This is a genomic window from Agromyces kandeliae (genome assembly GCF_009674665.1).
In the GTDB taxonomy this organism is placed as follows: Bacteria; Actinomycetota; Actinomycetes; order Actinomycetales; family Microbacteriaceae; genus Agromyces; species Agromyces kandeliae.
Window position 1 is genome coordinate 113,219 of the sequence record NZ_WKJD01000002.1, and the last position, 42,969, is coordinate 156,187.

Below are 42,969 nucleotides of genomic sequence, written 5' to 3' on the forward strand. Positions count from 1 at the left end.
GTGCCGCGCCCGAGCACCGTGTCGCCCGTGAGGACGCCGAGGGGTTCGCCGCCCTCGCCCCGGAGGACGATGCACATCGAGTCGGAGGTGTGGCCGGGCGTGGCCAGGATCTCGAGTCGGAATCCGCCCGCGACGATGACCTCGCCGTCGGCCAGGGGGTCCGCACCGCGGCACCAGGCCGGGTCGATCGCGCGCACGGGTGCTCCGGTGAGCTCGGCGAACGCGTCGACCGCCTCGGTGTGGTCGGGATGGCGATGCGTGATGAGCACCAGTGCGACGCCGCCCCCGGCGAGGCGGGCGAGGTGCTCGGCATCCGCCGGCCCCGGGTCGACGACGACGGAGCCCGCCGCGCCCTCGGCGCGGAGGACCCACGAGTTCGTGCCGTCGAGCGTCATCGGCCCCGGATTGGGTGCGCGGACGAGGGTGACGCCGTCGGGGAGCGGGGGAGCTTCGGCGGTCTCGGCCATGTCCGAAGTGTAGCCACCCGCGTATCCTGTTCGGCATGCACGTCGAGGTGGATTCCGATGGCGAACCGACCGTCGGGTCGGCCGCGACCGTGGTGATCCTGCGCCAGGGCGCGCGCGGGGTCGAGGTGCTCCTCGGGGAGCGGACGCACCGCGGATCGTTCGCCGGGGCATGGGTGTTCCCCGGGGGTGCGGTCGACGAGTCGGATGCCGCGGGCGATCCGATCGACTCCGCGTCGGCGGCGAGGCGGGCCGCCGTGCGGGAGACCCTCGAGGAGGTCGGCCTGGAGCTCGTCGCCGAGGATCTCGTCGAGTTCGCGCTCTGGAGCCCGCCGAAGGGGGTGCCGAAGCGGATGCGCACGCGGTTCTTCGCGGCGCGTGCGCCGGTGCCTTCGCCCGAGATCAGGCTGGCGGCCGACGAACTGGTCCAGGCGGAGTGGCTCACGCCGACCGAGGCGCTCGAGCACCACGCCGACGGAGCGATGACGCTCTTCCCGCCGACCTGGGTCACGCTGCACGAGCTCCGGACCGCGCCCGACGTGGACACGGCGATCGCGATGCTCGACGCGCACGAACTGCGCGCGTACGTCGGGCGGTTCGACGACGACCGGACGACGCTCTACTGGCAGGAGGACGAGCACTTCCACACCGACGACCGCGCGCATCGGGCCGTGCCCGACGATGGGCCGGACGCCGACGGTCCTCGCCATCGGCTGATGATGGACCGCCTGCCCTGGGTGTACCTGCACTCGTTCTGACGATCGTGCGGTGACGGGGACGGATGGTCGCTCGGGACCTTCGCTAGAGAATCTAGTATCAAGGTCATGTAGTATCAGCTGGATGTCTGACAAGCGATCATCGGGGTACTGGTATTCCGCCGATCGCACCCGACGAGGGGTCGCGGTCCTGAACGCGCTGCGCGACTATCGCGCGGCCGAGGCGGCGATGCGTCGCCGCACGCGATCGGCGATGCGGATGGGCGAGACCGACCTGCTCGCCATCCGCTACCTGCTGAAGCGCGAGGGCGAGGGGCGATCGGTGAGCCCCAAGGACCTGGCCGCCCACCTGGGGATCTCGTCCGCATCGACGACCGTCCTCATCGATCGCCTGGTGCGCAGCGGGCACGTCGAGCGGAGGCCGCATCCCACGGATCGGCGTGCGCTCGTCATCGCGCCCACGATCGCGAGCGACGACGAGGTCCGGGCGACGCTCGGCGAGATGCACCGGCGGATGATCGACGTCGCAGAGGGCCTCGGCAAGGACGAAGCGGTCGTCGTCCTCGAGTTCCTCGACTCCATGCGCGATGCGGTGGACAGCGTTCAGGACGCGGCCGGCGACGAGGCCCCTGCGGCGCAGGTGACCGCGATCGATGCCGCCAGGAGCGCCACCGGATCCTGACCCGTCGAAGACGACGACGTTTCTCCGCCTTGTCAAGCCTCCCAGCCGGAATTGTTGCGCGAGACCCCGTCGCTGATACTTCTCAGAAGGAGTTGTCCGGCGAGATGCTAGTTAGATAAACTAGCGAAAATCGCCACAACACATGAAGCGGCCGCACGGCCGAGGAGAAGAGGCCGCGAATGCACGGGTCTGCACCCATCGACGGCCCCGCCTCGCCGCCGGGCCCGGGTCCGGCCGGCATGCCCGGCGTCGGCGTCCGCACCGACCCGACCCGTCGCACCGATCCCGCGACTCGCACCGATCCGGGGCAGGCAGCGTACGGCGACCCGAGCCTCCGCACCGACCCGGGCGCGATGCCCGTCGTGCCGTCCGTGACCCCGAGGCCGGCTCCGGCCCCCGGATACGACGCGCCGGCACCGCAGGAGCCCGAGCCTTCCGCCGACTCCGCGCCGCGGTACGAGTTCCTCGAGCACATCGGTTCCGGCGGCATGGCCGACGTCTACCGTGCGCGCGACAACGAACTCGGCCGCCACGTCGCCGTCAAGCTCTTCCGCGAGACCGAGGAGACGGTCGCCGACCAGCAGCGACGCGAGCGCGAGATCAACCTCCTGAGCGGCTTGACCCACGTGGGGCTCGTGCCCGTCCACGACGCCGGGCGCCTCATGCACGCGGGCATCGAGCGTCGGTACCTCGTGATGGAGCTCATCGACGGGCTCTCGCTCGCGCACCGCATCGCCGAGGGGCCGATCAAGCCGCGCCAGGTCGCCGACATCGGCGCGCAGGTCGCCGACGTCCTCAGCTACGTCCACGGACGCGGCGTGATCCACCGCGACATCAAGCCCGAGAACATCCTCATCAGCGAGGTCCCCACCTTCGGGTACACGTTGATGACCCGACTCGCCGACTTCGGCGTCGCGCAGTTCGTCGACGGGACGAGGCTCACCGGTCACGGCACCATCATGGGCACCGCCGCCTACATCTCGCCCGAGCAGGCGCGGGGCGAGGAGGTCACCGCGGCCACCGACATCTACTCGCTCGGACTCGTGCTGCTCGAGGCGCTCAAGGGCGAACGCGAGTACACGGGCACGCCCATCGAGGCCGCGCTCGCACGGCTGCACCGCCCGCCCGCCATCCCCGAGGACCTCAGCGCCGAGTGGCGCTCGATCCTCGGCGCGATGACCGCGGACGATCCTGCCGTGCGCCCGAACGCGCACGACGTCGCGAGCACCATGCGCGACCTCATCCGCCTCATGATCCTCCAGACGCAGGTGCGGAAGGGGCGCGTCCCCGTCTGGGCCCGTGCGAGCGGGAATGCGGACGACGGCGCCGACCGGCGGCGCCGGCACGCGGGCATGGTCGGCATGGTGCTCGGCGTGCTCGGCGTCGGCATCGCGATCGCCGTCGGCATCGCGGCGGGCACCGGACTGATCGGGTAGCCGGGGTGGCGATCTCTCCGATCCGCAGGGCGATGCCGCGGGCGGCGGCAGGGGGGCTCTCGGCGCGCCGCGTCGCGGCGTGCCGACCGCGCCCGCGCGGGTCCCGGGCGTAGCGTCGCAGCCATGTGGAGACGCGTGGCCGGTGCCATCCGCAATCCCGAGCCGACCGTGCAGGCGGAGGTGACGGCCGATCAGGATCCGAGCGCGCCGGAAGTGCGCGTCCGGGCCTTCCGGATCGGCTTCGTCGGCGCGATCGGCGTCCTGCTGGCCCTGTTCGTCGGCGGCATCGTCGGCCAGCTCAGCACCGTCATCCTCTACATCGCGCTCGCGCTCTTCCTGGCGCTCGGCCTCGACCCCATCGTGAGCTGGCTCCAGCGCCGGGGGATGCCGCGGTGGGTCGCGATCCTCATCGTGTTCGCGTTCGTCATCGGCATCTTCATCGGCCTGATCGCCACCATCGTGCCGATCGTCGTCACGCAGATCACCGAGGTCGTCACCAACTGGGAGCAGATCGTCGCGGACTTCCAGGACAGCGACCTCGTCGCCTGGATCGGCTCGATCACCGGCAGCACCACCTGGCTCTCGGACTCGATCGCCGCCATCGGCGACTGGTTCGCCGACCCGGCCAACATCGGGGCGCTCACGGGCGGCATCCTCGCGGTCGGCGCCGGCATCGCCGGGGGATTCACGGGCGCGACGATCGTGCTGATCCTCACCCTGTACTTCCTCGCCTCGCTCGACGCCATGAAGCGCTACGCGTCGCGCTTCGTCCCGGCGTCGTCGCGCAACGGGTTCGTCGACGTCTCGCAGGAGATCACCGGGTCGGTCGGTCGCTACGTCATCGGGCAGATCAGCCTCGCCTCGGTGAATGCGGTGCTCAGCCTCGTCTTCCTCACGATCATCGGCGCGCCCGCGCCGATCCTGCTCGCCTTCCTCGCGTTCCTCGGCTCGCTGGTGCCGCTCGTCGGAACGCTCACCGGCGCGATCATCATCTCGCTGATCTGCCTCGCGGCCTCGCCCGCGACGGGCCTGGCCGCGGCGATCTACTACCTCGTCTACATGCAGCTCGAGGCGTACGTGCTCAGTCCGCGGATCATGAGCCGTGCGGTCGCGGTGCCGGGCGCGCTCGTCGTGATCGCGGCGGTCGCCGGCGGCACGCTGGGCGGTGTGCTCGGCGCGCTCGTCGCGATCCCGGTCGCCGCGTCGCTGATCATCATCGTGGAGAAGGTGATCTTCCCGCGGCAGGACGCCGCGTGAACGGTCAGAACCAGATGCTGAGGTGCGGTGCCCGCGTCGAGGCGAACATGCGGTCGGCGAGATCGAGCGCGCCGTTCGAGGAAGCCGTGATCCGGCCGGCGCGCGCGAGGACCGAGGGACGCACGCCGCCGAGGTAGATCGAGGCGAGGTCGCGCACGTCGAGCTTCAGCGATCTCGGCTCCGCGGCGCGAGCGGCGGAACGGGAACCCGAGGCCTCGGCGCCCGCGGCCCGGGCGCGGGAGCGCTCGCGCTTCGGCGCGGCGGACGTGCCCGAGGCGCCGGCGCCATCCGTCGACCCGTCCGAGCGGGGGACGTGCACGACCGCGCGGCCGTCGGCCGAGGCGAGCAGCGTGTAGCGGCCCGCGGCGTAGCCGAGCGGGTCCGCGATGTCGAGCACGAGCTCGCCCGCGGCACCGTAGCGGCGGGCGCCGAGCGCCGCGGCCGCGTCGACGATGCGCACCCAGAGGTGATCGGACTCCTCGGTGACCCGCACCGCGCGCGGGTCCTCGAGGAGCCACTCGATCGGCTCGTCGACCGAGCGCAGTCGGCCGCGGACGCCGGTGACGAAGTCCTGTTCGACGAGCACCCGCCAGAGCGCGCGCTCGGCGTCGTCGGTCGCCGCGGCGAGCACGTCGAACTCGGCCCAGCCGGGCTCGTTCGGTTCGCGGGTCACCCGGAAGGCGGCGAAGCCCTGGGGCTGGCCGTGCTCGTCGTCGTAGCGGATGGCGCGCAGCGCGCGCGACGAGTCGGACTCCGGATCGACGAGACCGAGCATCCGGTCGAGGATCCCGGACCACCGGTCGATCTCGCCGGGGGTCCGCGCGACGGCACGGCGCGAGATCGCCGCAGCCGTCTCCCGCAGCGATGCCGGCTCGACGAAGTGCACGCGTCCCGGTGCGCTCGGCCCGATCCATCGCGCACGACGCCGATCGATCTCGATGGTGGCGGCTCGTGCGGCCGGAGCATAGCCGTAGCGGCCGTAGATGGTCGCCTCGGTGGCGGTGAGCATCGCCACGGCCGCGCCGGCCTGCTTCGCAGCGCGCAGCTCGGCCTCCATCATCGCGCGGGCGATCCCGCGACGCCGGTGCGTGGGGGAGACCGTGACCGAGCTCACCGCCCAGCCGTCGACGCTCCGCCCCCCGGGCACGCTGAGACCGGTCGGCCAGCTCGAGACCGTGGCGACCGGAACGATCGGGTCGGGGACGCCGGAGTCGAAGACGCCGTGCAGACGGCGCTCGCCCATGACCCGCCGCTCGTAGTCGCGCGTCACCTCGCGCGGGCGGGCGTGGTGGAACCCGCGGTGATCGGCGTCGATCCAGCCGTCGAGCGACGCGAGGTCGGAGGGGTCGATCAGGCGGTAGTCGAGTCCCTTCGACGAGAGCGCCGCCTGGGCATCGGGATCGACCGGGATGGAGCGGGGTTCGAACGACACCGATCCAGCCTACCGAGGCTCGCTCGGCCGGAGCTGAGGGGGCCGACCCCCCGGAGTCCGTCGTCAGGTTCTCATGAGGCTCCCGCCGGAGCGGACTCGCGACACGGCGTCGACGGTGGCGGCGAGGATGAGGACCCCGCCGGTGACCATGAGGTTGACGCCGGCTCCGAGGTTCAGCAGCCCGAGGCCGTTGGTGATGACCGCGATCACGAGTGCGCCGATCGCGGCGTGGAGCAGGCGTCCGCGGCCGCCGAAGAGGCTCACGCCGCCCACGACGGCCGCGGCGACACCGGAGAGCACGATCTCGCGACCGGCCGCGGCATCGACCGAGCCCACCTTGCTGATCGAGAACAGCCCAGAGACGACGGCGAGCGTCGAGCAGACGATGAACGCCGTCCACCTGATCAGCATGACCTTGACGCCAGAGCGGCGTGCCGCCTCGGCGTTGCCGCCGATCGCGTACAGGTAGCGCCCGAACCGGGTGCGGTCGAGCACGAACGTGCCGATCCAGAGGATCACGAGCACGATGGGCACGACGATGGGCACGCCCTCGACGACGCCGACCGACTGCCCGCGATTGCGGCTGAGCACCGCGACGGCGGCGCCGCCGATCACCGCGATCACGCCGAGCTTGATCCAGACGAGCGAGATGGTGCGGTTGGGCACCCCGGCGCGGGTGCGGCGGGCGCGGTCCCAGAACGACATGCCCGCCGAGATCAGCAGGATGACGCCGAGCATCGCCCAGCCGGCCCACACGGGCATGTTCGAGTTCTGGATGTCGCGGATCTCGGGGATCTGCACCCGGTAGAGACCGCCCGACCCGATGATCAGCAGGGTCAGGCCCTGGTACCCGAGGAACAGGCCCAGTGTGACGACGAACGACGGGATCCCGACTCGCGCCACGAAGAAGCCGATGAACGTACCGGTGAGGATGCCGGCCGCGAACGCGATGACGAGCGCCAGGATCCACGGCACCGCGTGCACGTTGACGAGCACGATGAACAGGGCCATCGTCATGCCGCTGGTCACGCCCGCCGACAGGTCGATCTCGCCGAGCAGGAGCACGAACACGAGCGCCATCCCGAGCATGACGAGCGTCGCCGCCTGGGTCAGGAGATTGGCGAAGTTGCGTTCCGTGAGGAAGAACGGGCTCAGGAAGCTGAACAGGATCGTGAGCACGACCAGCCCGGCCACCGCGGGCAGGGCGCCCATGTCGCCGTGCTGCAGGCGTTGGACGTACGCCCGTGCCTGATCGCCGATCGTGCCCTCCTGGCCGCTGCCGATGAGCTCGACGTCGTGGACGCTCGTGTCCGGTGCCGGACCGGTCGTCGACGGGGTCTTCTGCGTGCTCATGCCGTCGCCTCCTGCTGGACCTTCGCACCGGTGATGTAGCCCACGACGTCGTCGCGCGTGGTCTCGCTCGCATCGAGGTGCGCGACCATCTGGCCGAGGTAGAGGACGTCGATGTGGTCGGCGACCTCGAACACGTCGGCGAGGTTGTGGCTGATCAGGATGACGGCCACGCCCTGCTCGGCGAGGCGACTGACCAGGTGCAGCACCTGCTCGGTCTGCGCGACGCCGAGCGCGGCCGTCGGCTCGTCGAGGATCACGAGGCGCGCGTTCTTCAGCACCGCGCGGGCGATGGCCACCGTCTGCCGCTGCCCGCCGGAGAGGCTCGACACCTTCTGCCGCACCGACTTCACGGTGCGCACCGACAGCGAGCGGAGCGTGTCGGAGGCGTCCTTCTCCATGCGGCCCTCGTCGAACGTGCCGAACTCGGTCTCCTCCCGGCCGAGGAACATGTTCTGCACGATGTCGAGGTTGTCGCAGAGCGCGAGGTCCTGGTAGACGACCTCGATGCCCAGGCGCGCGGCCTCGCGCGGCGAATGGAGTGCGACGGGCTTGCCGTCGAACTTGACGACGCCGCCGTCGTAGGGCTGCACACCGGCGAGCCCCTTGATCAGGGTCGACTTGCCGGCCCCGTTGTCGCCGACCAGCGCGGTGACCTTGCCCGGATAGGCCCTGAGGTCGACCCCCTTCAGCACGCTGACCGGGCCGAAGCTCTTCATGATCCCGCTGAGTTCGATGAGTGGCGCGTCCATGGCGTTCCTTCCGACATCGTCGTCGTCGCTCCCAGCGTGGCACGTGCGGCGGTTCGCCGGGAAGGGGAATCGGGGCCCGGGTCGCGGCGACGTGCCGCGACCCGGGCCTCCGTGGTGCGACGGGCTAGTGCCCGGCGCGACCCGTGATCACTCGATGCCGTACTCGGCGCACTTGGCCTCGACCTCGCCCTGGCAGAGCTCGGCCGGGTCGGCGTCGCCGGCCTCGACGACGGTGATGACCTCCTCGGGTCCGACGAGCTCCGGGGTGACCGCGATGTAGGGCGTGCCGTACGGGTCCACCAGGTCCGGCTCGGCCGGGGTCTCGCCGTTCAGCAGCTGCACCGCGAGCTCGACCGCGGCCTCGGCCTCGAGCGCGACCGGCTTGTACACCGTCGCGGTCTGCTTGCCGAGCAGCACGTTCTGCAGGCCCGCGATCGACGCGTCCTGACCGGACACCGGCACGACGAGGTTGTTCTTGTCGAGGATCGTGATCACGCCGGCGGCGTTGGTGTCGTTCGCGACCCACACGGCGTCGACCTTGCCGTCGAGCGAGGTCAGCGCCTGCTCGAAGTTGGTCGCCGACTTGTCGCCGTCCCACACGCCCGGCGGCTCGGCGGCCGGCGTGATGCCCTCGGCCTCCATCACCTCGACCGCGCCTTCCTTGAACATCGCGGCGTTGTTGTCCGACGGGTCTCCGCCCATGTACACGACGATCGCCTCGGCCGGGTCCTTGCCCGCGTCCGCGAGTCCGTTGAGGATCGACTGGCCCTCGAGCCGGCCGACCTCGACGTTGTCGAACGACACGTAGTAGTCGGCGCCCTCGATCGAGCGGTCGTACGCGATCACCGGGATGCCCTCGGCCGACGCCTGCTCGGCCACCGCCGCGCCCGCGCCGTTGTAGTCGACGAGGATCATCACGCCGCAGCCCTTGCTGAGCTGCTGGTCCGCGATCGTGGCGTACATGCTCGTGTCGCCCTGGGCGTTCTGGATGTCGGTCTCGAAGCCGGCCTCCGACAGGCCCTCCTCGAGGTACTTCCGGTCGAAGTTCTCCCACCGCGGCGATGATGCGGCGTCGGGCAGGATGACGCAGGCGCGGGCCGCCGCAGCGTCGCCGCCGTCGGAACCGCCGCCACCGGAATCGCCGCTCGAACAGGCCGCCAGGAGCAGCGCTGAGGCGCCTGCGACCGCGACGGCGGAGACCAAGGATGTCGTTCTCATGTCTCTCCCCTTGCAAGGTGAGGTCGACCCCTCCGGGTGCCACCGTCATCGTCGGCGGTGGCATGGGCCATGTTCCTCCTTAACGCTGGAGTCCCCAACAAATGTTGGTAACGCTTCCGTAACTCCCTCCGATCATGGGAGAGAGCGCTCCCAGCGGACGCGCGGCATGGCGGCGGACGACGATCGACGCCAGAATGGACGAATGCATGGGCAAGCGCTTTCCCGAATCGAGCACGCCATCGACGGTCGACGACCGGGACGCTCCGTGCTGCGTCTGCTCGGCATGCACCGGCGCCGGGTCGCGGCATCCGTCTTCTTCTTCGCCCTCAAGGACACGCCGCTGTGGCTCATGCCCGCGGTCACCGCGCAGATCATCGACGTGGTCGTCGCCGGTGGGCCGCTGCGCGAGCTCGCCCTGTGGGCGGGCATCGCGATCATCGCGCTCCTGCAGAACTACCCGAACCACGTGATGTACACGAAGCTCTTCATGGGCGCCGTGCGCGACGTCGGCCGGGATCTCCGCAACGCGCTCGCCGCCCGGCTCCAGGCCCTGTCGATCGGCTTCCACACGCGCTCGAATTCGGCGATCGTACAGACCAAGGTCGTGCGCGACGTCGAGAACATCGAGGTCATGCTGCAGCAGACCGCGCACCCGTTGCTCTCGGCGACCATGGTGCTCCTCGGCGCCATCGTGATGACCGCGGTCAACGTCCCGCAGTTCCTGCCGGTCTACGCGCTCGCGATCCCGCTGGCCGTGCTGCTCCGCGCCATCCTGAACCGACGCAGCCGCGTGCGCAACGAGCGGTTCCGGCTCGAGGTCGAGCAGTTCTCCGCACGCGTCGGCGAGATGGCGACGCTGCTGCCCATCACCCGGGCCCACGGGCTCGAGCACGTCGCGGTCGACCGGGTCGCGATCGGTGCCGAGGGCGTGCGATCCGCCGGCCTCCGCCTCGACCTGCTGAACGGGCGCTTCGCCTCGCTGTCATGGGTGACCCTGCAACTGCTGGGGGTCGGATGCCTCGTGCTCGCCGCCTGGATCTCGATCGCCGGATGGCTGCCGATCACGGCGGGGCAGGTGGTGCTGCTGAGCTCGTACTTCGCGCTGCTCACCTCCGCGGCGACCGGGCTGCTCATGCTGCTCCCGATCGTCGCCCGCGGCACGGAGTCGATCCGATCGATCGCCGAGGTGCTGCAGGAGCCCGACCTCGAATTCAACGAGGGCAAGCGGGCCGTGGAGCACGTGGTCGGCGGCATCCGCCTCGACGGGGCCGAGGTGCGGTACGAGTTCGGCGAGCCTCCCGCGCTCGACGGCGTCGACCTCGAGATCCGCCCGGGCGAGACCGTCGCGTTCGTCGGCTCGTCGGGGTCCGGCAAGTCGACGCTGCTGAACCTCGTGCTGGGATTCCTCCGACCCACGCGCGGGCGCGTGCTGCTCGACGGCGTCGACATGGAGGAGCTCGACCTCCGCACCTTCCGCCGCTTCGTGTCGGTCGTCCCGCAGGAGTCGGTGCTCTTCGAGGGCACCATCCGCGACAACATCGTCTACGGCCTCGGCGAGGTCTCCGACGAGCGCGTGCTCACGGCGCTGCGCGACGCGAACGCCCTCGAGATCGTCGAGGCGCAGCCCGACGGGTGGGACACCGTCGTCGGCGAACGCGGTGCACGGCTGTCGGGCGGCCAGCGACAGCGCCTGTCGATCGCCAGGGCGCTCGTGCGCGATCCGCGCGTGCTGCTGCTCGACGAGGCGACGAGCGCGCTCGACCCGGCCTCCGAGGCGAAGGTGCGCGACGCGCTCGGGCGGCTCATGGGCGGCCGGACCACGCTCGTCGTCGCGCATCGGCTGTCGACCATCCGCTCGGCCGACCGGATCGTCGTGCTCGAGCGGGGCCGTGTCGTCGAGGTCGGGTCGCACGACGAGCTCGTCGCCCGCGGCGGGCGATACGCCGAGCTGCACCGGGTGCAGTCGGCGTAGCGCCCGCCGCGGTCAGGCGACGGGCGCGTGAATCGAAGGAGATCCGCCGGCGCGGACGGCGTGTCGGACCGGGCGGCCGGCGTGTCGCGCGAGGACTCCTTCGACCCGAACGACGACGCCGGGGAGGGACGGGCGGCTCGGCGGCTCTCGCCTACGCGAGTCGGGCCGCGAGGCGCACCAGGGCCCACGACTCCGGCGGAAGCGGCACGGTCGTCGTATCGCCTGCGGTCGAGACGCCCCCGAGCGGGCGCGGTGCGGCGGCCGCGCCGCGTGCGGCGAGGTCGGCCGCGGCATCCGTCGACGACGCCCCTCGCACGTTGTCGTCGGCGACGACGACGCATGCCTCGACGAGGGCCGCGTCGGCGAACCCGAGGTGCCGGACCGCCGCGTCGACCGGCTCGGCGGTGCGGTTCACGAGGATCGCGACGAGCGAGCCCGCCTCCGCGTCCCACGTCAGGGTGGCGGAGACGCCGGCGACCTCGCCGTGCTTGTCGGTCGCGAGCGCAGGCCCCTCGACGCGGGCGTCGAGCGTCACGCCGCGCGCGTGCGCGGCGGTGAGCGCGATCGGATGGAACGTGGTCTGCTTCCACGCGGCGCCGCCCGGCTCGGTGAGCATCGGTGCGATCACGTTCACGAGCTGCGCCAGGCACGCCACCGCCACGCGATCGGCGTTGCGGACCAGCGTCGCGAGCAGGTCGCCCGCGACGACCGCGTCGAGGCCCGAGTACACGTCCTCGATGAGCCGCGGCTCCTCGAGGAGGGCGAGGTTGTCCTCGCCCGGGAACTCCGAGATGTACCAGACGTTCCACTCGTCGACCGACAGCTTCAGACGCTTGGTCGAGTGGCGGCGTGCGGCCACCGCATCGGCCGTCGCGACGACCTCGTGCATGAAGGCCTCGAAGGATGCCGCGGAGCCGAGGAAGGACGCCCGGTCGCCGCCCTGCTCCTGGTAGTACGCGTGCACCGAGATGTAGTCGACGTCGTCGAACGTGTGCTCGAGGACCACGCGCTCCCACTCGCCGAACGTCGGCATCTCGCGGGACGACGACCCGCACACCACGAACTCGATCGACGGGTCGACCCGCCGCATGGCCTGCGCGGCCTGGCTCGCGAGCTTGCCGTAGTCCTCGGCGGTCTTGTGCCCGATCTGCCACGGACCGTCCATCTCGTTGCCGAGGCACCAGAGCTTCACGGCGTAGGGCTCCTCGGCGCCGTTCGCACGGCGGCGGTCGCTCCACGAGGTGCCGCCGGGCACGTTGCAGTACTCGACGAGGTTCGCCGCGGCATCCGCCCCCCTCGTGCCCAGGTTCACCGCCATCATCGGCTCGACGTCGGCCCTGCGCGCCCAGCGCATGAACTCGTCGGTGCCGAACAGGTTCGGCTCGATCGTGCGCCACGCCAGGTCGATGCGGGTCGGGCGCTCCTCGACGGGGCCGACGCCGTCCTCCCAGAAGTAGTTCGAGACGAAGTTGCCGCCCGGGTAGCGCACGAGGCTGGTCCCGAGCTCGCGGGTGAGGTCGATGACGTCCCCGCGGAAGCCGTCGGCGTCGGACGTCGGGTGCCCCGGCTCGAAGACTCCGGTGTAGACCGCGCGGCCGAGGTGCTCGACGAACGAGCCGAAGATGCGGCGATCGATCTCGCCGACGACGAACGAGGGGTGGGCGGTGATGCGGGCGGTCTGCGTCATGGCTCTCTCAACTGCAGTCTGATACGCGAGGCTCCACGAAGTGTCGCATCCCTTCCGGGCAGGCGACACTCCGTGGATACTCGGGGGCGGTCGTGGCCCTAGCGGGACGGCACCTCGGCGGGCGCCGTCGCGAGGTGCGGTGCGACCGCCCGGTCGAAGGCGGCCGCGGTGCGTGCGACGACGTCGGCGTACGGTGTCGCCCAGATGTCGGCGTTGAAGAGCTCGACCTCGATGTCGCGGTCGTACCCGGTCGCCTCGACGGCCCTCGTGAAGGCCGCGAAGTCGATGACGCCGTCGCCGGGGTAGTGGCGGGCCAGCAGCACGTCGGCGGGCAGCGGGGTCTTCCAGTCGCACACCTGGTAGCTCGCGATACGGCCCTCGAGCCCGGCGCGCGCGACCTGGTCGAGCACCTCCGGGTCCCACCAGACGTGGAACGTGTCGACCTCGACGCCGACGGTCTCCGGGGCGAACGGCGCGGCGAGGTCGAGCGCCTGCTTCAGCGTCGACACCACCGCACGGTCGGAGGCGTACATCGGGTGGAGCGGCTCGATCGAGAGCTGCACTCCCGCGGCCGCGGCATCCGGAACCAGTTCCGCCAGGGCGTCGGCCACGCGGGCCCGCGCGCCGATCAGGTCGTCCGACCCCTCGGGCAGGCCGCCCGTGACGAGCACGAGCACGGCCGTCGAGCCCGGCGCGCCCGCGCCGGCGAGCGTCGCGGTCTCCTCGATCGCGCGGCGGTTGTCGTCGATCGACGCGCGCCGCTCGGCGCCCTCGGGCATGGTGAAGAAGCCGCCGCGGCAGAGGCTCGTGAAGCGCAGCCCCGAGTCGGCCAGGCGAGCGGATGCCTCGGCGAGGCCGACCTCGGCGACGGGCTCGCGCCACAGGCCGATCGCCTGGTACCCGCCGGCGGCGGTCACGTCGAGCGCCTCCTGGAGCGACGCGTGCTTGATGGTGGCCTGGTTCAGCGACAGCCGGGGGTGCGCGCTCATGCGGGGACCGCCTCGGAGGACGGTGCCTCGACGGCGGCGTCCGCGGGAGTCGCCGACGCGGCATCCGTCACCGTCGTGTCGACGCCGTTGATCGTGAGCAGCTCGTGCCAGCGTGCGGCCGCGAGCTCGGGGCGCTCGAGGGCGCCGGAGCCGTTCGCGAGCTCGACGATGCGCGAGAGGTGCGGGAGGCTGCGCGCGGCGTGCAGGCCGCAGACCATCTGGAACGCGGACTGGTGGCCGTTGAGCCACGACAGGAACGCGACACCGGTCTTGTAGTAGTACGTCGGTGCGGCGAAGACCTGGCGCGAGAGCTCCTCGGTCGGGCCGAGGATGCGTCGGTACTCGTCGACGTCGTCGCGGTCGAGCGCCTGGATCGCGGCCGACGCGTTCGGCGCCAGGGCCGCGAACGCGCCGAGCAAGGCGTCGGAGTGGCCCTCGTCGTCGCCCTCGATGAGCCCGACGTAGTGGAAGTCGTCACCCGTGAACATCCGCGCGCTCGCCGGGAGGCGGCGACGCACGGCGATCTCGGCGTCGGCGTCGAGGAGGCTCATCTTCACGCCCCGGACCCGGTCGCGGTTCGCCTCGATCACCTGGAGCAGCGTGCCGGCCGCGACCTCCGTGTCGGTCGACCCGAAGTAGCCCTCGAGCGCCGGGTCGAACGCGGTGCCGAGCCAGTGCAGCACGACCGGTGCACCCGCCTTGGAGAGCACCTCGCGGTAGACGCGTCGGTAGTCGTCGGCGTTCTGCGCGACGCGCGCGAGATGGCGGCTCGCCATGAGCACGGCGCCGGCGCCGGCGTCCTCGGCGTGGTGGAGCTGCTCCGCGTAGGCGTCGATGACCTGCTCGAGGGAGACGACCTCGTCGTCGAGGTGGTCGGTGTTCACGCCCACGACGACGCCGCCGCCCACCGACGCCGCCTCGGCGGCGCTGCGCGAGATGAGCTCGCGGGTCGCGGCGGCGTCGAGCCCCATGTTGCGCTGAGCGGTGTCCATGGCGTCGGCGACGCCGAGGCCCCACGACCAGACGTGGTGGCGGAAGGCGAGGGTCGCATCCCAGTCGATCTCCGCCGGCCGACCCGGCGTGTTGTCGGCGTGCGCCTTCGGCACGACGTGCGCGGCGGCGTACGCGACGCGCGATGCGAGCGGCTTCCGCGGCTTCGCGAACGCCGGCGGTGGCGCGAGCGGGACGGCGCGGGTCGCGCCATCCGCCCCCAGCAGCGTGAGCGTGGTCATGGTCAGTGCGCCCCCGTCAGCTCGCTCGTCTCGTCGGTGCCGGATGCCGCGGCGTCCGCCGGCTCGACGCCGCCGTCGAGCGCGACCTCGGGGACGTCGATGCGACGGCCCGTCCTCGACGACTCGAGGCCGAGCTCGGCGAGGAGCATGCCGCGGGCGCCCGCGAGGAAGTCGTACGCGTTCGGGGCGTCCTCGACCACGTGGCGGATGAAGTCCTCCCACTGGGTCTTGAAGCCGTTCTCGAACTCCTCGGTGGTGGGCACCTCGATCCAGTCCTGCGCGTAGTCGTGCTCGTCGGCGAGGTCGGGGTTCCACACGGGCTTCGGGGTCGCGTTGCGCGGCTGGATCTTGCAGCCGAACAGGCCGACCACGGCCGAGCCGAGCGTGCCGTCGACCTGGAACTCGACGAGCTCGTCGCGGTTGACGCGCGTGGTCCAGCTGGAGTTGAGCTGCGCGGTCACGCCGCCCTCGAGTTCGAAGATCGCGTACGCGGCGTCATCCGCCGTCGCGGTGTACCGCTCGCCCTTCTCGTCGACGCGCTCGGCGATCTCGGTGACCGCCTTCGCGTAGACGGACTCGACGCGGCCGAAGGTGTTCTCGAGCACGTAGTTCCAGTGCGGGAACATGTCGACGATGATGCCGCCGCCGTCCTCGGCGCGGTAGTTCCAGCTCGGGCGCTGCGACGGGTGCCAGTCGCCCTCGAAGACCCAGTAGCCGAATTCGCCCCGGACGCTGAGGATCTTGCCGAAGAACCCCGAGTCGACGAGGCGCTTGAGCTTCTGCAGGCCCGGGAGGTAGAGCTTGTCGTGCACGACGCCGTTCTTGACGCCGGCGTCCTGGGCGAGGCGGGCGAGCTCGAGCGCCTCGGCGTAGCTCTCGGCGGTCGGCTTCTCGGTGTAGATCGCCTTGCCCGCTGCGATCGCCTTGGTGATCGCCTTCGCGCGGGCCTTGGTCACGAGGAAGTCCGCGTACACCTGCCAGCGGTCGTCGGCGAGGGCCTCGTCGAGGTCGGTCGTGAAGTGCTCGATGCCGTGCTTCGCGGCGAGTTCGGCGAGCTTCTTCTCGCTGCGGCCGACCAGGATCGGCTCGACCTGGACGCGGGTCTCGCCGTCGGCGAGGAGCACGCCGCCCTGCTCGCGGATCGCGAGGATCGAGCGCACGAGGTGCTGGCGGTACCCCATGCGGCCGGAAACGCCGTTCATGATGATGCCGATGGTCTGCGGGGTGGTCTCGTCTGCCACGGTGGTTCCTCTTCGGTGCCGGGAGCGGGAGACGGGCCGGGACCTGGTGCCGGCCGCCGCGCCGCTGCGGGAAAGCGTTTACCCGAGTGTAGGACACCGTGGCGCGCTCGCGCAACACCCGGGCGTGCCGATCGGCCGACGGGAGGAGGTTCCGGTCGATGCCACGGCGTGTCGTCGGCGACACGCCGAGCGCGGCCGGGAACTTCCTCCCGACGGGCGCGCGGGTCCTGAGTCAGGGGCCCCGGGTCCGGCGGTCAGGGTGGGGGGATGCCGCGTCAGCGGCGGCGCGGCGTCGACTCGCGCAGCACGACCTCGGTGTGCACCGGGCTGTCGTCGACCGCGCCGACCTCGTCGAGCGCGAGTCGGAGCGCGCGGCGGCCGACCTCCTCGAGCGGGATCCGGACGGTCGTGAGGGGCGGGGTGACGTCGCGCACGGTGGGGATGTCGTCGAAGCCGGCGACCGCGACATCCGTGCCCGGGGTCAGGCCGGCGTCGCGGATGGCCGACATCGCGCCGACGGCCATGACGTCGTTTCCGGCGAAGACGAGCTCGATGCCGTCGAGGCCCTGCTCGATGAGCTGCGCCATGCCCTCGTAGCCGCCGTCGCGCGTGAAGGCGGCGCGGACGATGCGATCGAACGTGCCGCCGCCCGCCTCGAGGCCGGCGCGGAAGCCGGCGAGGCGCTCGTCGGCGGTGCGGATGCCCTCGGCGCCGGTGACCGCGGCGAAGCGCCGGTAGCCGAGGCCGATGAGCTCGCGCGCGAGGGCCTCGGCGCCGGCGCGGTTGTCGAGCTGCACGGCGCGGAACGCCCCGGTCGCGCTGCTCACGAATGCGACGCGTCCGCCGTTGGACTCGAACGCGCGCAGCTCGGCTTCGAGGGCGTCGTTGTTGGGGTCGCCCTCGCGACGCGACGCGGCGAGGATCATGACGCGCGGCCGCTGGCCGCGGAGCGTGCGGACGAGGTCGAGCTCGCGCTCCGTGTCGCGCTCGGTCGCGGCCATGGTGACGATGAGCCGCTCGCGGTCGGCCTCGCGGACGACGCCCGCCGCCATCTGCGAGAAGTAGGGGTCGGCGATGTCGGCGACCAGGAGCGCGACGGTCGTCGTGGTGCCGCGGGCGACCGCCTGCGCGGACAGGTTGGGGGAGTAGTCGAGCTTCGCGGCGGCCGCGAGCACGCGCTGGCGGTACTCCTCGTTGACCTTGCGCGTGCTGCCGTTCAGCGATCGGGATGCGGTGGCCAGGGACACGCCGGCCTCGCGGGCGACGTCGTGCAGCGTCGCGGGGGCGGTGCGCCGGGTCTCGACGGCGTCGTCGGTCATGCGTCCTCCGTATCCGTGAGCCACTCTCGCGAGGCTCTGGCAGGCGCCCAATGGTATCGCCGGGGGCGACGGATGCTGCGGCGTCGCGGCCGCGGGGCGCCCGGATGACGCAATGCTACCGTAGTGAGATAGCGCTTTCCCGAATCGTTCTGGCGGAAGGCACGACCAGCGAGCGGAGCAGCGATGGCGCAGCGGGAACGGTACGGACTCATCGGCGCGGGCAGCCGTGCCGGCATGTACATCGGCGCGATGAGCGGCACCGTGCTCGGCGCCGAGCGCGTGCCCGACGTCGCCGAACTCGTCGCGTGGTCCGACGTGAACCCGGGCCGCCTCGACGTCTACGAGCGCGAGGTGGTCGCCGCGGGGCATCCGTCACCCGCCCGCTGGGCCGTGGGCGACCTCGAGCGGATGATCGCCGACGAGCGGCTCGACCGGGTCGTCATCACGACGCCGGACTTCACGCACGCCGACTACATCGTGCGCGCGCTGCGCGCCGGCGCCGACGTCGTCGTCGAGAAGCCCCTGACGATCGACGCGGCGAGCGTGCGACGCATCGGGGCCGCGATCGCCGAGACCGGCCGCGAGGTCATCACGACGTTCAACTACCGCTACAGCCCGCGCAACTCCACGCTGCGGCGCGTGATCGCCGAGGGCCGCATCGGGACGGTCACGAGCGTGCACTTCGAGTGGGCGCTCGACACCGTGCACGGCGCCGACTACTTCCGCCGCTGGCACCGCGACAAGGCCAACTCCGGCGGCCTGTTCATCCACAAGGCCTCGCACCACTTCGACCTCGTCAACTGGTGGATCGGCGCCGAGCCGGTGCGCGTGTTCGCGAGCGGCGGCCTGCGGTTCTACGGCGCCGAGAACGCCGCAGCGCGGGGGCTCGGCAGCCGACCGGCACGGGGCACCGGCGCCGGCCCGGCGGGCGGGCCGTTCGCGCTCGACCTCGCCGCCGACGCGCGCCTGAAGGAGCTCTACCTCGACCAGGAGCACCACGACGGCTACCTCCGCGATCGCGACGTGTTCGACCCGGGCATCACGATCGAGGACAACCTGGCCGCGCTCGTCGACTACGACTCCGGCGCGACGCTCAGCTACTCGCTGAACGCGCACGCCCCGTGGGAGGGGTACCGCGTCACGGTCAACGGCACCGAGGGGCGCGCCGAGCTGGAGGTCGTCGAGCGCGGCGCCGTCCTCATCGGGGAGGACGGCCGCGTCGTCGTCGACCCGAGCATGCACCCCGACCACTCGGCCGTCGACGAGGTCCGACCCGACAGCGAGCGGCTGGTGCTGCAGCGGCACTGGGAGGGCGCCGAGGTGGTGCCGATCCCGGAGGGCGTCGGGAGCCACGGCGGCGGCGACGCCTACCTGCTGCAGCACCTCTTCGACCGGGTGACGGATGACGCGCCCCTCTGTCGCGTCGCCGGCTACGCCGACGGCGTGCGTGCGGTCTCGGTCGGCATCGCCGGGAACCGGTCGCTCGAGACCGGCGCGCCGGTGCGCATCGCGGACCTCGACCTGGGCGTCTGAGGCGCCGCCCGCGGCATCCGCTCGTCCCTCGGGCCGTCGCGAGGGCTCGTGGGGCTTAGTACCCGAGCGGATGCCCCGGGGTGCTGGGATCATCGCGACCATGAGCGATCCGACGAGCGCGCCTCCGGGCTGGTACGACGACGGGCGCGGACAGCAGCGGTACTGGGACGGGACGCAGTGGACCGAGCACACGGCGCCGCTGCCGGGTGCACAGGATGCGACGCGGCCCTACGACAGCGCGGCACTCGGGGCGGACTCGTCGCCCGGCTCCTCGCCGTATGCGGAGACGACGCCGTTCGCGGGCCTGCCGACGAGCGGTCCCGCCGCAGCAGGTGGCGCTCCGCCGGCGGACCACCCGGGCTACGCGGCCTACGGCGGTGCCCCCGGTGCCCCCGGCGTGCCGCCCGAGCCCGGCGGACCCAACGTCCTCGGCATCGTCGCACTCGTGATCGCGGCGATCGGGTTCGTCTTCGCGTGCATCCCCTTCGTGCAGGTCGTGGGGCTCATCCTCCTGCCGATCGCGTTCGTGCTCGCCATCATCGCCCTGTTCCTCAAGGGCCGGAAGTGGCCGGCCATCACGGGCCTGATCCTCTCGGTCGTCGGCGGGATCATCGGGACGATCGTGTTCGCGGTCGCCGCGCTCGGCGTGTTCGGGCAGATCGTCGACTCGGGAGTGATCCAGGACGAGATCGACCGCCAGCTCGAGGAGGAGTTCGGCGAGCCCACCGGACCCGCGAGCGAGGAGCCCGGCGAGGAGGCCGGCGAGGGCCAGGTGCTCGAGTTCGGCCAGACCATGGTGTGGAGCAACGGCGTCTCGATGACGGTCTCGGGGCCCGAGCCGTTCACGCCGTCCGACATCTCGGCGGGCGACGACCAGGCCGTGAACCTCGTCTTCACGCTCACGATCCAGAACGACTCGGGCGAGAACGTGCAGCCGGTCGTGTTCTCGCAGCTCTCGTCGGGCGGCACGGAGGCGTCCCGGATCTTCGACGTCGGCGCCGAGGGGGGTCAGGTCGGCATCCCGCCGACCACGGCGATCCTGCCGGGCTCGTCGATCACGTGGAACGAGGCGTGGTCGGTCGCCGATCCCGATTCGCTCACGATGCAGACGGCACCGTCGTTCGAGTACGAGGACGTGATCTTCACGAACGTGCCGCGGTAGGCGGGCGATCAGCTGCCGTCGATCGCGGGCGCGCCCCTCGGGTAGGCGAGCAGCATCGCGCCCGACGCGACCCAGACGACGCCGATCGCGACGATGAGCGCCTCGGCGCCGACCCCTGCCGCCAGTCCGGCCACGGCCGCGCCCGCTGCGGCGGCGGCCGCGCGGAGGCCCGCGCCGACCGTGAACACCTGCGACCGCAGGGCGGGCGGGCTCTGCTGCTTGCGGATGAGGAGCATGGCTGCCGCGCTCGGCGCGGTGAAGAGGCCCGAGGCGCCGATCGCGGCGATCGCCCACGCCGGGCCGAGGTCGAACGCGGCGACGACCGTGCAGAGGCCGGTCGCGGCGAAGCCCCACCCCATGACCCACTCCGGTGAGCGACGCGGCGGGCGGCGCGAGTTCCACAGCGCGCCGACCAGCCCGCCGACCGCGAACGACGTGACGATGATCGCGCCCTCGCCCGCGTCGCCGCTGCGGGCGACCGAGAGCGCGACCGCGGCGATCGCGAGCCCGCCCGACCCGAACTGGCTGAGCGTGCCGCTCCAGGTGATCACGGCCAGGGGGCGGTGCGTGGCGATGTGCCGGAATCCGGCGGCGATCGTCCCGAGGAACGACGGTCGGTCGTGGGCGGATGCCGCGGCCGGGCGCAGCCGCAGCGGGATCGTGCCGATCGCGCCCGCGAGCGCGCTCGCCGCCATGACGATCGTCGCGATGCGCGCCGACCCGAGGGCAGCGGCCGCGGCGACCACGGCAGGTCCGGCGACCGCGCCGAGGTTGTAGGCGAGCGCGTCGATCGCGTACGCGCGCCGCTCGTCGGGGATGCCCTCGGTGACGAAGCTCGACAGGCCGCCGAAGACGAACGGGGTGACGGTGCCCGCGGCGACGAGCGCGATCGCGACGGCCCACGCCGGAACCGGGCCGAGGAAGGCGGCGAACGCGTACGCGGCCGCGATCACGAGGCCCGCGCCGGCGACGAGCGCACCCGGGCGGCGGCTCCGGTCGAGCATCGCGCCGGCGATCGGGGCCGCGACGATGCTCGGGCCGAGGGCGGCGGATGCCAGGAGGCCGCCGACCGCGACGCCGACACCCTGCTCGACCGCGAGCACGGGGATGGCGATCGTGATGCCGCCGACCGCGAGTCGCGGCGGGGTCGCGGCGACGAGGTAGGTGGCGACGCCCACTCGGCGGCTCAGCCGGCGGCCGGCGCGTGCTCGGAGCCGCGCTCCGGCAGCACGAGCATCCCGTCGACCCGGCGGGGGATCCGGAGCGGGTTGGCGTCGCGGAGCTCGGGCGGCAGCGCGGCCTCCGGGGCGTCCTGGAACGCGATCGGCCGCAGGAACCGGCGCATGGCCGTCACGCCGACCGACGTGTGGATGGACGTGGTCGACGGCCACGGGCCTCCGTGCTGCTGCGCCCAGCTGACGGCCACGCCCGTCGGCCAGCCCGCGAAGAGCACCCGGCCCGCGATCTCCGAGAGGACCTCGACGATCGGGGCGAGCCCCTCGCCCGGCTCGGCGTGCACGGTCGCGGTCAGGCTGCCGCCGACGGCGCGGGCGGCGGCGAGGGCGTCGGCGACGTCCGCGTACTCGACGATCAGGGTCGACGGCCCGAAGCACTCGTGCAGGAGCGCACCGGGGTCGCCGACCACGGCGGCGGTCGTGGTGCGGAGTACGACGGGCGCACCCGTGCCGGGCTCCTGCGCCGTCGGGTCGCCGGCGACGACCTCGACGCCGTCACGACCCGCGAGGTCGGCGATCCCCGAGGCGAAGGCGGCGGCGATGCCGTCGGTGAGCATCGGCGCGGGGCCGGTCGATGCCGCGTCGAGCGCCGCACGCACGCGCTCGCCGAAGCCCGACCCGGCGGGCGCGAACACGACGCCCGGGTTCGTGCAGAACTGCCCGGCGCCGAGCGTGAACGAGCCGGCGAGGCCCGTCGCGAGCGCGTCGGCGCGGGCCTCGATCGCGGCCGGCGTGATGAGCACGGGATTCACGGCGCTGAGCTCGCCGTAGAACGGGATCGGGTCGGGGCGCTGCTGCGCGAGGTCGAAGAGCGCGCGTCCGCCGCCGAGGGAGCCGGTGAAGCCGACGGCCCGGATCTCAGGGTGCTGCACGAGGGCGACGCCCGTCTCGTGGCCCGTGACGTGGGCGAAGGCGCCCTGGGGCGCGCCTGCGGCGGCGAGCGCGTCGGCGACGATCTCGGCCGTGCGGGCCGACAGGCGCGGGTGCGCGGGGTGCCCCTTCACGATGACCGGGCAGCCCGTCGCGAGCGCCGAGGCGGTATCGCCGCCCGCGACCGAGAACGCGAACGGGAAGTTCGAGGCGCCGAAGACGGCGACCGGCCCGAGCGGGCGCAGCATGCGGCGTAGGTCGGGGCGCGGGGGGATGGTGGTGGCGTCGGGGTGGTCGACGGTCGCCTCGAGGTACGAGCCCTCGAGGACCGCGTCGGCGAAGAGGCGCAGCTGCGCGGTCGTGCGGGCGACCTCGCCGGTCAGCCGTGCGGTGCCGAGGCGGGTCTCCTCGTCGGCGATCGGCACGAGCTCGTCGCGCGCGGCGTCGAGTGCATCGGCGGCGGCGCGGAGCCACGCGGCGCGCTCCGCGGCCGTCGCGGCGGCCGTCACGGCGAACGCGCGGCGCGCGGCGGCGGCGACCCCGTCGAGCTCCACGCGCGTCGTGTCACCGGCCGGCGCGGGTGCGGCGGCGGTGCGTGCGGGTGCGGCGGTGTCGGTCATCGGTCCTCCGTGGGTGGGACGGATGCCGCGGCATCCGTCAGCTCGTTCGAGAAGCGTACGCCGAGGCCGGGCTGCCCGGTCGTCGATGCCGCGGCGCCGACGAGGGCCACGGGCGACGGCGCGGCGAGTGCGCCGAGCGCCTCGAACGACGCGTCCTCCACGGATTCGACGAGGTGCTCGCCGGGCAGGGCGAGGGCGAGCTGCGCGGAGAGCTCGAGCAGCAGGTGCGGCGCGAGGCCGACGCCGCGCTCGGCGGCGAGGTCGGCGATGCGGAGGAACGGCGTGATGCCGCCGACCCGGACCGCGTTCGGCTGCACGAGGTCGACCGCGCCGGCGTCGATGAACTCGGCGAAGCGGTAGCGGGTGTGCAGGTTCTCGCCGAGCGCGACCGGCACCTCGATGCGACGCCGCAGCTCGACGTGGGCGGCGAGGTCGTCGGCGCGCAGCGGTTCCTCGATCCAGGTGAGGTCGAACGCGGCGAGCTCGTCGATCGCGCGCTCGGCCTGCTCGAGGCTCCAGCGCTGGTTCGCGTCGATCATGAGGCCGCGCTCGGGCCCGAGCACGTCGCGGACGGCCGCCAGGCGCTCGATGTCGCGCGCGAGGTCGGGGCTGCCGACCTTGACCTTGACGGCGTCGAACCCCGCCTCGACCCACCGCGACGCTTGCGCGACGAGCTCGTCGCGCGAGTAGTGCAGGTTCACGCCGCTGCCGTAGACCGTCGCGGTCTGGTGGTGCCGGCCGATGAGGTCGGTCAGCGTCACGCCGGCCCGCCGGCCCGCGAGGTCCCACAGCGCGAGGTCGAGCCCGGCCATCGCGATCGTCGTGATGCCGCCGCTGCCGCCCTCGTGCAGGTGCGCCCAGAGCGGGTCCCACAGCGCGGATGCCTCGGCTTCGCGTCCGAGCGCGAAGTCGCGGAGGTCGTGGTCGAGGTGCGCGCGCACCGCCGCGGCGCCGATGGTCGGCGTCCACGAGAAGCCCCGGCCGACCGCGCCGTCGGAGTCCTCGACCTCGACCTCGACCACCGACAGGTCGCGCACGTCGGGCCCCCAGGGTCGGCGCAGCGGGATGCGGATCGGGCGCGTCGCGATGCGCGCGATGGTCGCGGTCACCGGGACGCGGCCCCCGCGGCATCCGCCATCGCCGTCGACGGGCAGGCCGACCCTGCGGGGCGCGTGCCGCCGAGCTCGACGAGCGCGAGCCCGCAGTCGAGGATCGCGGCGAGCCGCGCCTCCTGCTCGGGGGTCGGGTCGACGAGCGGCGGACGCACCGAGCCGACGGGCAGGCCGCGCCTGCGCAGCCCCGCCTTGATGAGCGACACCCCGAAGCCCGGTGTCTCGTCGCGCAGCCGCACGAGCGGCGTGTAGAACTCGCGCAGGAGCGTCATCCGCGTCGTCTCGTCGCCGTCGACGTACGCCCGGTAGTGCAGCGCCGCGAGCTCGGGGATCATCGCGAACGCGGCCGACGAGTACAGCGGGATGCCGATGCCGCGGTAGGCGCCCTGGCTGAGCTCGGCGGTGAGCAGGCCGTTGAAGAAGGCCCAGTCGTCGCGGCCCGCGGCCTCGGCGGCGAGCACGATCTCCTGCGCGAGGCCGATGTCGCCCGTGCCGTCCTTGAACCCGACCACCTTCGGGTTCGCGGCCAGCCGGGTGATCGCGTCGGCCGTGTACCGTGCGGTGCCTCGGTGGTAGACGATGACGGGCAGGTCGGATGCCGCGGCGACCGCCTCGACCCAGGCGACGAGCCCGTCGGCGGTGCCCGACACGAGGTACGGCGGCAGGAGCAGCAGTCCGTCGGCGCCCGTCTCGGCCGCGCCGTGCGCGAGCTCGATCGCGTGGCCGAGCGGCCCGCCGGCGCCGGCGATCACGGGCACGCGCCCGGCGACGACGTCGACGCTCGTGCGCACGACGTCGATCGCCTCGCCCGCCGAGAGCGCGTGGAACTCGCCCGTCCCGCAGGCCGGGAACACGCCGCCCGGGCCGAACGGCAGGCGCGTCTCGAGGTGCTCGCCGAGCACGTCGAGGTCGACGCGCCCGCCGGCGTCGAACGGGGTGACGGGGAAGAACAGCACGCCGTCGAAGTCGAGGCGGGCGGTGGGGGTGGTCGTCATGCGGTCCTCGTTCCGGTGGTGGGTGCTGGGGCGGATGCCGCGGCGGCGGCGAGCTCGGAGCGCCAGTCGCGGCTCGGCGACCAGCCGAGGCGGACGCGCGCCTTCGCGATCGAGAAGACGGGCGCGGTGCCGACGAGGGCGTCGGCGGCGGGGCCGAGGGCCGGCGCGAATTCGCGCCACAGCTCGGAGACGGGGCGCTCGGCGAACGCGTCGGCGGCGCCGACGAAGAAGCCCTCGCCGTCGATCGCCTCGATCGGAGCCCCGAGCCACGCGTCGACGAACGCGGCGACGTCGCGGGCGTCGACGTAGTTGAACAGGCTGACCGCGGCCAGGGCGGGATCGGCGAGCCGTTCGGCGACGGTGTGCCCCTGCTGGGTGGGTGCGCCCGCCCACTCCTCGGGCGAGATCACGTAGCAGGGGCGGAAGGACCCGTACGCGCCGGCGGCGGTGCGCGCGAACATCCGCACGGTCTCCTCGATCACGACCTTCGACAGTGCGTAGGCGTTCGCCGGGGCGAGCGGGTGCGCCTCGTCGATCGGCACCGCGGCGGCGCGCCACGCGGGGGAGGAGTAGCCGACGGGCGTCGGGCTCGACGCGGCCAGGACCCGGCCGACGCCGGCGGATGCCGCGGCCGAGAGCACGTCGTGCGCGAGCGCCGTGTTGGTCAGCAGGATGTCGCGCTCGGGAGCGCTGAACGGCACGGCGATGCCGGCGAGGTGCACGAGCGCGTCGGGGCGGAGGTCGGCGAGCGTCGCGGCGGCGGCGCCGGGCGCACCGAGGTCGATCGTCCGCTCGTCGACGCCGTCGAGCTCGGCCGGCGCGCGGTCGAGGCCGACGACCTCGTGCCCGGCGGCGGCGAGCCCGGTCGCGAGCGACCGTCCCAGGCGGCCGGACGATCCGGTGACGACGATGCGCATCGCGGCTCCAGTTCACGCAAGTGAGAAATCGGTTTCTCGCCGAGAGCCTAGGCGAGGTGCGGGTATCCGGGCAAGCCGGGGGCTACACTGAGGAACCGATTTCCCGAAGCCTCGCGCTCCGGGAGTGACGGCCCGATCGGCCGACGAGCACGACGCCGGCGCGCACGCGGCGCGTCGCGGCATCCGGGGAGGGAACCATGGGCGAGCGCAGCAGGGGCGTGACGATCTCGGACGTCGCCACGCACGCGGGGGTGTCACCGGCCTCCGTCTCGCGCGTGCTGAACGGCCGCACGAGCGTCGATCCCGACATCGTGCGGAAGGTGCAGGCGTCGATCGCGACGCTCGGCTACGCGCCGAGCCTCGTCGCGCGCAGCCTCGTGCACGGCCGGAACACGACCGTCGCGATGGTCGTGCCCGACCTCGAGAACCCGTTGTTCCAGGGCATCCTCAAGGGCCTCAGCGTGTCGGCGGCCGCCGACGGCTACCGCGTGCTCGTCGCCGACACCGCCGAACGCGTCGACGACGAGGAGGCGATCGCCATCGAGGCACGCCAGCGCTGCGATGCACTCGTGCTGTGCGCGCCGCGCCTGCCCGAGGCGAAGCTGCGCCGACTCGTCGAGCGCGTCGCCCCGGTCGTCGTCGTGAACCGCCCCCTGCCCGACCTCGACGTGCCGATCGTCGGCGTCGACTACGTCCGGGGCATCCGCGACCTCGTCGACCACCTGGTCGGTCTCGGGCACCGGCACCTCGCGTACGTCACGGGCCCGGAGACGAGCGCCTCGAACGCGGAGCGACTGCGCGGCGTCGACGAGGCGCTCGCGATGCATCCGTCCGTGCGGATCGACTGCATCCCGGGCGGGTCGCGACCGGAGGACGGCGAGGCGGTCGCCGGCGCCGTCGTCGAGGCGCACCGCGCGGGCGTCACGGCCGTCATCGCGTTCAACGACCTCGTCGCGCTCGGGCTGCTCGCCCGGCTCCGGGAGCTCGGCGTCGACGTGCCGGGCGAGCTGTCGGTCGCGGGCTTCGACGACGTGCCGATGGCGCGGTACGCGACGCCGCGCCTCACGAGCATGTCGGTGCCGCGCACCGAAATCGGGGCGCAGGTGTGGGTGCGGCTGCGCACCCTGATCGGCGGGGGACCGGCCCCGCACACGGTGCTGTACCGTCCCCGGCTCGAGGCTCGAGAGAGCACGGCGGCTCCGGCGGGCGTCGAGGTCTCGACGTGAGCGGGCTCGTGCCCGCGGCATCCGCCCTCGGGACCGATCGTGCGGCGAAGCGCGCACGCATGCTCGACCTCCTCGATCGACGCGGCGCCTCGGCGGTCGTGCTCCGTTCGCACAGCGCGGTCGCGTGGATCCTCGACGGGGCGCGCACGCATGTCTCGCTCGCGGGCGACCCCGTCGCCGCGGTCGTCGTGCGGCGAACCGGCACCGAGCTTCGCCTGTTCGCGAACGAGGCCGATCGGTTCCTGGCCGAGGAGCTGGGGGACCTCTCCGACCTCGAGGTCGTACGCGTGCCGTGGCACGAGCCGCTCGTGCCGTCGAGCCTCGACGCCTCCGACGCCCTCGACGCCCTCGACGAGGCGAAGGTGGCCGTCGACCTGCGCGCGGCCCGCGCGTCGCTGCTGCCCGCCGAGCTCGCCCGCTACCGAGCCCTGTGCCGCGAGGTCGCCGCGGTGATGACGGATGCCGCGCTCGCCGCGTCGCCCGCCGACTCCGAGCTGGCCGTGGCCGCTCGCCTGTCCGGCGACCTCGCCGCGCGCGGGATCGACCCGCTTGTGACCCTCGTCGCCGGACGCTCGAGGCTGGCCCACCGGCATCCGCTGCCCACCGACGCACCGCTCGGCGACCGGGCGATGCTCGTCGTCTGCGGTCGCCGCCACGGCCTCATCGCGAACGCGACCCGATGGGTGCGCTTCGGCCCCGGCGACCCGGCCGAGTCGGATGCCACGCGCCGCATCCTCGAGGTCGAGGCCGCGTTCCTCGCCGCCACCGTTCCCGGTGCGAGCCTCGCCGACGCCTTCGCGGCCGGCACCGCCGCGTACGCCCGGCACGGCTTCGACCCGCACGAATGGACGCGGCACCACCAGGGCGGTGCGGCCGGCTACGCCGGCCGCGACCCGCGCGTGGTGCCCGGCACTCCCGACGTCGTGCAGCTCGGCCAGCCGTTCGCGTGGAACCCGACCGCGGTCGGCGCGAAGGTCGAGGACACGGTGCTCGTCGGCGCCGACGGCATCGAGGTGCTCACCCACGACCCGCGGTGGCCGGCCGTCGCGGTCGCCGGGCGCGATCGGCCGGCCGAGTTGCGGCGGGGGTGACGCCGCCGTGCAGGGCTTCACTCCGTCGGATCCTGCACGGGAACCTCCCGTCGAAGGTCCTGTCGACGGTCGATCGCCGCGGGATCGGCTGGGACGGCGGAGGTTCGGGGCCAGGTCCAGGCGGAGCGCAGGATGAAGGCCAGGAGCAGCAGCTCGACTCCGATGGAGAGGGCGTAGAAGGAGGCCCAGTCCCAGGACTCGCCGACCGCGTTGAACACCGTCACGGGGACGTACAGCGATGCCACGACGAGGTTCGCGGCGCGGTTCACCCGGGCGGGGAGCGCCGTGGAGAGCACCACCATCAGGGCCGGGATCGCGATCAGCGCGAGGAACGCGGTCATCAGCGCCGGGCTGACGTCGAACTCGAAGACGACGCCGACCAGGATGTCGTCGATGGTTCCGGGCTTGTAGAGGTGGTAGTAGTCGACGTAGATGTACAGGAACATGAAGCTGGTCCATGCGGCGGCGAGCTTGGCCTGCACGGGGATCGGCGGGGTGTCGAGCATCTTCGGGGTGTCCGTTCGGAGGGTCATCGGTTCTTCCTGGTTCGTGGAGCGGTCCGTCCGCCGGAGTGGCGGCACGTTCTGGGCGTGCATGCGCACGGGTGGGGTCGTACTGTTCGGTCCGGTCGTCAGACGGTGATCACGACCTTCCCCCGGGTGTGGCCGGCTCCGACGTAGCGGAGTGCGTCGGCGGCGTCGTCGAGCGGGTAGGTGCGGTCGATGACGGGGGCGACCTGCCCGGTCGCGAGCAGGTCGGCCAGCGCGAGCAGGTCCCGGCGCTTCGAGAACGACGTGAAGGGCGTCAGCCGCTGACGGGTGAACCCGGACCGCACGCGTGCCCTGACGACCCGGCCGACGGGGCCGAGCCAGCGGCCGCCGTGCCCGCTGTTGGGGATCAGGGTGCCGGTGGGCGTCAACGCTCGGCGGACGGCCGCCAGGGTGTGGGCCTCCACGTTGTCGAGGATCACGTCGTAGCGCTGCTCGGCGCGGGTGAAGTCGGTCTTCGTGTAGTCGACGAAATGGTCGGCGCCGAGCGACCGGACCACGTCCACGTTGCGGGTGCTGCACACCCCCGTCACCTCGGCGCCGAACGCCTTGGCGATCTGCACCGCGAACGAGCCGACGCCGCCCGACGCGCCAGTGACCAGCACCGTCTGGCCCGGTCGGACGTTCGCGATGTCGCGCATCGCCTGCAGCGCCGTCATGGCCGACGTGGGCACCGCTGCCGCGTGCACGATCGACACGTCGGCGGGCACGGACACGAGGTGGTCCGCTGGGACGCAGGCGTACTCCGCGAGTGCTCCAGTCGCGCTCCAGCCGAACACCTCGTCGCCGGGGCGGAAGGCGGTGACCTCCTCCCCGACCGCCGCCACCACGCCGGCGAGGTCCCGCCCCGGGATGCCATGGCGCGGCCGGCGGAGTCCGAACGCCGAGCGCACCAGGTAGGGCTCCCCGGTCATGACGAAGTAGTCGCCGGGATGCACCGAGGCCGCGCCCACCCGGACGAGCAACTCGCCTCGACCGGGCGACGGTCGCGCGACCTCTGACGACTCGAGGACTGAGGGCGGGCCGTAGCGGTGCTGCACGACGGCCCGCATCGTCGCCGGCTCGGCCGGCCCCGCCCCCGGCTCCCGGCGCGCGCCGGGAGCCGATCGCTGTTCGATTCCCACAGGGGCCTCCTCTCGTCCGAGCAGCGACTCCCGCTGGCTCGTACACCGTACGTCGTACGCTGTACTATGACCGTACGCTGTACGATTGTCAAGCCGTTCGAGCGAGTGAGGAGACCGGTGACTGCGAGGGAACGACGTCCGGTCGAATCAGACGCGGGGCTGAGCAAGCAGCGGGTGGTGGACGAGGCGATCCGGCTCGCCGACCGCGAGGGGGTCGGCGGGCTCAGCATGCGCCGGCTGGCGGGCGCGCTCGGCGCGGGCGCGATGTCGCTCTACCACTACGTGGCCAACAAGGAGGAGTTGCTCGACGCGATGATCGACCTCGTGTTCGAGGAGATCGAGCTCCCGCGCGAAGACGCCGACTGGCAGTCGGCGATCCGCCGGCGCGCGGTATCCGCCCGGCGGGTCCTCGCGCGCCACCCGTGGGCGGTCGGCCTGATGGAGTCGCGGACCTCGCCGGGGCCGGCGAACCTCCGCCACCATGAGGCGGTCACCGCGTGCCTGCGGAGGGCCGGCTTCTCGGTCGTGATGGCGACGCACGCCAACTGGTTGCTCGACAGCTACGTGTACGGTTTCGCCCTGCAGGAAGCCGGCCTGCCGTTCGACACCGCCGAGGAGCTCGCGGACATGACCGAGGGCGTCTACCTGCCCCAGCTGCCGCCTGACGAATTCCCCTACCTCAACGAGTCCGCCGCGGCGCTCGTCGCCGCCGGCTACGACCCGGCGGAGGAGTTCACCTTCGGCCTCGACCTCGTCCTGTCCGCCCTCGAGCCCCTGCGAGCCTCCGCGTAGCGCCCCCGTGGCCCCTCGGTGCTCGGCGCGATCGCGTCCGCGATGCGCGGCCATGAACGGCTCCGGTTCGGGTACACGAAGCACGGGGGCATCGAAGAGGGGCGCCACACCGAACCGCAACGGCTGGTGAGCTGGGGGCCGCTCTGGTACCTCTTCGCCTGGGATCCCGACCGAGACGACTGGCGGGTCTTCCGGGTCGACCGCATGGTTCCGCACGCGCCGACCGGTGCGCGGTTCCGGCCGCGCGCGATTCCGGAGGACAGCGTGGTCGAGCACGTGGTCGGACGCGTCATCAGGGCGTCCTGGAGGTACCGCGCCCGGGTGCTCGTGCATGCTCCCGCCGCCCAGTTCACCGCGAAGATCGTCATCCCGGTCGGGGTCGAGGTGGTCGACGAGACCACCTGCCGCGTCGAGCTGGGTGCGGACGACCCGGACCGGCTCGCGCTGTGGTTGGCACAACTCGACGTCGACCTCGACGTGATCGAGGGAGACGAGCTCAGGGCGGCGTTCGACCGCCTCGCGACGAGGTTCCATCGCGCCGCGAGTGGCGCGTCGACGACCCGGAGCCGCATCGACGCGACCTCGTGACGCCCCCGTGCTCGGTCGCCACGACGAGGTGCACGCTTCCCATCCGCCGATCTCCCGCTCCTCGCGTGGCTCAGCCGGCGCCGCCGCACCGGGAACGCCCTCGCGTCGAACCGGGCCGCGGGCTGCGGGCACGAGATAATGGAGGATGTCTTCCTCCGTCGATGTCCGCACCAATCCGGCGGCCTGGGCCGCGTTCTGGATCGCGCTGGCCGGCCTCGTGCTCATGCCCATCCCGCTGTTCATCGGGCTGATCCTGGGCGGCGGCCTCTCGATCGTCGCCGCGATCCTCGCCGTCATCGCCCTGTTCAAGGGGCTCGCGCGCAGCGGCAAGGGGATCGCGCCCGTGGTGTTCGCCGCGATCTTCATCGCGCTCACGTGGGGCGGCATCTCGATCGGCGGCGGCGTCGTCTGGTAGGTCGACCGGTGGGCGCCCGACCGCTGCCGTGCCGGGAGCGACGATGCACCGTCCGCAGCTCGGCTCAGAGCTCCCGCAGGGCCTCCACCAGCCGGGCGACGTCGTCCTCGTGGTTGTAGAAGTGGATCGACAGCCGGAGGTTGCCGTCGCGGGCGGCACCGATGATGCGGCGCTCCTTCAGTCGACCGAGCAGTTCGCGCGGATCGCGCTCGCCGAACGGAACCGACACGATGGTGCTCCGGTTGGCATCGGGCAGGTCGACGGGGGCCCATCCGATCTCGCCGAGCGCCGCACGAAGCAGGTTCGACAGTTCGACGTTCCGGGCGTAGACGGCGTCGGCTCCGAAGGCGTCGAAGACGGAGAGCGCCGCCTCGTCGCCGACCGCGGCGAACCAGCTGATCGACTGGTCGAATCTCGATGCGGTCGTGGAGAGGTGCATGTCGGGGCCGAAGTAGCTCTCGAACGGCGTCGCTCCCGCCTTCCATCCGGGAGCGACGGGCGTCAGGCGTTCCCGGGCTCGCGGAGCGACGTAGCAGTAGCCCATTCCACGCCCGGCGTTGAGGAGGAACTTGTGGTCGGGCGTGGCGAGGACGTCGATCCACTCGAGGTCCTGCGCCACCGGCAGGGCTCCGACCCATTGGGCCCCGTCGACGAAGAGCAGCGCCCCCACCGAACGCGCGAGCTCGCCCACTGCGGGAATCTCGGTGCGGTGACCGGATGCGGTCTGCACGGCGCTGACCGCGATCAGCCGCGTCCGCCGGTCGACGTGCGCCGCGACGTCCGCAGGGTCGAGTCCGCCGTTCCGGAACGGCACCTGTCGGACCTCGTATCCGCGGTGCGCGAGCATGCGCCAGGGGAAGTGGTTCGAGCTGAACTCCCGCTCCCCGATGACCACGCTCCCGCCGGCCGGGTCCTCTGACCCGAGTTGCGCGGCGACGAGTCCTGCAGCGGCGGAGACCGATGCGATGAGCGCGACCTCGGTCGGATCCGCGCCGATGAGCCCGGCGGCCGCCGCCCGGGCGTTCTCGCCGGCGGACTCGCCGCGGACGAAGTCGAGGCCCGATGCGACCCAGTCGGCGAGGTACTGCTCGGAGGCCGTCGCGAGTCGGCGACTGGCGAGACCGACGGCCGCGGTGTTCAGGTAGGCCGAATCCTCCGTCGCGGGGAACAGACCCCGAGCTTCCCGGATGTCCTGGACTCGATCCCTCGATGCCACGGCGATGCGATCACCCTACTCGCGAACGCGGCCGGCGCGCGAGCCTGCGGTGAGGCGCGTCGGCCGGTCGGCGGTCATGATGCGGCCCGAGCGGTCATCGCGCGGCGACCGGGAAGCGGGTGGCGAGCCGGTCGAGGATCGGAACGAGGTCGATCGCCATCTGGTCGAAGAACTCGTTCTCCCAGTCCGCCCCGGTGCCGTACGCGCTCGTGACGACGCGCACCACGCACGTGCCGCCGGAGACGGCCTCGATCAGGAACTCGGTGGCGATCGGGGAGACGTGGTGCAGGCCCTCGGAGACCTCGGACAGCGGCACGCCGATCGTGTCGAACCACTGCGCCATCTCCGGCGGGAGGTCCTCGGGCCGGTCGCCGATCGGCCACGGCTCCTCGTAGGCGAACCGTTCGTTCGGCGTGTACTCGGTGACGACCCCGGTCGAGGTCGGGCCGCCGAGGTCGAACGACACCTCCCCGCCGATGCGGGGCTCGAGTCGGGTCGGCACCATCCACGACGAGATCCCGTCGGCGGTCGCGATGGCCTCCCACACCTCGTCGGGAGTCGCGGCCAGCTCGTAGGTGCGTTCCATCCGGTGCTCGACGCGGTCCGGGCGTTCGGGCGCGTTCATGACGACTCCTTCGGTCGGGCGTAGGACGAGACGGTGAGGCGATGCGGGCGGCCGTCGTCGTGGTGGTACTTCGCGACGAGGGCGGCGAGCGCCGACTGCAGGTCGGCGGCGAAGGCGGCGCGGTCCTGGGCCGACGCGAACCCGATGACGGTGTCGACGGTCAGTGTCGGCAGGCGCGCCTCGGGCGCCGAGTCGCCGGTGATCGCGCCGACCTCCGAGACGGCCCGCGCGTTCACGGCGATCAGGTAGGCGGCCGAGAGCCGGTCGCCGATCGCCTCGGGATCGATCGCGGTGCGCTGCACCACGTTCGGCGAGACGACGAGGTGCCGTGCCGAGCGGCGGACGAAGCGCTCGCTGATGCCGCCCCAGGCCCGGGTCTCGACCGGTTCGACCAGGCCGTGGGCCTCGAGCGCCTTCAGGTGGTAGTTGACCTTCTGCCGGGTGGACCCGAGCTCGGCGGCGACCGTGGCGGCCGACCCCGGCTCGGCCAGCACGTCGAGGATCGACGCGCGGATCGGGTCGAGCGCGATCTCGACGGAGGCGCCGTCTGCGAGCACTCTGACGTCATGCATGCGACCACGGTACGCCTTGACAGAAAAAACTGTCAAGAGGTTCGAGATGCCCGTCGGCGAGGCGCTCGGGCATGCGGTGCGGCTCGTTCGAGCGGCTCGGATTCCGCATGTCCGCCGTGCGACACTGGCTCGGTGGACCCCGACCGGGTCGCGCACCGGCGCGGCATCGACGGCGAGCTCATCGGCTGGATGGCGCCCGAGGCGACGCTCCGGCCGCCCGTGCGTGATCCCGGTTGACGGTGTAGGCTCGGGATAGCGCTTTCCCGCACCGGACGAGCGCGAGCGCGAACGTGGGCGGGCGACCGCGCCGCACCCCGGATCGACGACGAACCCGAAGGAGCCCGATGCCCGACCTCCGCATCGCCCGCGACGACGACCGCCTGATGATCCACGCCGACGGCGACGTGCTCGCCGAGTACGTCTTCCGCCCCGATCACCCCACGTTCGAATCGCCGCGCCCGTACCTCAGCCCGATCCGCACGCTCGGCGGCGAGACCGTGTCGCTCTATCGCCCGCACGACCACGTCTGGCACAAGGGCATCGCGTGGTCGCTGCCGGTCGTCGGCGACGAGAACTTCTGGGGCGGCCCGACGTTCGTGCGCGGCGAGGGCTACGTGCAGCTGCCGAACAACGGCGAGCAGCGGCACGTCGCGTTCGAGCCGGGCGAGGCGGATGCCGCGGCCGACGGCACTTCGACCGGCGGCATCGCGCGCATCCGCGAGCGCCTCGACTGGGTCACCCAGGCGGGCGAGACGATCCTCGACGAGGAGCGGACGCTCGCGGCATCCGTCATCGCCGACGACGCCTGGCTGCTCGGCTTCGCGACCGCGCTGACGAACGCGACCGACCGCGCCATCCAGATCGGATCGCCCACGACGCGCGGCCGCGAGAACGCCGGCTACGGCGGCCTGTTCTGGCGCGGCCCGCGCTCGTTCACTGGCGGTCGGGTGCTCGCGCCGGGCGTCGCAGGAGGCGACGAGCTGCGCGGCACGCGCGCGCCGTGGATGGGGTTCACCGGCCGCCACGACGAGACCGGCACGGCATCGACGATCGTCATGGTCGACGACCCGGGCAACCTGCAGCATCCGCCGCAGTGGTTCGCGCGCAGCGAGGAGTTCGCATGCCTGTGCCCCGCGCCGTTCTTCAGCGACGAGCACGTGATCGAGTCGGGCGCGACGATGGCGCTGCGGTACGGCGTCGTGATCGCCGACGGCGCGTCCGACCCCGACCGCGCGGCGGCGCTCGCCGTCCTCGCGACCGACCGGATGCCCGCGCTGCTCGGGCCGGCCGCCGCCGGGAGCGGGGCCGCGCCGTGACCCTGCCCGCCTTCCCCGGCGCGACCTCGGTCAGCGCGCTCGAGGTCTACGATGGCGTCGCCTCCGACGGGCTCGCGGGCGGCACGCCGCACCTCCACGTCGTCTCGGCGGAGGCCTACCTCGTCGTCGGCGGGCGCGGGCGACTGCACACGATCGACGGCGGGGGCGTGTTCGAGGAGCGCACGCTCGCGCCGGGCGACCTCGTCTGGTTCGCGCCCGGCGTCGTCCACCGCGCCGTCAACGACGGCGGCCTCGAGGTCCGCGTCGTCATGCAGAACGCCGGGCTCCCCGAGGCGGGCGACGCCGTGATGACCTTCCCCGACGACGTGGTCGCCGACCTCGGGCGCTACGCGGATGCCGCGCGACTGCCGGGGCCGGAACGCGCCGACGCCGATCGACTCGCGGCCGCGCACGCCCGCCGCGACCTCGCGGTCGAGGGCTACCGCGCGCTGTTCCGCGACGACGGCACGGTCGACCCCGACCGCCTCGCCCGGTTGCACGCCCGCGCGGCCGACCTGGTCCGCCCGCGCGTCGCCGACTGGCGCGAGCGCTGGGAGGCCGGCCCGCTCGCCGTCGTCCGCGAGACCGGCCGCCGCCTCGACGCGCTCGAGGGCGGCGGTGACCCGGGTCTCGGCGAAGCGCGCGTGGCCGAGGCATCCGTCGACCCCGCGTTCGGCATGTGCGGGCGACTGCAGCGCTACGACACCAGCATCGACCCCGACGGAGGAGCCCGATGACCGAGCAGACCGACCCCGCCACGCCCGACGCCCCGCTGCGCGCCGCGATCATCGGCACGGGCGCGATCGCCGACGCGCACGCGCAGGCACTCCGCGCCACGCCCGACGGCGAGCTCGTCGCCGTGATCGATCGCCACCCCGAGCATGCGCAGGCGTTCGCCGACCGCTGGGGCGGACCGGCGGTCGCCGACTCGCTCGACGGGCTGCTCGCGGCCGGCGCCATCGACGTGCTGCACATCTGCACCCCGCCGGGCGTGCACGCCGAGCAGGCGATCGCCGCCCTCGACGCGGGCGTGCACGTCGTCTGCGAGAAGCCGGCCGCGCTCTCGCTCGACGAGCTCGATGCGATGACGGATGCCGCGTCCCGCAACGACCGGCGCCTGGCCGTGGTGTTCCAGCAGCGCACCGGCACGGCCGCCGCGCACGTCAAGGGCCTCCTCGAGTCGGGCGCCCTCGGGCGACCGCTCGTCGCGACCTGCCAGACGCTCTGGTACCGCGCACCGGAGTACTTCGCGGTGCCCTGGCGCGGCAAGTGGGCGACCGAGGGCGGCGGGCCGACCCTCGGCCTCGGCATCCACCAGGTCGACCTGCTCGCGTGGCTGCTCGGCGACTGGGCGAGCGTGAACGGGCAGCTCTGGCGACTCGCGCGCGAGACCGAGATGGAGGACGTCTCGACCGCGACGGTCGCGTTCGAGAGCGGCGTCGTGGCATCGGTCATCACGAGCGCGCTCTCGCCCCGCGAGACGAGCTCGATCCGCATCGACACCGAGCTCGCGACCGTCACGGTCGACCACCTGTACGGCCACGGCCACGAGCACTGGCGCATCACGCCGGCGCCCGGCGTCGATCCGGCCCTGGTCGATGACTGGGCCGCGCTGCCCGCCGACGAGGAGCCGAGCGGACACGATCCGCTGGTCCGCGACATCTACGCTGCGCTGCGCTCGGGCGGCCCGCTGCCGTCGACCGCGACCGACCCCGCGCGCTCCTTCGAGCTCGTCACCGCGATCTACTCGTCGGCCGCCACCGGTCGGACGGTCACGCGCCGGAGCCTGCGCGACGACGCCGAACGGATGCACAGCCTCGAGAGCCCGATCGCCGACCTGCGGCGATGACCGGGCGCGCGGGCGGCGCGCGCGGCGCGCATGGCGTGGCAGGCGCGGCAGGCGCGGCCGGTGCGGCCACGTCGGGCCGCGCGATCGGGGCCGCCGCGGTCGGCCGCGAGGCATCCGCCGTCCTCGTCGAACTGCCCGACGACGACGCGCTCTTCCACGACCCGGTGCACGACGGCGCCACCGATCCCACGGTCGTCCGCCACCACCTGACGGGGGAGTGGTGGATGCACTACACCCAGCGACGTGCGAGCGTCGACGAACCCGGCGTCGCGTGGGTCCACGGCAGCCGCATCGGCGTCGCGCGCTCGGTCGACGGCGTGCGGTGGCGGTACGACGGAACCGTCGACGACCTGCACGTCGGCGATGGCCCGGAGACGCACTGGGCCCCCGAGGTGATCTTCGACGGCGAGCGCTACCGGATGTACCTGACCGTGATCGACGGCATCCCCGACCGATGGGCCGGACACGCGCGCCGGATCGTCGAGTACGCGAGCGACGACCTCTCGTCGTGGCGGCTCGTCGGCGAGGTCCCGCTGAGCTCGGACCGCGTCATCGACGCATGCGTCGCGCGCTGCCCCGACGGGCTGTGGCGGATGTGGTTCAAGGACGAGGTGGACGGCTCGACGACCTGGGTCGCGGCGAGCGCCGATCTCGCGCCGGGCTCCTGGCAGGTCGAGGGCCGCGCGATCGGCGGGCGCCCGCACGAGGGCCCCAACGTGTTCGAGCTCGGCGGCTGGTGGTGGATGCTCGTCGACGAGTGGCGCGGCATGGGCGTGCACCGGTCCCGCGACGCGGTCGGGTGGGAACGCCAGGGCGGGCCCGACGACGTGATCCTCGGCGCGCCGGGGCGGCGGCGCGGGGATGCGACGTTCGGACGGCACGGCGACGTCGTGGTCGGCCGCGATCGAGGCATCCTGTTCTACTTCACGCACCCGCACTGGGACGGGTCCGAGCTGGGGTCGACGGATGCCGCGGCCGCGCGCCGCAGCGCCGTCTTCGCGGCACCGCTCGTGGTCGTCGACGGCGTGCTGGCCTGCGATCGCGATGCGTCGGCCGATCTCGGTTCGATCACGTATTGAAACGATTTTTCCCACAGCGTTGACCATTCGGGGTCGATGGGGCTACATTTGGGGAAGCGCTTTCCCACCAGCGCGAATGCACCAGGCAGACAGAGACGTTTCCGGGAGGACACCGATGTTCAACATTCGCACCCGACGCGCGGCACTCGCCGCCGCGGCGGTCACGGCGAGCGCGGCGCTCGTGCTGACGGGCTGCTCCGGCGGCTCCGAGCCGGCCGCGACCTACGACCCGGACGAGGAGGTCACCCTCAACCTCGCCTTCTGGGGCAACGACGTCCGTGCCGACCTCTACGACCAGGCGATCGCCGCCTTCAGCGAGGAGTACCCGAACATCACGGTGAACTCCTCCTTCCTCGGCTTCCCCGAGTTCTGGGAGAAGCGGCAGACCGAGGCCGCCGGCGGCGGGCTCCCCGACGTCATGCAGTTCGACTACTCCTACCTCCGCCAGTACTCCGAGAACGGCCTCCTGCTCGACCTCGAGCCCTACCTCGGGAACATCATCGACACCGAGCCGCTGAGCGAGAACATCCTCGGCATCGGCGTCGTCAACGGCGAGACCACCGGCATCCCGACCTCGACCAACGCATGGGGCATGTTCACGAACCCCAAGCTGCTCGAGGGCGCGGGCGTCGAGGAGTTCCCCGGCGGCGACTGGGACGACTACAACGAGTGGATGGCCGAGGTGACCGAAGCCGGAGGCGGAGACCTGTGGGGCGGCACCGACTGGACCGGCCGCATCCAGAACTTCGAGATCCAGCAGCGCGCGATGGGGTCGGACCTCTTCACCGACGAGGGTGAGCCGAACTTCACCGAGGACGACCTCGCGGCGTTCTGGGAGCAGGGCACCGACATCCGCGACGACGGCACCGTCATCACCCAGCAGCGCCTCGAGGAGATCTACCCGGTGTCGGGCTTCGACGCCGCGCTCACCACGAGCGAGCTGACGTGGGACAACTTCGGCGCCGGCTACCTCGGCAACCTGGGCGAGGAGTACACCGAGCTCGGACTGATCGCCCCGCCGATCACCGAGGAGGGCGCGCAGGACCTGTACCTCAAGCCCTCCATGCTGCACTCCATCGCCGCGACGACCGACCACCCCGAGGCCGCCGCCACGCTCGTGAACTTCCTCGTGAACAGCCCCGAGGCCGGTGCGATCTTCGGCACCAACCGCGGACTGCCCGCGTCGGAGACCATGCTCGAAGGCGCTCAGCTCGACCCGCTCGGCGAGCAGATCCGCGCCTACGAGGAGTCGATCAGCGACCGACTCGGCGACGCGCCGCCGGTGCCGATCGTCGGCTACGGCACCCTCGAGGAGAAGTTCCGCCAGCTCGGCCAGGAGCTCGGCTTCGGCACGATCACGGTCGACGAGGCCGTGAGCCAGTTCTTCACGGAGATGGACGTCGTCCTGAACCAGTAGGGACCCTTCGGGTCCGGGCCGAAGCGGTCCGGACCCGGAGTACCCTCGGCACGGAACCCGGGAGAGAGACCATGAGCACCACCCTGACGAAAGCGATCGTCACGGCCGATCAGGAGAAGCGCCCGCGCCTCCTCGGCCGTCGCGGCCCCGACACGCCCACGCGGCCCGGACTGAGGGTCCGCAACCGCAGGGAGACGGCGACGGGCTACACCTTCCTCCTCCCGTGGATGATCGGCTTCCTCGGCCTGACCCTCGGGCCGATGATCTACTCGCTGTACCTGGCGTTCACGAGGTACAACCTCTTCACCGAGCCGAGGTGGATCGGGCTCGACAACTTCGTGCGCATGTTCACGGAGGACCCGCAGTACATCCAGTCGGTGCAGATCACGCTGGTCTACGTGCTCGTGGGCACGCCGATCAAGCTCGCCGCGGCGCTCGGCGTCGCGATGCTGCTGAACTACCGCGACCGGGGTTCGACCTTCTTCCGCTCGTCGTTCTACGCGCCGTCGCTGATCGGTGCGAGCGTGTCGGTCGCGATCGTGTGGCGGGCGATGTTCTCCACCGACGGCCCCGTCGACAACACGCTCTCGTTCTTCGGCCTCGACATCGGCGGCTGGGTCGGCAACGTCGCCCTCGTGCTGCCGATGATGATCCTGCTGGCGGTGTGGCAGTTCGGCGCCCCGATGGTGATCTTCCTCGCCGGCCTGAAGCAGGTGCCGCGCGAGCTCTACGAGGCCGCGGAGGTCGACGGAGCCGGCCCGATCCGGAAGTTCCGGTCGGTGACCTTCCCGATGCTCTCGAGCGTGATCTTCTTCAACCTCCTGCTCGAGCTCATCAACGCGTTCCAGGTGTTCGCGTCGGCGTACATCATCTCGAACGGCTCCGGCGGACCGGCCGGCATGACGAACTTCTACACCGTCTACCTCTACAAGCGCGGCTTCGCCGACCTGCAGATGGGCTACGCCGCCGCGATGGCCTGGGTGCTCGTGATCGTGGTCGCGATCATCGCCGCCATCCTCTTCAAGACCCAGAAGTCGTGGGTCCACTACGCGGGAGACAACCGATGACCACCTCGACCAGCGAGATCGCGCGCCCCGAGTTCCTCGAGATCGAGCTCGACCAGCAGCCGGCCCCCGAGCGGCGCCGCATCAAGCGCAAGACGATCAACACGATCATCTGGTTCGTCGTGCTCGCCGCACTGACGGCGATCGTGCTCTACCCGCTGATCTGGCTGTTCGTCGCGACGTTCAAGCCGTCCAGCGAGTTCGGCCAGAACCCGGGCCTGATCCCCGACAACCCCACGATCGACAATTACTTCAAGGTGCTCGAGGGCATCGCGGGCGTGCCGCTGTGGCGGTTCTTCGCCAACTCGACCTTCATCGCGGTCATGGCCGTGATCGGCACCCTGTTCTCCTCGGCGCTCGCGGCCTACGCGTTCGCCCGGGTGCAGTTCAAGGGCGTCGGGATCCTGTTCGCCGCGATGATCGGCACGTTGCTGCTGCCGTTCCACGTCGTGATCATCCCGCAGTACATCATGTTCCAGAAGCTCGACATGGTGGACACGTACTGGCCGCTGATCCTGCCGAAGTTCCTCGCGACCGAGGCGTTCTTCGTGTTCCTGATCGTGCAGTTCATCCGGAACATCCCACGCGACATGGACGAGGCGGCCCGCATCGACGGCGCCGGGCACTGGCGCACGTTCTTCTCGATCATCCTGCCCCTGATCAAGCCCGCCCTGATCACGAGCGCGATCTTCACCTTCATCTGGACCTGGAACGACTTCCTCGGCCCGCTGCTCTATGTGAACAGTCCCGAGCAGTACCCGCTCCCGGTCGCACTCCGCCTCTACAACGACCAGACGTCGACCTCCGACTACGGCGCGACCGTCGCGGTGTCGTTTCTCGCGCTGCTGCCGATCCTGATCTTCTTCATCGTGTTCCAGCGCTTCCTCGTCGACGGCGTCGCCACCCAGGGCCTCAAGGGCTAGGGGCGAGCGGATGTCTCGGGCAGGCGGTCGCACGGAGCGTGACGCACGTCGCGCCGAGCGGTCGGGCTCCGGCCCGGTCCGCTCGGGCGCGGCACCCGCGCGCTTCCCGGGCGCGACGAGCGCGTTCGGGCTGCTCGGCGAGGTGCTCCTCGTGGGCGTGCTCGTGGCGCTCGTCTCGATCCCGCTCGTCACGCTGCCCGCGGCGCTCGCCGCGGGGGTCCGACACCTGCGGCGATACCTGCTCGCCGAGGGATCGCGCCTGGGCGAGTTCTGGGCCGACCTGCGGTCGGGGCTCCTCGGCGGGATCGGCGTCGGCGCGGCATCCGTCGTGCTCGCGCTCGTTCTGCTGCTCGACATCGACCTCGCGAACAGCGGCGCACTGCCCGGCGGGCCGATCGTCGCTGCGGTCGGCTGGGCCGGCCTCGTGGCGCTCGCCCTCGCGCTGTTCACCGCGGCCGGCCTGTGGACGCCGAAGCTCGGCTGGCTCGGCGCGCTGCGCGCGGTGCCGCGGGCGATCGCGGGCGACGCGGTCGGGGCGGGGTACCTCGTGGCATCCGCCGGCTTCGCGGCCGTCGTGACCTGGCAGCTGTTCCCGCTCATCGTGCCCGCGCTCGGCTGCGTCGCGCTCGCGATCGTGGCGGTTCCGGAACGGCCGCGGCGGAGGCGCTCGGCGGACTGACGTCCGCGGCAGGGACGAGCCCACCGCGCCCCTGATGCGGTCGAGCGCGCCCTGGACGGCGCGCCCGCCTCGGGCCGGCGCGCCCGCCTCGGTCCGGCGCACCTCGGTCCGGTGCGCCTCAGGAGGAACTTCGGGCCTGCAGACGGCGCGTCGACCCGCCCTGCGCGGCGTGTCGCGCGGAATCTCCTCCCGAACGGGAACGGGAACGGGAACGGGAACGGGAACGGGAACGGGAACGGGAACGGGAACGGGAA

General features: G+C 72.4%; 40 protein-coding genes (1 of these 40 running past the window's edge). 20 read left to right on the forward strand and 20 right to left on the reverse strand.

Annotated features, from left to right (window positions below; genetic code table 11):
• A protein-coding gene (locus GJR97_RS00580) for an MBL fold metallo-hydrolase (RefSeq protein WP_154344615.1) crosses the window boundary here: on the reverse strand, positions 1–467 show its 5' portion. 337 nt of this gene lie to the left of the window's left edge; 467 of the gene's 804 nt are visible here — the first part of the coding sequence; it begins with the start codon at positions 465–467; its stop codon lies beyond the left edge, outside the window.
• A gap of 35 nt (positions 468–502) precedes the next feature.
• Between GJR97_RS00580 and GJR97_RS00585 the strand changes: the two genes are divergently transcribed.
• From GJR97_RS00585 to GJR97_RS00600, 4 genes are all read left to right on the forward strand, one after another.
• A complete protein-coding gene (locus GJR97_RS00585; RefSeq protein WP_154344616.1) occupies positions 503–1,222 on the forward strand; it encodes an NUDIX hydrolase in 720 nt (239 codons plus the stop codon).
• Positions 1,223–1,304: 82 nt separating this feature from the next.
• Positions 1,305–1,862: a MarR family winged helix-turn-helix transcriptional regulator gene (locus GJR97_RS00590; protein ID WP_154344617.1), complete on the forward strand. Its 558-nt coding sequence runs from the start codon at positions 1,305–1,307 to the stop codon at positions 1,860–1,862.
• Between the two features lie 179 nt (positions 1,863–2,041).
• Complete coding sequence (locus GJR97_RS00595; RefSeq protein ID WP_154344618.1) at positions 2,042–3,298, forward strand: serine/threonine-protein kinase; 1,257 nt, start codon at positions 2,042–2,044, stop codon at positions 3,296–3,298.
• A gap of 123 nt (positions 3,299–3,421) precedes the next feature.
• Positions 3,422–4,555, forward strand: a complete 1,134-nt coding sequence (locus GJR97_RS00600; RefSeq protein WP_154344619.1) for an AI-2E family transporter — start codon at positions 3,422–3,424, stop codon at positions 4,553–4,555.
• A 4-nt stretch (positions 4,556–4,559) separates the two neighbouring features.
• On the opposite strand, the gene GJR97_RS00605 is transcribed toward GJR97_RS00600, so the two are convergent.
• From GJR97_RS00605 to GJR97_RS00620, 4 genes are all read right to left on the reverse strand, one after another.
• Positions 4,560–5,987 carry a GNAT family N-acetyltransferase gene (locus GJR97_RS00605; RefSeq protein ID WP_154344620.1) on the reverse strand — a complete coding sequence of 476 codons (1,428 nt, stop codon included), beginning with the start codon at positions 5,985–5,987 and terminating at the stop codon, positions 4,560–4,562.
• A 63-nt stretch (positions 5,988–6,050) separates the two neighbouring features.
• A complete protein-coding gene (locus GJR97_RS00610; protein WP_154344621.1) occupies positions 6,051–7,340 on the reverse strand; it encodes a sugar ABC transporter permease in 1,290 nt (429 codons plus the stop codon).
• Entirely contained in the window at positions 7,337–8,089 is a 753-nt protein-coding gene (locus tag GJR97_RS00615; RefSeq protein ID WP_129234677.1) for an ATP-binding cassette domain-containing protein, read from the reverse strand. Before GJR97_RS00615 ends, GJR97_RS00610 begins: the two co-directional genes overlap by 4 nt.
• A 147-nt stretch (positions 8,090–8,236) precedes the next feature.
• A complete protein-coding gene (locus GJR97_RS00620) occupies positions 8,237–9,307 on the reverse strand; it encodes a sugar ABC transporter substrate-binding protein (RefSeq protein ID WP_154344622.1) in 1,071 nt (356 codons plus the stop codon).
• 202 nt (positions 9,308–9,509) lie between these two features.
• Here GJR97_RS00620 and GJR97_RS00625 point away from each other — a divergent pair, with 202 nt between their 5' ends.
• The gene (locus GJR97_RS00625) at positions 9,510–11,279 is read left to right on the forward strand and encodes an ABC transporter ATP-binding protein (RefSeq protein ID WP_154344623.1); all 1,770 of its coding nucleotides are present in this window, start codon (positions 9,510–9,512) and stop codon (positions 11,277–11,279) included.
• A gap of 151 nt (positions 11,280–11,430) precedes the next feature.
• On the opposite strand, the gene arfA is transcribed toward GJR97_RS00625, so the two are convergent.
• From arfA to GJR97_RS00650, 5 genes are all read right to left on the reverse strand, one after another.
• A complete protein-coding gene (arfA, locus tag GJR97_RS00630) occupies positions 11,431–12,966 on the reverse strand; it encodes an arabinosylfuranosidase ArfA (RefSeq protein ID WP_154344624.1) in 1,536 nt (511 codons plus the stop codon).
• Positions 12,967–13,064: 98 nt separating this feature from the next.
• The gene (locus GJR97_RS00635; protein ID WP_154344625.1) at positions 13,065–13,955 is read right to left on the reverse strand and encodes a sugar phosphate isomerase/epimerase family protein; all 891 of its coding nucleotides are present in this window, start codon (positions 13,953–13,955) and stop codon (positions 13,065–13,067) included.
• On the reverse strand, positions 13,952–15,187 hold the full coding sequence (locus tag GJR97_RS00640) for a DUF993 family protein (protein WP_154344626.1): 1,236 nt from the start codon (positions 15,185–15,187) through the stop codon (positions 13,952–13,954). The genes GJR97_RS00635 and GJR97_RS00640 overlap by 4 nt, the downstream gene beginning before the upstream one ends.
• A 2-nt stretch (positions 15,188–15,189) precedes the next feature.
• Complete coding sequence (locus tag GJR97_RS00645; RefSeq protein ID WP_154344664.1) at positions 15,190–16,389, reverse strand: Gfo/Idh/MocA family protein; 1,200 nt, start codon at positions 16,387–16,389, stop codon at positions 15,190–15,192.
• 314 nt (positions 16,390–16,703) lie between these two features.
• Entirely contained in the window at positions 16,704–17,747 is a 1,044-nt protein-coding gene (locus GJR97_RS00650; protein ID WP_154344627.1) for a LacI family DNA-binding transcriptional regulator, read from the reverse strand.
• A gap of 183 nt (positions 17,748–17,930) precedes the next feature.
• On the opposite strand from GJR97_RS00650, the gene GJR97_RS00655 reads away from it, so the two are divergent.
• Positions 17,931–19,280 carry a Gfo/Idh/MocA family protein gene (locus tag GJR97_RS00655; protein ID WP_154344628.1) on the forward strand — a complete coding sequence of 450 codons (1,350 nt, stop codon included), beginning with the start codon at positions 17,931–17,933 and terminating at the stop codon, positions 19,278–19,280.
• 100 nt (positions 19,281–19,380) lie between these two features.
• Positions 19,381–20,442: a DUF2510 domain-containing protein gene (locus GJR97_RS00660; RefSeq protein WP_195760569.1), complete on the forward strand. Its 1,062-nt coding sequence runs from the start codon at positions 19,381–19,383 to the stop codon at positions 20,440–20,442.
• An 8-nt stretch (positions 20,443–20,450) separates the two neighbouring features.
• Here GJR97_RS00660 and GJR97_RS00665 read toward each other — a convergent pair whose 3' ends face one another.
• From GJR97_RS00665 to GJR97_RS00685, 5 genes are read right to left on the reverse strand one after another with little or no spacing between them, the layout of a single operon-like run.
• A complete protein-coding gene (locus tag GJR97_RS00665; RefSeq protein ID WP_154344630.1) occupies positions 20,451–21,620 on the reverse strand; it encodes an MFS transporter in 1,170 nt (389 codons plus the stop codon).
• An 8-nt stretch (positions 21,621–21,628) separates the two neighbouring features.
• Positions 21,629–23,167, reverse strand: a complete 1,539-nt coding sequence (locus tag GJR97_RS00670; protein WP_154344631.1) for an aldehyde dehydrogenase (NADP(+)) — start codon at positions 23,165–23,167, stop codon at positions 21,629–21,631.
• Positions 23,164–24,276 (reverse strand): mandelate racemase/muconate lactonizing enzyme family protein, encoded by a 1,113-nt coding sequence (locus GJR97_RS00675; protein WP_324612935.1) that lies wholly within the window; start codon positions 24,274–24,276, stop codon positions 23,164–23,166. The genes GJR97_RS00670 and GJR97_RS00675 overlap by 4 nt, the downstream gene beginning before the upstream one ends.
• Entirely contained in the window at positions 24,273–25,274 is a 1,002-nt protein-coding gene (locus GJR97_RS00680) for a 5-dehydro-4-deoxyglucarate dehydratase (protein ID WP_154344633.1), read from the reverse strand. Before GJR97_RS00680 ends, GJR97_RS00675 begins: the two co-directional genes overlap by 4 nt.
• A complete protein-coding gene (locus GJR97_RS00685; RefSeq protein WP_154344634.1) occupies positions 25,271–26,191 on the reverse strand; it encodes an NAD-dependent epimerase/dehydratase family protein in 921 nt (306 codons plus the stop codon). Before GJR97_RS00685 ends, GJR97_RS00680 begins: the two co-directional genes overlap by 4 nt.
• A 197-nt stretch (positions 26,192–26,388) precedes the next feature.
• On the opposite strand from GJR97_RS00685, the gene GJR97_RS00690 reads away from it, so the two are divergent.
• Positions 26,389–27,417 (forward strand): LacI family DNA-binding transcriptional regulator, encoded by a 1,029-nt coding sequence (locus tag GJR97_RS00690; protein WP_154344635.1) that lies wholly within the window; start codon positions 26,389–26,391, stop codon positions 27,415–27,417.
• On the forward strand, positions 27,414–28,508 hold the full coding sequence (locus GJR97_RS00695) for a M24 family metallopeptidase (RefSeq protein ID WP_324612936.1): 1,095 nt from the start codon (positions 27,414–27,416) through the stop codon (positions 28,506–28,508). Before GJR97_RS00690 ends, GJR97_RS00695 begins: the two co-directional genes overlap by 4 nt.
• A 17-nt stretch (positions 28,509–28,525) precedes the next feature.
• On the opposite strand, the gene GJR97_RS00700 is transcribed toward GJR97_RS00695, so the two are convergent.
• Positions 28,526–29,041 carry a DUF6326 family protein gene (locus GJR97_RS00700; RefSeq protein ID WP_154344636.1) on the reverse strand — a complete coding sequence of 172 codons (516 nt, stop codon included), beginning with the start codon at positions 29,039–29,041 and terminating at the stop codon, positions 28,526–28,528.
• A 98-nt stretch (positions 29,042–29,139) separates the two neighbouring features.
• Positions 29,140–30,180, reverse strand: a complete 1,041-nt coding sequence (locus tag GJR97_RS00705) for an NAD(P)-dependent alcohol dehydrogenase (protein ID WP_324612937.1) — start codon at positions 30,178–30,180, stop codon at positions 29,140–29,142.
• Positions 30,181–30,297: 117 nt separating this feature from the next.
• On the opposite strand from GJR97_RS00705, the gene GJR97_RS00710 reads away from it, so the two are divergent.
• The 3 genes from GJR97_RS00710 (at position 30,298) to GJR97_RS00720 (ending at position 31,975) form a co-directional block, all read left to right on the forward strand.
• Positions 30,298–30,972 carry a TetR/AcrR family transcriptional regulator gene (locus GJR97_RS00710; protein ID WP_324612938.1) on the forward strand — a complete coding sequence of 225 codons (675 nt, stop codon included), beginning with the start codon at positions 30,298–30,300 and terminating at the stop codon, positions 30,970–30,972.
• Between the two features lie 18 nt (positions 30,973–30,990).
• Positions 30,991–31,560 carry a helix-turn-helix transcriptional regulator gene (locus tag GJR97_RS00715; protein ID WP_324612939.1) on the forward strand — a complete coding sequence of 190 codons (570 nt, stop codon included), beginning with the start codon at positions 30,991–30,993 and terminating at the stop codon, positions 31,558–31,560.
• Between the two features lie 145 nt (positions 31,561–31,705).
• Positions 31,706–31,975 (forward strand): hypothetical protein, encoded by a 270-nt coding sequence (locus GJR97_RS00720; RefSeq protein ID WP_154344638.1) that lies wholly within the window; start codon positions 31,706–31,708, stop codon positions 31,973–31,975.
• A 64-nt stretch (positions 31,976–32,039) separates the two neighbouring features.
• Here the strand turns inward: GJR97_RS00720 and GJR97_RS00725 are convergent, their stop codons facing one another.
• From GJR97_RS00725 to GJR97_RS00735, 3 genes are all read right to left on the reverse strand, one after another.
• Entirely contained in the window at positions 32,040–33,191 is a 1,152-nt protein-coding gene (locus tag GJR97_RS00725) for an aminotransferase class V-fold PLP-dependent enzyme (protein ID WP_154344639.1), read from the reverse strand.
• Between the two features lie 94 nt (positions 33,192–33,285).
• A complete protein-coding gene (locus GJR97_RS00730) occupies positions 33,286–33,816 on the reverse strand; it encodes an SRPBCC family protein (RefSeq protein ID WP_154344640.1) in 531 nt (176 codons plus the stop codon).
• Positions 33,813–34,388 carry an ArsR/SmtB family transcription factor gene (locus GJR97_RS00735; RefSeq protein WP_154344641.1) on the reverse strand — a complete coding sequence of 192 codons (576 nt, stop codon included), beginning with the start codon at positions 34,386–34,388 and terminating at the stop codon, positions 33,813–33,815. The genes GJR97_RS00730 and GJR97_RS00735 overlap by 4 nt, the downstream gene beginning before the upstream one ends.
• 344 nt (positions 34,389–34,732) lie before the next feature.
• Between GJR97_RS00735 and GJR97_RS00740 the strand changes: the two genes are divergently transcribed.
• From GJR97_RS00740 to GJR97_RS00775, 8 genes are all read left to right on the forward strand, one after another.
• Positions 34,733–35,704 (forward strand): DUF6807 domain-containing protein, encoded by a 972-nt coding sequence (locus tag GJR97_RS00740; RefSeq protein ID WP_154344642.1) that lies wholly within the window; start codon positions 34,733–34,735, stop codon positions 35,702–35,704.
• Positions 35,701–36,441 (forward strand): cupin domain-containing protein, encoded by a 741-nt coding sequence (locus GJR97_RS00745; RefSeq protein ID WP_324612940.1) that lies wholly within the window; start codon positions 35,701–35,703, stop codon positions 36,439–36,441. The genes GJR97_RS00740 and GJR97_RS00745 overlap by 4 nt, the downstream gene beginning before the upstream one ends.
• Positions 36,438–37,553: a Gfo/Idh/MocA family protein gene (locus tag GJR97_RS00750; protein WP_154344643.1), complete on the forward strand. Its 1,116-nt coding sequence runs from the start codon at positions 36,438–36,440 to the stop codon at positions 37,551–37,553. Before GJR97_RS00745 ends, GJR97_RS00750 begins: the two co-directional genes overlap by 4 nt.
• Before the next feature lie 35 nt (positions 37,554–37,588).
• Positions 37,589–38,632, forward strand: coding sequence for a glycoside hydrolase family protein (locus GJR97_RS00755; RefSeq protein WP_324612941.1), 1,044 nt, complete (start codon positions 37,589–37,591; stop codon positions 38,630–38,632).
• A gap of 115 nt (positions 38,633–38,747) precedes the next feature.
• A complete protein-coding gene (locus GJR97_RS00760; RefSeq protein WP_154344644.1) occupies positions 38,748–40,049 on the forward strand; it encodes an ABC transporter substrate-binding protein in 1,302 nt (433 codons plus the stop codon).
• A gap of 71 nt (positions 40,050–40,120) precedes the next feature.
• Positions 40,121–41,116, forward strand: a complete 996-nt coding sequence (locus tag GJR97_RS00765; protein ID WP_154344645.1) for a carbohydrate ABC transporter permease — start codon at positions 40,121–40,123, stop codon at positions 41,114–41,116.
• Positions 41,113–42,036: a carbohydrate ABC transporter permease gene (locus tag GJR97_RS00770; protein WP_154344646.1), complete on the forward strand. Its 924-nt coding sequence runs from the start codon at positions 41,113–41,115 to the stop codon at positions 42,034–42,036. The genes GJR97_RS00765 and GJR97_RS00770 overlap by 4 nt, the downstream gene beginning before the upstream one ends.
• Positions 42,037–42,046: 10 nt before the next feature.
• Complete coding sequence (locus tag GJR97_RS00775) at positions 42,047–42,715, forward strand: hypothetical protein (protein ID WP_154344647.1); 669 nt, start codon at positions 42,047–42,049, stop codon at positions 42,713–42,715.
• Positions 42,716–42,969: the final 254 nt, after the last annotated feature.

Excerpts from the sequence above, each read along its gene's own strand:
- GJR97_RS00620 (WP_154344622.1), bottom strand. The coding sequence starts at position 9,307 with ATGAGAACGACATCCTTGGTCTCCGCCGTCGCGGTCGCAGGCGCCTCA.
- GJR97_RS00590 (WP_154344617.1), top strand. The coding sequence starts at position 1,305 with ATGTCTGACAAGCGATCATCGGGGTACTGGTATTCCGCCGATCGCACC.
- GJR97_RS00750 (WP_154344643.1), top strand. The coding sequence starts at position 36,438 with ATGACCGAGCAGACCGACCCCGCCACGCCCGACGCCCCGCTGCGCGCC.
- GJR97_RS00700 (WP_154344636.1), bottom strand. The coding sequence starts at position 29,041 with ATGACCCTCCGAACGGACACCCCGAAGATGCTCGACACCCCGCCGATC.
- GJR97_RS00655 (WP_154344628.1), top strand. The coding sequence starts at position 17,931 with ATGGCGCAGCGGGAACGGTACGGACTCATCGGCGCGGGCAGCCGTGCC.
- GJR97_RS00650 (WP_154344627.1), bottom strand. The coding sequence starts at position 17,747 with ATGACCGACGACGCCGTCGAGACCCGGCGCACCGCCCCCGCGACGCTG.
- GJR97_RS00775 (WP_154344647.1), top strand. The coding sequence starts at position 42,047 with ATGTCTCGGGCAGGCGGTCGCACGGAGCGTGACGCACGTCGCGCCGAG.
- GJR97_RS00615 (WP_129234677.1), bottom strand. The coding sequence starts at position 8,089 with ATGGACGCGCCACTCATCGAACTCAGCGGGATCATGAAGAGCTTCGGC.
- GJR97_RS00765 (WP_154344645.1), top strand. The coding sequence starts at position 40,121 with ATGAGCACCACCCTGACGAAAGCGATCGTCACGGCCGATCAGGAGAAG.
- arfA (WP_154344624.1), bottom strand. The coding sequence starts at position 12,966 with ATGACGCAGACCGCCCGCATCACCGCCCACCCCTCGTTCGTCGTCGGC.
- GJR97_RS00660 (WP_195760569.1), top strand. The coding sequence starts at position 19,381 with ATGAGCGATCCGACGAGCGCGCCTCCGGGCTGGTACGACGACGGGCGC.
- GJR97_RS00585 (WP_154344616.1), top strand. The coding sequence starts at position 503 with ATGCACGTCGAGGTGGATTCCGATGGCGAACCGACCGTCGGGTCGGCC.
- GJR97_RS00720 (WP_154344638.1), top strand. The coding sequence starts at position 31,706 with ATGTCTTCCTCCGTCGATGTCCGCACCAATCCGGCGGCCTGGGCCGCG.
- GJR97_RS00680 (WP_154344633.1), bottom strand. The coding sequence starts at position 25,274 with ATGACGACCACCCCCACCGCCCGCCTCGACTTCGACGGCGTGCTGTTC.
- GJR97_RS00735 (WP_154344641.1), bottom strand. The coding sequence starts at position 34,388 with ATGCATGACGTCAGAGTGCTCGCAGACGGCGCCTCCGTCGAGATCGCG.
- GJR97_RS00770 (WP_154344646.1), top strand. The coding sequence starts at position 41,113 with ATGACCACCTCGACCAGCGAGATCGCGCGCCCCGAGTTCCTCGAGATC.
- GJR97_RS00690 (WP_154344635.1), top strand. The coding sequence starts at position 26,389 with ATGGGCGAGCGCAGCAGGGGCGTGACGATCTCGGACGTCGCCACGCAC.
- GJR97_RS00730 (WP_154344640.1), bottom strand. The coding sequence starts at position 33,816 with ATGAACGCGCCCGAACGCCCGGACCGCGTCGAGCACCGGATGGAACGC.
- GJR97_RS00645 (WP_154344664.1), bottom strand. The coding sequence starts at position 16,389 with ATGAACGGCGTTTCCGGCCGCATGGGGTACCGCCAGCACCTCGTGCGC.
- GJR97_RS00625 (WP_154344623.1), top strand. The coding sequence starts at position 9,510 with ATGCATGGGCAAGCGCTTTCCCGAATCGAGCACGCCATCGACGGTCGA.
- GJR97_RS00670 (WP_154344631.1), bottom strand. The coding sequence starts at position 23,167 with ATGACCGACACCGCCGCACCCGCACGCACCGCCGCCGCACCCGCGCCG.
- GJR97_RS00640 (WP_154344626.1), bottom strand. The coding sequence starts at position 15,187 with ATGACCACGCTCACGCTGCTGGGGGCGGATGGCGCGACCCGCGCCGTC.
- GJR97_RS00595 (WP_154344618.1), top strand. The coding sequence starts at position 2,042 with ATGCACGGGTCTGCACCCATCGACGGCCCCGCCTCGCCGCCGGGCCCG.
- GJR97_RS00635 (WP_154344625.1), bottom strand. The coding sequence starts at position 13,955 with ATGAGCGCGCACCCCCGGCTGTCGCTGAACCAGGCCACCATCAAGCAC.
- GJR97_RS00600 (WP_154344619.1), top strand. The coding sequence starts at position 3,422 with ATGTGGAGACGCGTGGCCGGTGCCATCCGCAATCCCGAGCCGACCGTG.
- GJR97_RS00760 (WP_154344644.1), top strand. The coding sequence starts at position 38,748 with ATGTTCAACATTCGCACCCGACGCGCGGCACTCGCCGCCGCGGCGGTC.
- GJR97_RS00740 (WP_154344642.1), top strand. The coding sequence starts at position 34,733 with ATGCCCGACCTCCGCATCGCCCGCGACGACGACCGCCTGATGATCCAC.
- GJR97_RS00685 (WP_154344634.1), bottom strand. The coding sequence starts at position 26,191 with ATGCGCATCGTCGTCACCGGATCGTCCGGCCGCCTGGGACGGTCGCTC.
- GJR97_RS00610 (WP_154344621.1), bottom strand. The coding sequence starts at position 7,340 with ATGAGCACGCAGAAGACCCCGTCGACGACCGGTCCGGCACCGGACACG.